Source organism: Sorangium sp. So ce124 (assembly GCF_051525235.1).
Classification (GTDB): domain Bacteria; phylum Myxococcota_A; class Polyangia; order Polyangiales; family Polyangiaceae; genus Sorangium; species Sorangium atrum.
In genome coordinates this window covers 10893823-10951493 of record NZ_CP150312.1, presented here as the reverse complement: position 1 = coordinate 10951493, position 57671 = coordinate 10893823, and the positions used below count along the sequence as shown (strand labels likewise).

General features: G+C 72.3%; 46 protein-coding genes (1 of these 46 running past the window's edge). 33 read left to right on the top strand and 13 right to left on the bottom strand.

The genetic code is table 11. The annotated features are described in order from the left end of the window. On the bottom strand, window positions 1-160 hold the 5' portion of the coding sequence (locus WMF19_RS41110) for a hypothetical protein (RefSeq protein ID WP_437895359.1). The gene continues 353 nt to the left of window position 1, outside the view; 160 of the gene's 513 nt are visible here — the first part of the coding sequence; it begins with the start codon at window positions 158-160; its stop codon lies beyond the left edge, outside the window. Window positions 161-567: 407 nt separating this feature from the next. Here WMF19_RS41110 and WMF19_RS41105 point away from each other — a divergent pair, with 407 nt between their 5' ends. From WMF19_RS41105 to WMF19_RS41095, 3 genes are all read left to right on the top strand, one after another. Next, window positions 568-1266 (top strand): tetratricopeptide repeat protein, encoded by a 699-nt coding sequence (locus WMF19_RS41105; RefSeq protein ID WP_437895358.1) that lies wholly within the window; start codon window positions 568-570, stop codon window positions 1264-1266. Between the two features lie 64 nt (window positions 1267-1330). Next, window positions 1331-2746 (top strand): protein-disulfide reductase DsbD family protein, encoded by a 1416-nt coding sequence (locus WMF19_RS41100; RefSeq protein ID WP_272104386.1) that lies wholly within the window; start codon window positions 1331-1333, stop codon window positions 2744-2746. Between the two features lie 110 nt (window positions 2747-2856). After that, window positions 2857-3792 carry a hypothetical protein gene (locus WMF19_RS41095; protein ID WP_437895357.1) on the top strand — a complete coding sequence of 312 codons (936 nt, stop codon included), beginning with the start codon at window positions 2857-2859 and terminating at the stop codon, window positions 3790-3792. 36 nt (window positions 3793-3828) lie between these two features. On the opposite strand, the gene WMF19_RS41090 is transcribed toward WMF19_RS41095, so the two are convergent. From WMF19_RS41090 to ribF, 3 genes are read right to left on the bottom strand one after another with little or no spacing between them, the layout of a single operon-like run. Next, complete coding sequence (locus WMF19_RS41090) at window positions 3829-4809, bottom strand: hypothetical protein (protein WP_437895356.1); 981 nt, start codon at window positions 4807-4809, stop codon at window positions 3829-3831. Window positions 4810-4867: 58 nt separating this feature from the next. Then, the gene (locus tag WMF19_RS41085; protein WP_437895355.1) at window positions 4868-7033 is read right to left on the bottom strand and encodes a tetratricopeptide repeat protein; all 2166 of its coding nucleotides are present in this window, start codon (window positions 7031-7033) and stop codon (window positions 4868-4870) included. A 31-nt stretch (window positions 7034-7064) separates the two neighbouring features. Continuing rightward, complete coding sequence (gene ribF / locus WMF19_RS41080) at window positions 7065-8066, bottom strand: riboflavin biosynthesis protein RibF (protein WP_437895354.1); 1002 nt, start codon at window positions 8064-8066, stop codon at window positions 7065-7067. A gap of 173 nt (window positions 8067-8239) precedes the next feature. Here ribF and WMF19_RS41075 point away from each other — a divergent pair, with 173 nt between their 5' ends. The 6 genes from WMF19_RS41075 (at window position 8240) to rplI (ending at window position 12309) form a co-directional block, all read left to right on the top strand. Then, window positions 8240-9184 carry a ribose-phosphate pyrophosphokinase gene (locus WMF19_RS41075; RefSeq protein WP_272104378.1) on the top strand — a complete coding sequence of 315 codons (945 nt, stop codon included), beginning with the start codon at window positions 8240-8242 and terminating at the stop codon, window positions 9182-9184. A gap of 201 nt (window positions 9185-9385) precedes the next feature. Further along, on the top strand, window positions 9386-10078 hold the full coding sequence (locus WMF19_RS41070; protein ID WP_437324777.1) for a 50S ribosomal protein L25/general stress protein Ctc: 693 nt from the start codon (window positions 9386-9388) through the stop codon (window positions 10076-10078). Window positions 10079-10202: 124 nt separating this feature from the next. After that, the gene (gene pth, locus WMF19_RS41065) at window positions 10203-10874 is read left to right on the top strand and encodes an aminoacyl-tRNA hydrolase (protein ID WP_437324778.1); all 672 of its coding nucleotides are present in this window, start codon (window positions 10203-10205) and stop codon (window positions 10872-10874) included. Between the two features lie 108 nt (window positions 10875-10982). After that, a complete protein-coding gene (rpsF, locus tag WMF19_RS41060) occupies window positions 10983-11522 on the top strand; it encodes a 30S ribosomal protein S6 (RefSeq protein ID WP_437895353.1) in 540 nt (179 codons plus the stop codon). Window positions 11523-11525: 3 nt separating this feature from the next. Further along, window positions 11526-11846 carry a 30S ribosomal protein S18 gene (gene rpsR / locus WMF19_RS41055; RefSeq protein ID WP_272104372.1) on the top strand — a complete coding sequence of 107 codons (321 nt, stop codon included), beginning with the start codon at window positions 11526-11528 and terminating at the stop codon, window positions 11844-11846. A gap of 10 nt (window positions 11847-11856) precedes the next feature. After that, entirely contained in the window at window positions 11857-12309 is a 453-nt protein-coding gene (gene rplI, locus WMF19_RS41050; protein WP_437324780.1) for a 50S ribosomal protein L9, read from the top strand. 167 nt (window positions 12310-12476) lie between these two features. On the opposite strand, the gene WMF19_RS41045 is transcribed toward rplI, so the two are convergent. Continuing rightward, on the bottom strand, window positions 12477-13403 hold the full coding sequence (locus tag WMF19_RS41045) for a PfkB family carbohydrate kinase (RefSeq protein ID WP_437895352.1): 927 nt from the start codon (window positions 13401-13403) through the stop codon (window positions 12477-12479). Window positions 13404-13875: 472 nt separating this feature from the next. Between WMF19_RS41045 and dnaB the strand changes: the two genes are divergently transcribed. The 6 genes from dnaB (at window position 13876) to WMF19_RS41015 (ending at window position 24325) form a co-directional block, all read left to right on the top strand. Beyond that, window positions 13876-15378 carry a replicative DNA helicase gene (gene dnaB / locus WMF19_RS41040; protein WP_272104367.1) on the top strand — a complete coding sequence of 501 codons (1503 nt, stop codon included), beginning with the start codon at window positions 13876-13878 and terminating at the stop codon, window positions 15376-15378. Between the two features lie 15 nt (window positions 15379-15393). Further along, window positions 15394-15822: a hypothetical protein gene (locus tag WMF19_RS41035; protein ID WP_437324783.1), complete on the top strand. Its 429-nt coding sequence runs from the start codon at window positions 15394-15396 to the stop codon at window positions 15820-15822. A 38-nt stretch (window positions 15823-15860) separates the two neighbouring features. Further along, window positions 15861-18671, top strand: a complete 2811-nt coding sequence (locus WMF19_RS41030) for a CehA/McbA family metallohydrolase (RefSeq protein ID WP_437895351.1) — start codon at window positions 15861-15863, stop codon at window positions 18669-18671. 885 nt (window positions 18672-19556) lie between these two features. After that, window positions 19557-20546, top strand: a complete 990-nt coding sequence (locus tag WMF19_RS41025) for an L-threonylcarbamoyladenylate synthase (RefSeq protein ID WP_437895350.1) — start codon at window positions 19557-19559, stop codon at window positions 20544-20546. 253 nt (window positions 20547-20799) lie between these two features. Then, entirely contained in the window at window positions 20800-22008 is a 1209-nt protein-coding gene (locus tag WMF19_RS41020; RefSeq protein WP_437895349.1) for a YcbK family protein, read from the top strand. Window positions 22009-22267: 259 nt separating this feature from the next. Further along, window positions 22268-24325: a PrkA family serine protein kinase gene (locus WMF19_RS41015; protein ID WP_272104360.1), complete on the top strand. Its 2058-nt coding sequence runs from the start codon at window positions 22268-22270 to the stop codon at window positions 24323-24325. A 93-nt stretch (window positions 24326-24418) separates the two neighbouring features. Here WMF19_RS41015 and WMF19_RS41010 read toward each other — a convergent pair whose 3' ends face one another. Both WMF19_RS41010 and WMF19_RS41005 read right to left on the bottom strand, forming a co-directional pair. Further along, complete coding sequence (locus tag WMF19_RS41010) at window positions 24419-24682, bottom strand: hypothetical protein (protein ID WP_272104359.1); 264 nt, start codon at window positions 24680-24682, stop codon at window positions 24419-24421. Window positions 24683-24715: 33 nt separating this feature from the next. Further along, a complete protein-coding gene (locus WMF19_RS41005; RefSeq protein WP_272104357.1) occupies window positions 24716-25471 on the bottom strand; it encodes a PP2C family protein-serine/threonine phosphatase in 756 nt (251 codons plus the stop codon). A gap of 133 nt (window positions 25472-25604) precedes the next feature. Between WMF19_RS41005 and WMF19_RS41000 the strand changes: the two genes are divergently transcribed. Further along, window positions 25605-26780, top strand: coding sequence for an FIST signal transduction protein (locus WMF19_RS41000; RefSeq protein WP_437895348.1), 1176 nt, complete (start codon window positions 25605-25607; stop codon window positions 26778-26780). 93 nt (window positions 26781-26873) lie between these two features. Here the strand turns inward: WMF19_RS41000 and WMF19_RS40995 are convergent, their stop codons facing one another. Then, window positions 26874-29273, bottom strand: a complete 2400-nt coding sequence (locus WMF19_RS40995; protein WP_437895347.1) for a protein kinase domain-containing protein — start codon at window positions 29271-29273, stop codon at window positions 26874-26876. Window positions 29274-29388: 115 nt separating this feature from the next. Between WMF19_RS40995 and WMF19_RS40990 the strand changes: the two genes are divergently transcribed. The 7 genes from WMF19_RS40990 to WMF19_RS40960 all read left to right on the top strand — a co-directional run bounded on the left by WMF19_RS40990 (window position 29389) and on the right by WMF19_RS40960 (window position 37813). Beyond that, window positions 29389-30444, top strand: a complete 1056-nt coding sequence (locus WMF19_RS40990; RefSeq protein WP_437895346.1) for an ABC transporter ATP-binding protein — start codon at window positions 29389-29391, stop codon at window positions 30442-30444. Next, complete coding sequence (locus WMF19_RS40985; RefSeq protein ID WP_272104351.1) at window positions 30441-31247, top strand: ABC transporter permease; 807 nt, start codon at window positions 30441-30443, stop codon at window positions 31245-31247. Before WMF19_RS40990 ends, WMF19_RS40985 begins: the two co-directional genes overlap by 4 nt. A gap of 5 nt (window positions 31248-31252) precedes the next feature. Continuing rightward, window positions 31253-32038, top strand: coding sequence for an ABC transporter permease (locus WMF19_RS40980; RefSeq protein WP_437901725.1), 786 nt, complete (start codon window positions 31253-31255; stop codon window positions 32036-32038). Window positions 32039-32160: 122 nt separating this feature from the next. Next, window positions 32161-34068: a PAS domain-containing protein gene (locus WMF19_RS40975; RefSeq protein WP_437895345.1), complete on the top strand. Its 1908-nt coding sequence runs from the start codon at window positions 32161-32163 to the stop codon at window positions 34066-34068. 67 nt (window positions 34069-34135) lie between these two features. After that, complete coding sequence (locus tag WMF19_RS40970) at window positions 34136-35284, top strand: prohibitin family protein (protein ID WP_437895344.1); 1149 nt, start codon at window positions 34136-34138, stop codon at window positions 35282-35284. A 154-nt stretch (window positions 35285-35438) separates the two neighbouring features. Next, the gene (locus tag WMF19_RS40965; protein ID WP_437895343.1) at window positions 35439-37094 is read left to right on the top strand and encodes a delta-60 repeat domain-containing protein; all 1656 of its coding nucleotides are present in this window, start codon (window positions 35439-35441) and stop codon (window positions 37092-37094) included. Between the two features lie 128 nt (window positions 37095-37222). Further along, a complete protein-coding gene (locus WMF19_RS40960) occupies window positions 37223-37813 on the top strand; it encodes a Uma2 family endonuclease (protein ID WP_437895342.1) in 591 nt (196 codons plus the stop codon). Window positions 37814-37866: 53 nt separating this feature from the next. Here WMF19_RS40960 and WMF19_RS40955 read toward each other — a convergent pair whose 3' ends face one another. Then, on the bottom strand, window positions 37867-38697 hold the full coding sequence (locus tag WMF19_RS40955) for an EI24 domain-containing protein (protein WP_437895341.1): 831 nt from the start codon (window positions 38695-38697) through the stop codon (window positions 37867-37869). A gap of 127 nt (window positions 38698-38824) precedes the next feature. Next, entirely contained in the window at window positions 38825-39790 is a 966-nt protein-coding gene (locus WMF19_RS40950) for a hydrogen peroxide-inducible genes activator (RefSeq protein ID WP_437895340.1), read from the bottom strand. A 135-nt stretch (window positions 39791-39925) separates the two neighbouring features. Here WMF19_RS40950 and ahpC point away from each other — a divergent pair, with 135 nt between their 5' ends. Further along, a complete protein-coding gene (gene ahpC, locus WMF19_RS40945; RefSeq protein ID WP_437895339.1) occupies window positions 39926-40489 on the top strand; it encodes an alkyl hydroperoxide reductase subunit C in 564 nt (187 codons plus the stop codon). 97 nt (window positions 40490-40586) lie between these two features. Then, a complete protein-coding gene (gene ahpF / locus WMF19_RS40940; protein ID WP_437895338.1) occupies window positions 40587-42164 on the top strand; it encodes an alkyl hydroperoxide reductase subunit F in 1578 nt (525 codons plus the stop codon). A 28-nt stretch (window positions 42165-42192) separates the two neighbouring features. Here the strand turns inward: ahpF and WMF19_RS40935 are convergent, their stop codons facing one another. Continuing rightward, window positions 42193-43095 (bottom strand): LysR family transcriptional regulator, encoded by a 903-nt coding sequence (locus WMF19_RS40935; protein ID WP_437324800.1) that lies wholly within the window; start codon window positions 43093-43095, stop codon window positions 42193-42195. Window positions 43096-43243: 148 nt separating this feature from the next. On the opposite strand from WMF19_RS40935, the gene WMF19_RS40930 reads away from it, so the two are divergent. The 7 genes from WMF19_RS40930 (at window position 43244) to WMF19_RS40900 (ending at window position 53631) form a co-directional block, all read left to right on the top strand. After that, entirely contained in the window at window positions 43244-43867 is a 624-nt protein-coding gene (locus WMF19_RS40930; RefSeq protein ID WP_437895337.1) for a glutathione S-transferase family protein, read from the top strand. Beyond that, the gene (locus WMF19_RS40925; RefSeq protein ID WP_437895336.1) at window positions 43864-44865 is read left to right on the top strand and encodes a flavin-nucleotide-binding protein; all 1002 of its coding nucleotides are present in this window, start codon (window positions 43864-43866) and stop codon (window positions 44863-44865) included. Before WMF19_RS40930 ends, WMF19_RS40925 begins: the two co-directional genes overlap by 4 nt. 138 nt (window positions 44866-45003) lie before the next feature. Further along, the gene (locus tag WMF19_RS40920; RefSeq protein WP_437895335.1) at window positions 45004-46479 is read left to right on the top strand and encodes a sensor histidine kinase; all 1476 of its coding nucleotides are present in this window, start codon (window positions 45004-45006) and stop codon (window positions 46477-46479) included. Then, the gene (locus tag WMF19_RS40915; RefSeq protein ID WP_437895334.1) at window positions 46476-46628 is read left to right on the top strand and encodes a hypothetical protein; all 153 of its coding nucleotides are present in this window, start codon (window positions 46476-46478) and stop codon (window positions 46626-46628) included. Before WMF19_RS40920 ends, WMF19_RS40915 begins: the two co-directional genes overlap by 4 nt. 2 nt (window positions 46629-46630) lie before the next feature. Then, entirely contained in the window at window positions 46631-48013 is a 1383-nt protein-coding gene (locus WMF19_RS40910; protein WP_437324804.1) for a sigma-54-dependent transcriptional regulator, read from the top strand. Window positions 48014-48117: 104 nt separating this feature from the next. After that, on the top strand, window positions 48118-52797 hold the full coding sequence (locus WMF19_RS40905) for a chemotaxis protein CheB (protein ID WP_437895333.1): 4680 nt from the start codon (window positions 48118-48120) through the stop codon (window positions 52795-52797). A gap of 363 nt (window positions 52798-53160) precedes the next feature. Then, window positions 53161-53631, top strand: a complete 471-nt coding sequence (locus WMF19_RS40900) for a response regulator (protein ID WP_437324805.1) — start codon at window positions 53161-53163, stop codon at window positions 53629-53631. 343 nt (window positions 53632-53974) lie between these two features. Here WMF19_RS40900 and WMF19_RS40895 read toward each other — a convergent pair whose 3' ends face one another. Next, entirely contained in the window at window positions 53975-55000 is a 1026-nt protein-coding gene (locus tag WMF19_RS40895) for a Rieske 2Fe-2S domain-containing protein (RefSeq protein WP_437895332.1), read from the bottom strand. 77 nt (window positions 55001-55077) lie between these two features. On the opposite strand from WMF19_RS40895, the gene WMF19_RS40890 reads away from it, so the two are divergent. After that, the gene (locus tag WMF19_RS40890) at window positions 55078-56121 is read left to right on the top strand and encodes an AraC family transcriptional regulator (protein ID WP_437895331.1); all 1044 of its coding nucleotides are present in this window, start codon (window positions 55078-55080) and stop codon (window positions 56119-56121) included. A 94-nt stretch (window positions 56122-56215) separates the two neighbouring features. Here WMF19_RS40890 and WMF19_RS40885 read toward each other — a convergent pair whose 3' ends face one another. Beyond that, the gene (locus WMF19_RS40885; RefSeq protein WP_437895330.1) at window positions 56216-57406 is read right to left on the bottom strand and encodes a hypothetical protein; all 1191 of its coding nucleotides are present in this window, start codon (window positions 57404-57406) and stop codon (window positions 56216-56218) included. Between the last annotated feature and the right edge of the window lie 265 nt (window positions 57407-57671).

Here is a 57671-nt window from a genome sequence, read left to right as displayed (position 1 = left end):
GGTTGAGGACCCGACCCAGGTTGAGGACCCGACCCAGGTTGAGGACCCGACCCAGGTTGAGGACCCGACCCAGGTTGAGGACCCGACCCAGGTTGCCGGAGACCGTGGAGACGGAATACCGCCTCCTTTGAAGGGAAGTTGAGCCAGGACGGCGACGCATGGCCGCGACGATGGCGCCACGCTCGATGGGGCGCAACAAGGTCCAGCCGAAGCCGACGGCCCACGGTGGCGCACGACCAACCCCAGCCGGCAACTCGCCGTCGTCCACGACCAGCCGCCCGCCCGCCACCTGGCCCGAGTCAAGATGGAAACGTCGCGTATTGCTGGAACGCGTGTGCAGGTCTGTTAGGATTGCTTTCTGTGCGCAAGGCGAGCGAGCACGGTGACAGCGTGGGCGGCGCTCGATCCGTCCGTACAGGCTCCGGGGGTACGCGGCGACGCACGAAAGCGACGGCGCCGTCCGTTGCGGGCAGCGGGAATGACGCTGGCCCCAATGTTCCACGAGAGAAACGGCCCAGCAATGCGCCGCGACGGCGCGCGCCCGCGGCGGCGCTGACCGCGGAGGAGATGTTGCGGCGCGCGCTGGGCGCGGCGACCCCGCGGTCGCGCGCGCTCTGGGCGCGGCGGGGCCTGTCGCTCCGGGGGCCGCTCGACCGGACGACGCAGGCCATGCTGCTGCGGCAGCTCTACCTCGCGTATTTCGAGACACGCCGCTTCGAGCGGGCAGCCGAGGTGGCGGAGCAGATCCTGGCGCTCGGCGTGCTGAGCGACGTCGCCCACCAGGACGCGGCGCGCGCGAAGCAGGCCCTCGGGGACATCGAGGGGGCCGTCGGGCACCTCCGGCTGGCGGCGCGCACGGGGCCGGCGAGCCGGAGGGCGTTCCACTGGTGGACGCTGGGCAGCGTGTATCACCTGGCGCGCCGGTACGACGAGGCGATCGGGGCGCTCACGCGCGCGGCGCGCTGGGGCACGCGGGACAAGCCGCTCTACCAGGGCCACCTCGCCGTCGTGCAGTGCGAGAGCGGCAAGGTGGTGGAGGGGCTCGGTGCGCTGATCGATCGGCTCTCGGAGGTGCCGGCAGGCCAGGGTTACGGCCGGTTCGTGCTCGGGCAGATGGCCTACTTCGACCATCGCTGGGACGAGGCCAAGAAATACCTGGAAGCCTTCGTCCAGCGGAGCACCTCGGGGAGGGCCGCGGTCGCGATCGCGCTCGGCGCGGAGATCGAGGCGGCGCGCCGGACGCTCGCGTCCCTCGCGGAGCGCTGATGCCGGCCTGAACGGACGGCGGCGCGCCGCACGACCCCGATCGCTTTGCTATAGAACCTTCGTGATGACCGCTTCGACTCGTTTCAAGGCAAGCGCCGGCGCCGCGCCGGCGGGTGTCCGACGTGGCGCGCGCGGCGCGCTCGGACCCGCGCTCCCGGCGCTGGTCGCGCTCGCCACGCTCGCGTCCCCGGCGCTCGCGCTGGCCGATGATCAGCGCGACCTGTTCACCCGCGGTCTGGAGGCCGGCCCGCTCTTCGCCGCGCTCGCCGCGCTCGGGGGCGGGCTGCTCACGTGCCTGACCCCCTGCGTGTACCCGATGATCGCCATCACGGTGAGCATCTTCGGGGCGCGGGAGGCGAAGTCCCGGCGCGAGGCGATGCTGCTCTCGACGAGCTTCGTGCTCGGGATCGTCGTGCTCTTCACGACGATGCTCGTGGTCGCGGCGCTCACGGGCAGCCTGTTCGGCGGCGTGCTCTCGAACAGGTGGGTCATCGTCGGCATCGCGGCGGTGTTCATCGCGCTCTCGCTCTCCATGTTCGGCGCGTTCGAGATGACGCTGCCAGACACCCTGATGCAGCGGCTCTCGCAGGTCGGGGGCATCGGCTACGGCGGCGCCTTCCTGCTCGGTCTGGTGAGCGGCCTCGTCGCCGCGCCGTGCACCGGGCCCGTCCTCACCGGCATCATCCTCTGGATCGGGAAGACCCAGAACGTCGGCCTCGGCGCGCTGGTCGGCGCCACCTTCTCCCTCGGGCTCGGCCTGCCGTTCTGGCTCGTCGGCGCGTTCGCGTTCGCGCTGCCGAAGGGCGGCAAGTGGATGCTGGGGGTGAAGTCGTTCTTCGGGATCGTGATGATGGTCGTCGCGCTCTATTTCCTGAAGACGACCTTCCCGGCGCTGTCGTCGCTCGCGCAGCCCACGCCGCAGTTCATGGCCGTCATGGCGGGCCTCGTCGCGGTCGGCCTCGCGCTCGGCGCGGTGCACCTCTCCTGGGACGACGGCGGCGCCGGCGTGAAGGCCCGCAAGGGGGTCGGGATCGCGCTCACGGTGGCCAGCAGCTTCCTGCTCATCGCGAGCCTGGATCTGCCGAAGCTCGCCTCGCCCGTCCCGTCGGCGGTGGCCGGCGAGGCCGCGTCGCCGCAGCTCACGTGGCTGCACGAGGAGCCGGTGGCCGTCTCCAAGGCGAAGGCGGAAGGACGCCCGCTGCTCGTGGACTTCACCGCGGAGTGGTGCGGCGCCTGCAAGCAGCTCGCGAAGGAGACCTTCTCGGATCCTCGTGTCATGGCCAAGGCGGCGCACTTCGTCGCGGTGAAGGTCGACGCGACGGACGACGAGGATCCGCAGATCGACGCGGTGAAGGGCAAGTACAAGGTCGTCGGCCTGCCCACGGTGGTGCTGTACGACTCCACCGGCGCCGAGCGGAAGCGCTTCAACGACTTCGTCGGCCCGGACGTGTTCCTGGCCGCGATCGAAGGCATCCAGTAGCGCGCTGCGCCCGGCAGCAGCGCGCCGCACACGCCGTCGGCATGGCCCAGGAGGACCGAACGCCGCGAGGATGGAGCGACGGGCGCCGCGCCCCTCGCGGCCAGGCCGCCATGAACATCCGCACCTTCCTGCTCGCCGCCCTCGCGCTCTGCGCCCTGCTCGTCGCAGGCTGCGGCGCTGCGGGGCCCACCACCGGGACCGTGGTGTTCGGGGTGACGAGCGAGCTCCGCGCAGGCGCCGACATCGACCTGCTGCGCGTCGTCCTGCGGGCCGACGGAGACGTCGTCCACGAGGACGCGCTGGCGCAGAAGAACGGGCAGCTGTTCTTCCCGCGGGAGTTCTTCTTCAGCGATCTCGAGGACGGCGCGGCCGTGGAGATCTCCCTGGAGGCGTTCGGACCGGAGGACGCCGAGAGGCCGCTGCTCACCCGCACCGCGTCGACCCGGGTGATCGGCGGCCGCACGCTGCTGCTCCGGGTGCGCCTCGAGCGGGAGTGCGTCGTCGCGCCCGGGGCGGCCACGTGCCCGGCGCCGCAGACCTGCGTGGCCGGCGGCTGCAGCGCTCCCGACGTGGATCCCCGGCAGCTCGAGCCCTACACCACCTCGTGGAACGCGGACGCCGAGCCGGACCTCTGCAAGCCGGCCGCAGGGGGGGAGCCGATCGTCCTCGTCGGGGAGGGGCAGGCCGACTACTTCCCGCTCGATGACCTCGACGAGGTCCAAGTGGAGGCTGGGCCGCAAGGCGGCTACCACATCTTCGTCGCCATCCGGCTCAAGAACCTCCGCCGGTCCGGCTCGCTCACCGTGGTGAACGGCCTCGTGCCCGAGCTCGGCTATGCGATCGAGCCGCTCGAGGTCATCTTCACCCTGGATCCCGACGAAGGCGGCTTCTGCAAGCTCGCCGGGCTGCGGTTCCGGCTGGATGGCGAGCGGAAGATCGAGGAGCTGCTCGGGAAGGTCGTGGAGGTCGAGGTGACGGTGACCGATCCCGACGGAGACGCCGGTACCGGCAGGCGCGCGGTGACCCTCTCGCAGACCATCCTGTAGCGCGCGGGCGCCCTGCGCGGGCGGAGGCACGCGGGCTCACTCGCGCGCAGCGCGCCAGCGCGTCATCCAGCCGCCGGTGAGCAGGTCGAGGGTCGCCTCCGCTTCGAGCGCCGCGAGCGTCGCGGTGCGGTGCTCCTCGGGGCTCTGGCCCGGATCGGCCGCGAGCGCGACGGCGCGCTGCCACGCGAAGAGCAGCTCGAGCACGCGCGCCGTGAGCTTCGTCTGCAGCTCGGCGCGCTCGCGGCGGAGGCGCTCCAGGGCGATCTCCTCGTCGGCGAAGACGATCCGGTCGAGCCGCCACGTCGCGCGCGCCTCGAGCCACAGGCTCGTGCCGCCGGACGCCGTCCTTCGCGTCGGATCGTACTCCGTGGGGGCCAGGCTCTCGGCTTCATCGACGAGCCGCGAGACGCGGAGCCGGAGCTCCGGGAAGAGCGACGACGTCCGCGCGCGCGACGCGATCGCGTCGATGCGCGCCTCGGGATCGAGGAGGCGGGATCGCCGCAGCGCCGCCTCGACGATCGCGCGGGCCATCGCTGGCGTGACCCGGACCGGCAGCGGGAGCGGCGGCTCGGCCTCGGCTGGCTGCGCGGGCGGAGGTGTCTCCGGGAGCTCGCTCTCCGGCGCCGCCCGTGGCGGGCTCGGGGTCACGGGGGCAGGCTTCAGCCGAGGCGCCGCGGGTTCGGCGACGGCGGACGGCGGAGGCGGCGCGCCAGAGCGGGTGGATAGCCGCTCGAGGGGGATGCTCGCGAGCAGCATGCCGGTGAGGGAGCGCTGGCCGCCTTCGCGCCGAGCGATCCCGAGCTCCACCGCGAGCCAGAGCGGCTGCGCGCTGCCCGGGGGCGCAGCCCAGAGCTCGTGGGGCGCGGTGTCGAGGCGGTCCACGCGCGGGTCGAGCGCCGTGGGCTCGTCGTCGAGGGGGAGCTCCGCGCGTGCGCGCGGCGTGATGAGCAGAGCGCAGGCAAGCGCGCCGAGGAGGAGGAGAGCGGAGCTTGCGATGGATCGGTGGTTCGGGTGCACGCGAGAAGGGTCGACCGCCGCGCGTCGCGAGTTGCGTTCGACGGGTCGACCGGCTCGCTCAGCGGCCCCGGGATGGCGGGCGCGCCGGGGTGGTGAAGCTCCGCCAGAGCTCCGCTCCACCGCCCAGGGATCGGCCCCGATCGGCGCCAAGGCGCGGCCCGCCGCCCGGGGAGAAGCCCCGCTCCGCGCTTGCGCGCCGGAGCGCCTCGCTGGCGTGAGGTCCCGCACTCCCGCCGCTTCCTCGGAGCAGCTCGCTCGAACCGCCGCGGGTCGCCGCGACCGCCTGCGCGATCGCCTCGGGCGTCGGCGCCGTTCCCGACGGGAAGCGGGCTGGTCCCTCGCTCGCCGCGCCGCGGGTCGCCGCGACCGCCTGCGCGATCGCCTCGGGCGTCGGCGCCGTTCCCGAGGCGAAGCGCGCCGGCGCCTGGTCGGGCGACGGGAGCGTCGGCTCCGCGACGAGCGTCGCGCTGCGCCCAGGCGCGACCGCCTCGAGGCCGCGAGGCGCGGCCGCTCGGACAGCCTCGGCGGCCACGTCGCTGGTCGCGGCCGGCGCAGCGGGCTCGACGTCGCTGCTCGTGACGACCGCCGCCGCAGCCGCCTCGATCTCCACGTCATCGCTGGCGACCTGCGCGCTCGACGCCGGCAGCGCCGTGGTCACCGAGCCTCCGCTCGCGCCGATCACGGCGACAGGCTCGCCGTGCTCTCCGCTGGCACCTGGAATCGACAGGGACGCCGTCCCCGCGGCGATCGCGTCAAGCGCCGGGGATACCGCATCGCCGACGTCGCCCTCGATGTCCCGCTCCGCGACGTTCATCGACGCACTGGGGCTGCCCGGCGGGATCTCACCTGTCAGTTCCGACGCAGAGGCCGGACGCTCCTCCGAGGTCTCACCCGTCGGCGCCGCCACAGAGGCAGGAGGCTCCTCCGAGGCCTCACCCGTCAGCGCCGGCACAGAGGCCGGAGGCTCCTCCGAGGACGGCCTCGGCGAAGCCGGCAACGCGCGTGGCACAGCGACCTCGAGGCCGACCGCGAAAGGCTCGAACACCTCGCCGGCGAGCCAGCCCGTGCACATTCGGAGGTTCGCGCCGGACGGGATGTCGCGCACGAACATGTCGCCGAAGAGCGCGTCGATGGCGAGATCCCGCTGCTCGACCACGGGCCGCTCCCAGCTCGGCATCACCGCGACGACGCGGATGGCGAGCTGCCCTTCCGGGCGACGCGCCCGCGCTCGCGCGAGCGTCCTGGGTCGCACTTCCCAGTAGAGGTAGATTGTCTCGTGATCGACCGCGATACCGACGATCTCGTCGACGTCATACCGCGCCGGGAGCTCCGCGCGCTCGTCTCGCAAGGCCGCCGCAAGACCCAGCGCCACCCCTGGGGCGACGGGCGACGCCGGCGCTTCGACACCGGCAGGCGAGGGATCTGGCGGTAGCTGCACCGGAACGTCGCCAGGCGCTCCGGCAACGGGCCCGGGCTGCCCCTGGTGCTCGCTCGCGATCGCGGCCCCGCGAGGCTCGGTCGCGCCATCGTCCCGCGCGAACGGAGCAGGGGAAGCCTCCGCGGCGGCGCTGTCCGCATCCTTCGCGGCTGCGTCCGCATCCTTCGCGGCTGCGTCCGCATCCTCCGCGGCTGCGTCCGCATCCGCATCCTCCGCGTCCGCATCATCCTCCGCGTCCGCGTCCGCATCCTCCGCGTCCGCGTCCGCATCCTCCGCGTCCGCATCCTCCGCGTCGACGCCCGTCGCTTCCGCGCCTGCCCCCTGCCCACGCGGCGCGCTCTCGATGAGCCTCTCCCGGAGCCGCCGCGCATCCTCGTCCTCCGGCGCTCGCGCGAGGATCTCGTCGAGCACCGCGATGGCGCGGTCCGTGTGCCCCTGGGACGCATAGATCTCGGCGAGCGTCGTGGTGGACCGCGGCGGCGGCGGCGGGGGGGGCGGCGGCCACTGCTCCGGCGGCGCCTCGCCGCGCAGCGCGCGCGCGGTCTCCGGCATGTGCAAGCCCCGCTCGACCACGCGCGAGAGCAGATCGCGCGCCCGCCCGAGGAAGCCGCGGAGGCGGGCCCGCTCCGGCTCGCTCTGCGCGGTGCGCGCCACGATCTCGTCGATGAGCTCGACCTTCGTGAGCAGGCGCGGCCGCGGCACCCCGAGCCCCTCGGCGCGCGCTATCAGCTCCTCCCGCGTCAGCCCGTCGAGCTCCCGGCGCTCCATCGCCGCCGACGCTACCACATCCGACGCTCGCTCACCCTCGCCGGACCGCTCAGCGAAACGCCCCCTCCGCCGCCGGATCCGCGCTCATCGACGCGAGCCGCGCCCGCGCCGCCTCGGCGTCGCGCGCGATCTGCGCCTTGAGCTCCGGCAGCCCGGAGAACCGCCGCTCCTCGCGCAGCCGGGCGATCAGGTGCACGCGCAGCGCCGCGCCGTAGAGATCCTCGTCGACGTCGAAGAGGTGCACCTCGAGGTTCGGCCGCGCCTGCCCCGACGCCTCGACCGTCGGCCGGACGCCGAGGTTGGCCACGCCGCGCGCGAGCGCGATCGCGCGGCCCGACGAGGTCACCCGATCGACGAGCGTCGCGTACACGCCGAACGGCGGGAGCGCCTCGTCGATCTCGTCGATGTTGCACGTGGGGAAGCCGATCGTCCGGCCCCGCCTCGCCCCCTGCGCGACGACGCCCGACAGCATGTGCGGGCGCGACAGCATCCGCTCGGCCGACTCGAGATCCCCGCGCGCGACGGCCGCTCGGACGCGGGTGCTCGACCAGGCCCCCTCGGCGTCGCCGACGAGCGGGTGCGATCGCGTCTCGAAGCCGAGATCCTCGCCGAGGCGCCCGAGCGTCGTGAAGTCGCCGGCGCGCCCGCGGCCGAACCGGAAGTTCGCGCCGACAAGGACGACGCGCGCCGCGAGCCGATCGAGCAGCACACGCCGCACGAACTCCTCCGGCGTCTGGGCCGCGAACGCGCGGTCGAACGTCACCGCGTCGACCCGGATCGTCGGCTGCACGCGCTGGATGAGCTCGATCTTGCGCGGCAGCGCCGTCAGGGTCGCCGGCGGCGTGCGGCCGAGGACGCTCGCGGGGTGCGGGGCGAACGTGAGGGCCACCGGCTCGAGCCCCCGCCGCTCCGCGTCCAGCGCCGCGTCGGCGAGCAGCGCCTGGTGCCCCAGATGAACGCCGTCGAAATTGCCGATGATCACCAGGCTGCCCCGCGGCCCGGCCGCGGCGCGCCCGCCCTGCCCGGAAGCGGCGGCAGCAAAATACTCCACGGCCGCTACCTAACCCGAAGCAGCGCCGAACGAAATGCGGGTGGACGCAGGCGAGAACTGCGGCGCCGGTCACGATACGCACGTACAGCCAAGCGATCGCTGTACAGAGTCGCTTGACGTGCCCATGTTCGACTGATAGAGCCGCGCTCCCCGAAACGGGCTGGAGGCGCGCCGTGTTCAAGAGAGTCAGTATCTTCTCCGGCAACGCCAATTTCCCGCTAACCCAGGAAATCTGTCAGGTCCTGGAGCAACCGATGGGGAAGTCGCGCGTGTCGCGCTTCTCGGACGGCGAGACGTTCTGCGTCATCCAGGAGAACGTCCGAGGCGTCGACACCTACGTCGTTCAGCCCACCTGCTCGCCGGTCAACGACAGCGTGATGGAGCTCCTGATCATGGTCGACGCGCTCCGCCGCGCCTCGGCCGGATCCATCACGGCGGTCATCCCCTACTACGGCTATGCCAGGCAGGACCGGAAGGTCGCGCCGCGGACGCCGATCACCTCGAAGCTCGTCGCCGACCTCATCGTCGCCGCCGGGGTGAACCGGATCGTCGCGCTCGACCTGCACGCCGGGCAGATCCAGGGGTTCTTCAACATCCCGTTCGACCACCTGTTCGCGATGCCGGCGCTGCTGGAGCACCACCTCCGCGAGCACTACGGCAAGGACGTGGTCATCGTCTCCCCGGACGCGGGCGGCGTGGAGCGGGCCCGCGCTTACTCGAAGCGCCTCCAGGGCACGCTCGCGATCATCGACAAGCGCCGCGAGCGGGCGAACGAGAGCGAGGTCATGAACATCATCGGCGAGGTGGCCGGCAAGCACTGCCTCATCCTCGACGACCTCATCGACACCGCCGGCACCCTGGTGAACGCCGCCAACGCCCTGATGAAGCAGGGCGCCAGGAGCGTCGCCGCCTGCGCCACGCACCCGGTCCTGTCCGGCCCGGCGGTCGAGCGCATCAAGGACTCGCCCCTCACCGAGGTCGTGGTGACGAACTCGATCCCGCTCTCGGACGAGGCGAGGGCCTCCGGTAAATTCAAGGTCGTCTCGGTGGCGCGGCTGCTCGCCGAGGCGATCCGCCGCATCCATCACTCGGACTCGGTGAGCTCGCTCTTCGTCTGACCGGCCGCGCGCGTTCGGCGGCGGGACGCACCGGCGACGCAGGTCGCCCGCGCCCCCTCGCCAGAACCCTCAAAAGACACAAAACGCGCCCTCCGGCGACGAAGGCTCGACTTTCTCTTCTCCGTTCTGCTATAGCGCCGCACCCTACGCCGGGGTGGACCGCGCACCGCGGACACCCGGATCACTTCTGGAGCCGTCGTCATGGACATCATCAAGCTCAACGCCACGAGGCGCGAGGATAGCGGCAAGAGCGCGTCGAGCCGCCTGCGCCGCGCCGGACAGATTCCCGCCATCGCCTACGGGCGCGAGCTCGCGCCGCAGTCGGTCGCCATCTCGCCGAAGGCGCTCCTTCAGGTGCTCGGCTCCGACCACGGCAAGAACTCCGTCGTCGAGCTGGCCATCGAGAACGGCCAGACGCTCACCGTCATGGTGCGCGACTACGACTACCACCCCATCTCGCGGGAGCTCGTCCACGCCGACTTCATCCAGGTGAAGCTCGACCAGCCCGTCGACGTGCAGATCCCCTTCCGCTGCGTCGGCAAGCCGAAGGGCGTGGTCACCGGCGGCGTGCTCCAGCAGATCTTCCGCACGATCCCCGTGCGCTGCCTGCCGGAGAAGATCCCGTCGTTCGTCGAGATCGACGTGACCGAGCTCGACCTGGGCGACTCGTACAAGGCCAGCGGGCTGAAGCTGCCGGAGGGCGTGAAGACGCTCCTCGCGGACGACCAGACGATCGCCGTCGTCAACGCGCCCGAGAAGGCTGGCCCCGAGGAAGAGGCGAAGCCCGCCGCCGGCGCGCCGGCCGCTGGCGCGGCCGCTGCGCCCGCCGCTGGCGCGGCTGCCCCCGCGAAGGGCGCGGCCCCCGCGGCCGGCGACAAGAAGGACAAGAAGTAATCCGGGAGCGGGCCGCCTCGCGCCTCCGCACCGCGAGGCGCGCGCGGCCCGCCCTGCCTCGCTCCCCGCCTGCCTCACCTGCCTCACCTGCCCGATTCCAGGGACTCAGCAGAACCAGCTCGTCATGCTGCTCGTGGTCGGCCTGGGGAACCCCGGCAAGGAATACGCTGCTCACCGGCACAACGTCGGCTTCATGGCCATCGACGCGCTGGCCGACGAGGTCCGGGCGGATCCGTTCCGCGAGAAGTTCTCGGGCGTCCACGCGCGGGCGGAGATCGCCGGACAGCAGGCGATCCTGCTCAAGCCGATGACCTACATGAACGAGTCGGGGCGCAGCGTGCAGCCGGCGATGGCCTTCTTCAAGGTCGCGCCCTCCGAGCTGATCGTGCTCCACGACGAGCTCGACCTGCCGTTCGGCACGGTTCGCCTCAAGGTCGGCGGCGGGCACGCGGGGCACAACGGGCTGCGCTCGATCATCTCCCACGGCGGGACGGGCGACTTCGGGCGCGTCCGCCTCGGGGTAGGACGGCCGCCCCCGGGTTTCCGGGGCGAGGTCGCGGATTACGTGCTGTCGGGGTTCGACGCCGTCGAGCGCGCGAGCCTGCCCGACTGCTTGAAGCAAGCTGTCCAAAGTGTGCTAGAAGTCGCCGCCCGCGGCTTCGACGCCGCGATGAACGTCCGAAACACCCGGCCCAAGCCGGGCAAGAGGCAGAAGGGCGAGGGGGATGGGTCGACGGATCCAGCCCCCGCCGCGAAGGAAGGGAAGGGTCCCCTCCCCCCGACGCAGAAGCCCTGATCCTCTACGGAACAGCCTGCCGAGCTCGCCGGTGCGTCGCTCGACAGGCTGTTCCTTTCCTCGCTCCGGGGCGCCGCCCCGGGGCCATTGGCCGAGAGGGAAGACTGAATGAGCCGACAGGTAACGGCGCCCGGGCGCGCCAGAGAGTACGAAACGATCTACATCCTGCGACCCGACATCGACGCCGACGGCGCCGAGCGGATCGGGTCGCGCCTCGCCGAGGTCGTCGGACGCGAGTCGGGCCGGCTGACCAAGGTCGAGACGTGGGGGCGCCGCCGCCTCGCGTACGACATCGCCAAGCACCGCCGCGGCGTTTACGTGTACCTGAAGTACCTCGGCGGCGGGAAGGTCGTCTCCGAGGTCGAGCGCAACCTGCGCCTCTCCGACGGCGTGCTGAAGTACCAGACGGTGCTCGTGCGCAACGACGTCGAGGTCGAGGGCGTCACGATCGCCGACGAGGACGTGAAGTTCGAGCGCCTCGAGCTCGCGCCGCTGGAGGACGACCGCGACGATTCGCGCGAGCGTCAGCTCGGCCTGATCGAGCCGGAGCGCCGCATCGACCGGAGCTCCGAGCAGGCTCCGGCGGGCGAGCTCGACGACGCCGAAGAGGGTGAGGCGGAAGGCGCCGCCGACGAGGAGGAGAGCTGAGCTATGAACGGCCGCAACAGTGACATGGGCCGCAACGGCGGCGCTGACTACGACGATCGCGACTTCGGGCGCACGCCCGACCTGAACGCCGACGCCCCGGGGCGCCGCCGCACGGGCCGGAAGCGCGTCTGCCGCTACTGCGCGGACAAGGCGCTGGTCATCGATTACAAGGACCCGCAAGCGCTCAAGTACTTCATCTCGGAGCGCGGCAAGGTCGTCCCGCGCCGCATCAGCGGCAACTGCGCGCGCCACCAGCGCAAGGTGACCCTCTCGATCAAGCGCGCGCGCAACATCGCGCTCTTGCCGTTCACCGTCACGGCGTAGGAGGTCGATCATGGCAACCCACATCCATGTGGTCCTCACGGAGGACCTCCACAACGTCGGCAAGAGCGGCGAGCTCGTGAAGGTTCGCCCCGGCTTCGCGCGCAACTACCTCATCCCGCGCGGCCTCGCGGTGGGCGCCACCGCCGAGAACGTGTCCCGCATCGAGCACGAGAAGCGGGTCGCCGAGTCGCGCGCCGCCAAGACGCGCTCCGAGGCGGAGCAGCTCGCGGCCAAGCTCAACCAGGTCAAGCTCACGATCAGCCGCCCGGTCGGCGAGGGCGACAAGCTGTACGGCTCGGTCACGGCGCGCGACATCGAAGAGGCGCTCGCCGCGCAGGGCTTCAGCGTCGACCGCCGCCGCATCGAGACCGACGCGATCAAGTCGCTCGGTGCCCACCCCGTCGTGATCCGCCTCGCCCCGTCCATCACGGCGTCGGTCGAGGTCACGGTCTCCGCCAAGTAGCGCAGCGCCGGGGAGCGCGGCTCGACCCGCGCCCCCGCGCTTCCCCTCCAGCCGCGCTCCCTCTCCCGCTGCGCCGGCGCGCCCTCTTCAGCCGAGTTCCCTCTCCCGCTGCGCCGGCGCGCCCTCTTCAGCCGAGTTCCCTCTCCCGCTGCGCCGGCGCGCCCTCTTCAGCCGCGCTTCCGCCTGACCCACGCCCGCGCGACGTCGTGCCCCCGCGCCACCGCGCGCAGCATGAGCGCCGCGTCCCCCCACCGCGCTCGCCCCTCCCAGACGAGGCTCGCCAGCATCCCGGCGCAGAAGGCGTCGCCCGCGCCCGTCGGATCGTGCGGGCGCACCGGGCGCGGCGCCACCGCGCGCTCGCCCCCGGGGCCGAGCAGGAGCGTCTCCCGCGCGCCGTCGGTGACGACCAGCGTCGCCTCGGGGCGGAGGCGCTCGCGGAGCCCGCGCGCCGTCGTCCCCAGCACGTCGAGGTCGCCGGCGCTGCACTTCACGAGGTCCGCCTGCCCGAACAGCCGGAAGCAGCCGCGCACGCCTGCGCCGGCGTCGGAAGCCGACGTGGTACCGGCCCCCGCGCCGGGGGCGGACGCGGCGCGCTCGGCGCGCGGCCACATCCGCGGGCGCGCGTTGACGTCGACCGAGACGGCGCACCCTTCGCGGCGGGCGCTCGCGGCCGCCCGCGCGAGCGCGCCGCTTGCCCCGCGCACCGGCGCGATCCCGGTGAAGTGTACGACCCGGGTCTGCCATCGTTCGGGCATCGCTGCAGCGAGCGCCTGCGCCTCGCTCTCGCCCTGCCTGTACCCCGCGAAGCGCGCCTCGCCGCGCTCGATCGCCACGAGCATGAGGCCTGTGCGCGCCGCGCTCAGCGACAGCCGTCCCACGTCGATGCCGGCCGCCGCGGCCTCGTCTCTCAGCCCGCGCCCCATCGCGTCATCGCCCAGCGCGGCGCACAGCCCCGACCGTATGCCGAGCCGGACGAGCGCCGTCGCGGTGTTCACCGCCCCGCCTCCCGGCACACGGCGCAGCAATTTCGCTTGCTCGAGCGGAATGCCTTCGGGCGCATAGAGATCCCACAGCGCTTCACCGACGCAGACCACCTCGGCGGGCTCAATCCTTGTATGGCGTGTTTTGTGATCCACAATGGCGGCTCCCCGCGATGGCTCACGCCGAGGTGCGAAGCGTCATCGCAGCTGAGTCAAGCGCGAAAAGAAATGGCGATGAGACCGGGGTTGCTCAATTTCCATACCTCGCCGGCGGCGGCGGCGCCTCGCCCCGAGGCCCCTCGGCAGCGACAGCCGAGGAGGCCACCGCGAAAGCGTCCGAGCCTGCCGCCGATCATGGAAGAGCGCCCCCTCGACGTGGAACCTGCATTGGGATGCCCACCGCACGAACGCTCACTGCAATGCAAACAGAAACCCTTCTCAGGGCTGCCCATGTTCTGGTAGACGGAAATCGACCCTGCACCCGACGCCCCGGAGGAACGTTTCCCCTCCGGGGCGTCGCCCATTTCGGCACCTGTGGAAAAGCTCGGGGCGGGATGGGGGGAATCGGTGGGGAGGAGAAGCACGGATGATGAGAATGATGGAGCGCCGAGGCCAGCGGCCTCAGAGGATCGAGCCTCCCATCGTCGCCGGACGCGTGCCGCCGCACGACCTCGACGCCGAAGCAGCGGTGCTCTCCGCCATCCTGCTGCACCGCGACGCGCTCGATCGGGTGCTCGAGATCCTGAAAGCGGACCACTTCTACAGCGAGGCGAACAGCCGCGTCTATGAGGCCGCGCAGGAGCTCGCGGCCGCCGGCACGCCCATCGACATCGTCTCGGTCGCGTCGTGGCTGCGCGACCGGGAGCGCCTTGCCCAGGTGGGCGGCGCGGCGTACCTCGCCCAGCTCGCGGACGCGACGCCCGCGGTCGCGCACGTCGCGGCGCACGCGCGCGTCGTCTACGAGAAATGGCGCGTGCGGCAGCTCATCGCCACGTGCCAGCGCGTCGCGGCCGAGGGGTACGGCGACGTCGGGGTGGTGCAGGAGTACATCGACGGCGCGGAGCAGGCGGTCTACCAGCTCGCCCGCACGCCCCAGGGGACGGCGACCCAGCCGATCGCCCAGGTGCTCAAGGCCGCGTTCGAGCAGATCACCGCCGCCGCCGAGCGCGGCGACCGGATCACCGGCATCTCGACAGGGTACGAGAAGCTCGACGCCAAGACGGCAGGCCTGCACGACGGCGACCTCTCGATCATCGCCGCCCGCCCCGGCATGGGCAAGACGTCGTTCGTCCTGAACCTCGCCGTGAACGTGGCGTCGCCGCGCACCGTGAGCTCCCCGGGGCCCGACCAGTCGGGGCACGGCGTCGAGCGGCACGATCCCGGCTTCGGCGCCGCCGTCTTCTCGCTCGAGATGCCCCGCGAGCAGCTCGCGACACGTATGGTCTGCAGCGAGGGCCGCGTCGACGTCGGCAAGCTCCGCCAGGGCTTCCTGCAGCCCGACGACTGGCGCCGCCTGACGGAGGCCGCCTCGTTCCTGTCCACCCTGCCCATCTGGATCGACGACACGCCGGCCATCTCCCTCCTCGAGCTGCGCGCCAAGGTGCGGCGCATCCAGGCCGAGTACGACCGGCCGCCCAGCGACGGCAGCTCGGGGCGGCGCATCGGGCTCATCGTCATCGACTACCTGCAGCTCATGAAGGGGCGGGACGGCGTGAGCAGCCGCGAGCAGGAGATCAGCGAGATCTCCCGCGGGCTCAAGCAGCTCGCGAAGGAGCTCAAGGTGGCGGTCATCGCGCTCTCGCAGCTGAACCGCGCCGTCGAGACGCGGACCACCAAGGACAAGCGCCCTCAGCTGTCGGATCTCCGCGAGTCGGGCGCGATCGAGCAGGACGCCGACAACATCATCTTCATTTACCGCGACGAGTACTACAACCCGGAGACGACCAACCACAAAGGCATCGCCGAGCTCATCGTCGCCAAGCAGCGCAACGGGCCGACGGGCAAGGTGCTCACGCGGTTCACCTCCTCGTGCACCCGGTTCGACAACCTCGCGCCGGGCGACTACCCGGAGATGGTCGACGACGAGTAGGCTGCGACCCACGACATGTCCGCCTGGTACGTCCCTGCCCTCCTCGCCGCGCTCTGCATGGCCGGTCATTACCTGATGCTGCGCGCGGCGGCAGGGCGGCTCGGAGACGCCCTTGGCGCGCTGTGCGTGGAGGGCACGGCGGCCGTCGGGATCCTCGTCTTCCTCCTCCTCCGCCCTGGCGCGGAGGCGCCTCCGTCGGCCCAGGGCGTGCTCTGGGCCTGCGCCGCCGGCCTGTGCATCGGTGGCGTCGCGACGCTCACCTTCATGGCGCTCCGCATCGGCGGTCCGGTGACCGCGACGGGGCCGATCGTGTTCGCCGGCGGCATCGCGATCGCCGCGCTCTTCGCGCCGCTGCTCTTCGGCGAGGAGTTCACCGCTCGCCGCGCGCTCGGCGTCGGCCTGGGGCTGGCCTCCCTCTTCGTCCTCGCCACCGAGCGCTCCTGACCCAATCTGCGCCGCGGCCGCGCATCGGAAGAGGACCGATGACCCGCTCGCCCGAGAGCCCCCGCCCCCCCAGGAGCCCCGCGCGCGCGGGGCGCGCCGCGCGCCACGCCCTCCGCTCGGCGAGCCTCTGCGCACTCGCGTTCGCCTCCGCGACCTGCGCGCCGCCCGTGCAGGGCGGCAGCGTTGTCGTGTCCTCCGGCGCCGTCGAGCGCCTCGGCATGCTCTGCCGGTGGGGGCGAGGCGGCGCGGAGCAGGGCGATCTCTGCCCGAGGGACGGCGGCGCCGCGCAGCCGGCGCGCGTCCGGCGGATCACGGGGCCCGCGGACGCGCTCTCCGGTCCGCTCGCGGCGGGGCGGCCCGGCGACTACGTGCTCGAGAACGACGCGATCGCCGTGGTCGTCGATCAGCTCGGCCCCGGGGCTGGCCTCGCCGAGAGCGGCGGCAACCTCGTCGACGCCGCGGACGCGCGGGCGCGCCGCGACGAGCTCGGGCAGATCGTCACGCGGCTCGGCGCGCCGCCGCGACAGGTGATCTACCGCGACATCACGACGGGCGGCGGCGAGGACGGCGCCGCCTGGATCGAGGCGCGCGGCGAGGTACGCGGGCGCGCTCTCGCTGGCGGCGCGCTCTCCGTCACCACCCGCTACAGGCTCCGGCCGGGCGACCGGGCGGTCACGATCACGACGTCGCTCCAGAACGACGGCGACCGCCCGGTCGAGGCGCTCGACCTCGGCGACGTCGTCCACTGGGGCGCGGCGGAGCACGTCGCGCCCGGCATGGCGCCGGGGCTCCGCGGCGAGCTCGAGGCGCCGTACCTGGCCGGCGTCGGGACCGGCGTCGCGTACGCGCTCGCCCCGGTGGACGGCGCGACTGTCCGCGCGCGGAGCGGCGAAGGCTTCAGCGACGTGACGTTCGCCCGGCAGGCCGCGCTGCCGCCCGGCGGGCGCGCCGCGTACCAGCGGATCCTCGCGGTCGCGCCGCGCGGCGACTCGCTCGCCGTCGAGACGGAGCTCTTCTTTCTGGGCGGCGGCGCGCCCGGCGGCGTCGCGCTCGAGCTCGTGGACGGGCGCGGCGCGCCGCTCCCGCCCCTCGCCGGCAAGGTGACGCTGACGCCGATCGCCGAGGACGGCGCCGCGCCGCCCGCCGCCGCGCTCGATCTGTGGTTGCGGACCGGCGATGGCGCGCCGCTCGCCGCCGAGGCGCCGCCCGGCCTCTACCTCGTCGGCTTCGAAGGGAGCGGCCGCCGCGCGCTGCGGAGCGCGCGGATCCGGATCCGCGCAGGCGAGATGGCCCCCGCGCGGCTCACGCTCTCCGGCGCCGGCCGGCTCTACCTCGGGGTGCGCGAGGGCGGCGCCTCGGCGCCCGCCGCCGCCCCCGATGCCCTCGGTCCGCTCGCGCCGGCGAAGATCAGCCTCTTCGACGCGGCGACCGGCAAGGCCCTCTCGCCGCCCCGGCTCGCGCTCATGGGCGAGCTCGATGTCTCCCTGCCTCCCGGGCGAGTCCGCGTCGTCGCATCGCATGGCCCCGAGTACGCGCTCGCCGAGGCGGCGGTCGACGTCGCGGACGGCGGTACGTCGCGGCTCGATCTCACGCTGGAGCGGGTGGTCGACACGTCGGGCTACATCGCCTGCGACCTCCGGCAGCACACGGCGCGGAGCGCCGACGCGGGCGTCTCCTCGGCCCCGCGGCTCCTCTGGAGCGCGGCGGAGGGCGTGGAGTGCGCGGTGGCGAGCGAGCACAACCTCGCCTCGGATCTCCAGCCGGACGTCGCCGCGCTGCGGCTCGAGACGCGGCTGCGCATGCTCCCGGGCGTGGAGCTCACGAGCGGCCGGAGCGGCGCCGGGCTCGGGAGCCTCGGCGTGTTCCCGCTCGGCAGCGAGGCGGCCGCGCCCCGCGAGGGCGCGCTGCGGTGGGTCGACGAGACCGCGAGCGAGATCCTCCGCGAGGTGCGCGCGCTGCCCGGCGAGCGCGTCGTCCAGGTGAGCCGGCAGCACGGCGGCGGCTCACCGCTGCATGGATCCGGAGCGCCGCAGGTCGCGCCCGATCAGGGCCCGAGCCTGCTCGCGCAGATCATCGGAGACGGCGCCGGCGTCGATGCCGTCGAGGTCTGGACCGCGCGCGACGCGGCCGCGCGAGACCGCGCGCTCGAGGAGCTCTGGGCGTTGCTCCGCGCGTCCCACCCGGTCACGCCGACGGCGACCAGCGACAGCCACGGGCTGCACGGCGCGGAGGCGGGTACCCCGCGCACGTACGTCGCCGTGGCCGACGATGATCCGGGCCGGCTCGACGTGGCCGATCTCGTCGCGGGCCTGCGGCGCCGGCGCGACGTGGTGCTCACGAACGGGCCGTTCGTGACGATGCGCCTCGGCGACACCCGCCAGGGCGGCGTCGCCTCGCTGCGGCGCGGGTCCCGCGGCGGGCGGCTCTCGCTCTCGATCCGCGTCGAGCGCGTCCCGTGGGTCGACGCGCGCGAGCTCCAGGTGCTCGTCGGCGGCGTCGCGATCGGCGCGCCGATCCCGCTGGAAGGTGCGCGCACCACGCCCGCGGGCGCGCTCCTCGACGAGATCGCGATCCCCGTCGTCCTCGGAGCCGGCGGCGGGCGACGAGCGCAAGGGCCCGACGCCCGCGCCGGCGCAGCGCGCGGCGACCGCGGGCCCGGGCAGAGCGCGCACGGCGCGATCTCCGTCGCCGAGGACACCTTCGTCGTCGCCATCGTCCGTGGGCGGCGGCCGCTCGAACCGGTGCTCGCGGGGGACCCGGGCGAGATCACGCCGTTCGCGATGACGGCGCCGCTCTGGATCGACGCCGACGGCGACGGCCGCTCCCTCGGCCGCGCGAAAGGCCCTTGAGCGCGGCGAGCTCGGTGACGCGCCAGGCACAGCAGCGCGGCCCCGCATGAAGCGGGCAGCACGCGTTGCCGCAAGCTGGCCGGCGCCTGGCCCGGCTGTGCGGCATTACGTGTAGCGGTCCAGCTTTGCTTCCAAATCGTCCTTGGCGCGCGAAAGAAGCGAGCAATGAGGATTCCAACGCAAAGACGCCAAGAGCTCAAAGACGCAAGGATGTACGAAGTTTGTTTCTTTGCGGCTTTGCGGCTTTGCGACTTTGCGTTGAAATCTCTCTCCGGATCCCTCGCCGGACTCCTGGTGGGTGGAACCAGTACACCCAGAGGACCGGCGGCTGGAGCTCCAAGGCGACGCGAGCTGCCCACCCTTCCGATACGAGCGCACCGACGGCGCCAATGGATCTGTACGATTGATACGGCGCCCCTGGTGCGTGCACGTCGAGAAAGGACCTGTGCCAAAGGTCACGACCAGCGCCGGCGCTCGTTTGCGAGGCCGCGAACAGGTCACGACCTATCGCGGAGGATCTTTTCGGCCCCGGAGGCCGGTCCCGATCTGAAGAAATGGATCTTTTCATACAAGTGGCCAGGTCGCGACCAGGCCATCGGCTCACGAGGAGCCTCCGCGCCAGGTCCCGACCTCGCCATCGGCTCACGAGGAGCCTCCGCGCCAGGTCGCGACCTCGCCATCGGCTCACGAGGAGCCTCCGAGCTAGATCGCGACCTCACCGTCGGCTCACGAGTGGGCTCCGCGCCAGATCGCGACCTCGCCGTCGGCTCACGAGAGGAGCCTCTGCCCCAGATCGCGACCTCGCGGGGGGCATCCAAACGAGCGGCCGGAGGGGATCGCTTTTCGTTTGCCTCCCGCGCGCCCGGGCAACATGGACCGCGGCGCATGCGAACCGAGCGGCTCGCCGCTGACGCGGCATCCATCGCACGGGCCGCCGAGATCCTCCGCCGCGGAGGGCTCGTCGCCTTCCCCACGGAGACCGTGTACGGCCTCGGCGCGCGCGCCGACGACGCGCGCGCTGCGCGCGGCATCTTCGAGGCGAAGGGGAGGCCGCCCGGCAACCCGCTGATCGTCCACGTCCCCGATGTCGCGTCCGCCCGCGCCCTCGCGGACGGCTGGCCGGCGGACGCGGAGCGGCTCGCGCAGGCCATGTGGCCGGGGCCCCTCACCCTGATCGTCGCGCGCCGGCCCGACCGCGTCGCCGACGTGGTCGCCGCCGGCGGGCCGACGGTCGCGATCCGCATCCCCGTCCACCCGGTCGCGCGCGCCCTTCTCGACGCGGTCGGGCTGCCGATCGCCGCGCCCAGCGCCAACCGCTCCACCGAGATCTCGCCGACCACGGCCGAGCACGTCGAGAAGAGCCTCGGCGGGCGCATCGACGCGATCCTCGACGGCGGGCCGACCGCGGTCGGCATCGAGTCCACCATCGTCGACGTCACGCGCTCGCCGGCGCGGGTGCTCCGCCCGGGGCACGTCACGGCGGAGGCGATCGCCGCGCTCGTGCCGCTCCAGGCGGCCGCCGCGCTGATCACCGCCCCGGCCGAGCGCGCCCCGTCCCCGGGGACCCACGCGCGCCACTACGCCCCCCGCGCCCAGGTCGCGCTGGTCCCCGCGCAGGCCGTCCGCGGCGAGCTCGATCGCGCCGCGCAGGCCGGGGCGCGCGCCGGCGCCATCGAGCACGGCAGCCGCACCGCGACCGGGCCGCACGCCGAGCTCCTCCCGGAAGATCCCGCCGGCTACGCCGCGGCGCTCTACGCCGCGCTGCACCGGCTCGAGGACGCCGGCTGCGACGTGATCGTCATCGCCGCCGTCCCCGAGGATCCTGCGTGGGACGCCGTGCGGGACAGGCTGACGCGCGCCTCCGCGCCCCCCTGAGCGCGCGCCACGCGCCCATCGATCACCAACGTGGTCGTGGTCGTCAACGATAGGCCGTGAACGACCACGACCACGTAAACGTAAACGTAAACGTTCGGATGTAGGAGAACGCGGCGGGAGGCTTGGTTAACGCCCAGGGATCCCCCCGCGGGTGGGTTTTCGTCCCCCGAGCTGGCGGTTTGTGGCAAATCAGGGTCGCCCGCCCGCTGGGTGAGCTACCTTCCTCGCCCCACTCTCACCCCTCGTCGATCCCATGCCGGCAACGTCCCGCGCCGCCGTCCACAGCCTCGCGACAGCCCTCGGCCTCGCCGCGCTGCTCGTTGCCGCCCCCCAGCGCGCCAGCGCCAGCCTGCTCGACGAGCCGCCGAAGCGCGCGAGCTTCAACCTGAACGAGACGGTCGCGCCGGAGCTGCCGCTCCTCCGCGCCTTCCACAACGCCGCCGTCGAGCGGCCTGGACCGTTCCGGCTCTACCTGAGCAGCGCCTACGGGAAATGGCGGGAGCAGCCGTGGTGGCAGCTCGCCTGGGGCGGCGCGCGGCCGGACGCGCTCGGCGAACACGCGCTCGGCGAGCACGCGCTCGCCTCCCCTGCCCTCGGCTCCACGGCGTTCGCGAGCGCCGGCTCTCCCTTCATCCCCTTCGAGCTACCCGGCCCTCTCCGGCTCGATCCAGCCGCTCCGGCGTGGTTCCGCCAGCTCGATCCGATCCTCGGCCCGCCGGTGCTCGCGACCACGGGGCCGAGCCTCTCCTCGAACGGCTTCGATCTGCTCTGGGATCTGCCGAAGAAGCAACCGCTCGACTGGCGCTGCCGCAGGGGCCCGGTCCAGTTCGCCCGGTACGGCGGCCAGCACGACGCCTTCGAGCTGGTGCGCTGCGACGGCTCCGTAGCGCCCGGCGCGCTGGATCGCCTGTCGATCATGGCCCGTCCGCCCGACGCGCCGGACCCGGGCGCAGAGCTCCCCGATGAGCCCGACGCCGACACCTGGCAGCGGGCGCTCGAGTGGGTGCCCCAGGTCCGCCTCGTCCACCCGCGCCTGCTCTGGCTGCTCCAGCAGATCGCCGACGCCTTCCCGCGCCGCGGGATCCACATCTTCAGCGGGTACAGGCCGCGCGCGCCGACGACGCGCGACGCGCCGGCCGCGCGCAGGCCGGCGTCCGGCACGCACCACAGCCAGCACGCCGAGGGGCGCGCCATGGACATCCACGTGATGGGCGTCCCGAACACCGCGCTATTTCAGTTCTGTCGCACGCTCGACGACGTGGGCTGCGGGTTCTACCCGAACAGCAAGTTCGTCCATGTCGACGTGCGCCGCCCCGGCGCCGGGCGCGTCTTCTGGATCGACATCTCCGCCCCCGGCGAGCCGTCGGAATACGTCGACTCCTGGCCCGGCGTCGTCGAGAGCGGCGGGCTCTCCTGGGGAGGCGCGCAGGGAACGCGCTCCGGCGGGGCCGTGCCTCGCTGACGTCGCCTCCCCGCGGTCGCCCTCGCACCTCGCGCCTCCACCCGCGCGACCGGCCGCTCCGCTGCGCGCTCCCGTTCCGGATGATGGAGCGCGCCTCGGGGCGCGGTGACTTGCCTCCCCGCGATCGGTGTTAAGCTTGGCTTCTTCCCCCTGGGCGCGCGACGCGAGACGGGGGCGGAGCTCGGCGAGCCGAGATCTGTCCCTGCACCTCCGGCGGCAAAGGCCGCCCCGCGGTCGCCCTGGAGAAAAAGGGTGCGAAATGGGCGAGTTGCGGACAGGGATGGTTGAGAAGATCGCGGCGATGCAGGACTTCGCGCTCTACCGCGATCTCGCGTGGGAGGGCACGTTCGAAGAGTACCTCCAGATCGTGCGCCAGAACCCGCAGGTGACGCGCAACGCGTTCCAGCGGGCGTACGACATGATCATCCGCTACGGCATCGAGGAATACACCGACAACAAGAAGAAGCTCATCCGGTACAACTTCTTCAAGGACGAGATGCACGGCGGCGCCGACGCCGTGTACGGGCTCGACATCCCGCTGATGCGGCTCGTCCACGTGCTGCGGGCCGCCTCGGAGGGGTACGGCCCGGAGAAGCGCGTCATCCTGCTGCACGGCCCGGTCGGCTCGTCGAAGTCGACGATCGCCCGGCTCCTCAAGAAGGGCATCGAGCACTACTCGACGACCCCCGACGGCGCGCTCTACACGTTCGACTGGGTGAACCTCGACGACGTCGGCATGGCCGGGACGGAGAGCGCCCGCTTCAAGTGCCCGATGCACGAGGAGCCGCTGCGCCTCGTCCCGCCGGCGTGGCGCGACCGCGCGTTCCGCGAGCTCGGCCTCTCGAGCGCGCAGCACCACGTCCGGACCGAGGGCGACCTCGACCCCGCGTGCCGCTTCATCTTCAACCGCCTGATGGACAAGTACGGCGGCGACTGGTCGAAGGTGATGCAGCACGTGCGCGTGCGCCGCCTCGTGCTCAGCGAGAAGGACCGCGTCGGCATCGGCACCTTCCAGCCGAAGGACGAGAAGAACCAGGACTCGACCGAGCTCACCGGCGACATCAACTACCGCAAGATCGCGGAGTACGGCTCGGACTCGGACCCGCGCGCCTTCAACTTCGACGGCGAGTTCAACATCGCGAACCGCGGCATCGTCGAGTTCATCGAGGTGCTGAAGCTCGACGTCGCGTTCCTCTACGACCTGCTCGGCGCGTCGCAGGAGCACAAGATCAAGCCGAAGAAGTTCGCCCAGACGGACGTCGACGAGGTCATCATCGGCCACACCAACGAGGCCGAGTACAAGAAGCTCCTGAACAACGAGTTCATGGAGGCCCTCCGCGACCGCACGATCAAGATCGATATCCCGTACATCACGAAGGTGTCGGAGGAGATCCGGATCTACGAGAAGGACTTCAACAAGGAGAAGATCCGCGGCAAGCACATCGCCCCTCACACGCTCGAGGTCGCCGCGATGTGGGCCGCGCTCACCCGGCTCGAGGACCCGAAGAAGCACAACCTGTCGCTCGTCCAGAAGATGAAGCTCTACGACGGCAAGGTCCTGCCCGGCTACACGCAGGACACCGTGAAGGAGCTCCGCAAGGAGGCGTCGCGCGAGGGCATGGAGGGCATCAGCCCCCGCTACGTGCAGGACAAGATCTCGAACGCGCTCGTCAACGACCTCGGCGAGGGGACGATCAACCCCTTCATGGTCATGAGCGAGCTCGAGAAGGGCCTCCGGCACCACTCGCTCATCACGAACGACGAGCAGCGCAAGCGCTTCACCGAGTGCATCGGGATGGTGAAGCGCGAGTACGAGGAGATCGTCAAGAACGAGGTGCAGCGGGCGATCAGCGCCGACGAGGACGCGATCCAGAAGCTCGCCGCGAACTACATCGACTCGATCAAGGCCTACACCCTGAAGGAGAAGGTGAAGGACCGCTTCACCCGCGAGGACGTCGAGCCCGACGAGCGGCTGATGCGCTCGATCGAGGAGAAGATCGACATCCCCGAGAACCGCAAGGACGACTTCCGCCGCGAGATCATGAACTACATCGGCGCGCTCGCGGTCGACGGCAAGAAGTTCGAGTGGCACACGAACGACCGGCTGCGCCGCGCCCTCGAGCTCAAGCTGTTCGAGGATCAGAAGGACGCGATCAAGCTCCAGACCCTCGTGTCGAGCGTCATCGACAAGGAGACGCAGGAGAAGATCGACATCATCAAGACCCGGATGATCAAGTACTTCGGGTACAACGAGGTCTCGGCGCGCGACGTGCTCGACTACGTGGCCAGCATCTACGCGCGCGGCGACACGAAGTGACCCTTCGCGGGGGCGCGGCGGCGCTGCTGGCAGCGCGCCGCGCCGCTCGCCCCCCTACCCTGCTCGCCCCCCGATCCTACCCGCGCGCGAGGCTCAGCCTTCGCGCCTGAGCCTCGCGAGCTCGCGCTCCAGCGAGGCCACCGTCCGCTTGAGGTCGCGGACCTCCTCGACGGTCGCAAGGCCCATCGCCTTGGCGAACGTCTCCTTCTGCTCCGCGGTGAACGAGGAGACCCGGCCGGGCACGCTCATCGCCGTCATGAACAGCCGCATGAACCGCTCGTCCTGCATCAGCTTCGCCACGTTCGGGTTCGCGGCGAGCTTCATGCCCTCGGTGACCAGTCTGTCCTTCAACGCCATCCTGGCAGCGTAGCCGACTTTCGCGCGGGCGCGTCAGCCCACCTCGACCAGCACCGCCGTGATGTTGTCCCGCCCCCCGCGCCGATTCGCGAGGTCGATGAAGAGGTCGACCGCCACGTCGCCGCCCTTCGAGGCGATGCTCGCGACCTCCTCCTCGGCGTGGAGATACCCGTGCAGCCCGTCGGAGCAGAGCAGGTATCGATCGCCCTCCTCCACGGCGACGATCGAGGTATCGACCTCGACGTAGTCCCGGTTGCCGACCGCGCGCGTGATCACGTTGCGGTGAGGCGAGCTCTTGGCCTCGTCGACGGAGATGAGGCCGTTCTTGATCTGCCACGCGATCAGCGTGTGATCCTCGGTCATCTGCACCGCGGTCCCGTTGCGGACCTGGTAGATGCGGCTGTCGCCCACCTGGCCGGTCACGAGCGCGCCGCCGACGATGAGCGCCGCGCTGATCGTCGTGCCCATGCCGCTCTTGTCGCGATCGAGCTCGGCGATCGCGAAGACCATGTACGTCGCCGCCTGGATCGCTCCCTCGAGGATGCGCAGCACGGCGCGCGCCTTGGGCTGCGTCAGCGGCTCGTTCGGATCGCCGATGGCGGGCAGGCCCCGCTTCACCATGCCGTAGATCGTCTCGACCGCCTCGGCGCTCGCGACCTCGCCGGCCGCGTGCCCGCCCATGCCGTCCGCGACGATGTAGAGACGGAGCTCATCGTCCCGGAAGAACGCATCCTCATTGGCGCGCCGGTGGCGCCCGACATCGGTGCGGCCAAACGATTGGATCCTCATTGAGGTTGCCCGGTCCTTCGCTCGCCGTCCCGTGAGGAAATCCCCGAGGCGCCGGCGCGACTGTCGCACGATAAACTTCTTGAGCGGGGCCTGTCGAGTGGTCGGAGGCTCGGTTAGGATGGGCGAGCCAGCCATGGCACGAAGCTTCTCGGCGACCTGTGGGCCGGATGGCCTTCTCCAGCACCTGGCCGACCTGCGCAGCGCAGTCCCGTCGCCGTCGGGCGGCGTCGTCTTCGTCTCCGGACAGCTCGCCCAGCGCGCCTCGGGCGTCGCCGAGCTCGTCCGTGGCGCCTGGCGCGGCGTCCCGGCCTGCGTCGTGCCGGCCGCGGGCGTGCTCAGCGAGCGCGGCGAGATCGAGGGGGACACCGGCGCGAGCGGCGTGCTGTGGTCCGGCGGGCAGGTCACCCCCTTCGCGCTGCCCGAGCGGGCCGAGGAGCCGAGCCGCCTCCTGGCGGAGGCGCTCACCCGCGCCGTCGGCCAGCGCTCGGCGACGGCCATCCTCTTCGCCCGGCCCGGGGCGTTCGCGCCCGAGCGGCTCGAGGCGCTCGCCCTGTCCGCGCCGAACGCTTGCCTGTTCGGCGCCGGGACGGCCTCCGGCTCCGCCATCGGCGTGACGGCGCAGGGCGAGCTCATCGAGGGCCCGGCGACGGGCCTCGCCATCACCGGGTTCGCCCCGCCGCTCGTCGACGCCTCGACCGCCGCCAGGCTGCTCTCCGGCTTCCACAGCATCGACGACGCGAGCGGCGGCGTCGTGCTGCGCGCCGGCGGGCGGCCGGCGCTCGACCTGCTCTCCGCCGCGACCGCCACGCTCGGCGAGCCGCCGAGCGCGCAGCAGCTCATCCTCGCCGCGCTGGCCGACCCGCCGCTCGATCCGCCGGGCGCGCCGGGCGCCGACCGCGGCGACGCCGCCGAGGCGGCAGCGCCACGTTACGTGCTGCGGCCGGTCCGCGGCATCGATCCCTCGCGGCGGGGGCTCCTGCTGGGTGACGAAGCGAGGCCCGGCGCGCGCCTCGCGTTCGCGGTCCGCGACGCCGCCGTCGGCCGCGCCGGGCTCGAGGGGATCGCCCGGCAGGTGTCCCGGAGCGCGCTCGGGTCGGCCCCCCGCTTCGCGCTCTACCTGACCTGCGCCGGGCGCGGCCAGGGCCTGTACGGGACGCCCGACGTCGAGGCGCGCATCCTGCGCCAGCGCTTCGCCGACCTCCCGATCGCCGGCATGCACTCGAGCTTCGAGATCGCCCCCTGGGCCCGGGGCCAGGCGAGGCTCGCCCTCTACACCGGCGTGCTCGCGCTCTTCCGCGCGCCGAGCTGAGCGCTTTTCTACATCGGCGTGCTCGCGCTCCTCCGCGCGCCGAGCTGCGCGCGCGCCGAGCTGAGCGCCGCGGCGCTGGCAGCGCGCCGCGCCTCAGCGCTCGCGGTAGACCGCGACCACCGCGGAGGCCCGCCGCTGCACCGCCGCGTGGACGGCCGCATACCGCGGCTCGTCGCGCAGGGACGCGAGGACGGGACAGCGCTCGATCCAGATCAGGTCGAACAGGCCGTCGGCCAGCGAGAGCTCGAGCGCGGTCAGCGCGAGCTCTCGCTGGCCGAGGAAGGCCGCGAACTCCGCCTGGAGCTGCCGGATGAACGACGTGCGCCGCAGCGCCGTGACGGGCGGGCGCTCCCCCTCGACCTGCACGGGCCGTACGTCCGAGAGCCGCCCCTCGATGAGGTCGTCGATCACCTGCGCGAACGGCGCGGGGAGGTCCGGGAAGGCCTCGCTCACGCGCTTCTGGGAGAGCTTCTCGACCACCTCCGGGTCGCGCTGCCAGAGCACGCGGCGCATCCGCAGGACGGTGTAGCCCGATCCGCTCCCCACCGTCGGATGCGCCCGGATCACGTCCTCGGCGTCCGACCACCTGCCCAGCAGCGTGTACGCGCGCGCCAGCGCCTGCGCCGCCAGCACCACCTCGGGATCGCGCGCCAGCGCGGACCGCGCGCGCCGCGCGCCCTCCTCGAAGGCGCCGCACTCGAGCAGGATGTGGCCGATGAGGCCCTCCGCCTCGGCGTTCCCCGAGCGGGACGCCAGCGCCGCCTTGAGCTCCCGCATCGCGCCGACCACGTCGAGGCGCTGGAACCGCACCGACGCCATCGCGAGCCGCGCGTCCGGCAGCCCGGGCGCCGCGGCGACGGCGCGCGACGCCGCCTCCGTGGCCAGGTCCCCGCCGCGATCCGTGAAGAACCAGAAGCGGGAGCGCGCGAGCGCGTAGGCCGACAGGATCATCGGATCCTCGGGCGCGCGCGAGAGCGCCTGCTCGAACAGCGCGATCGCCCGCTCCTGGTGCTCCGGCCAGAACCGGCGGTACTCGTGGCGCCCCCGCAGGAACAGGTCGAGCGCGACGGGATCGCTCGGCGCCGTGCGGTTCGGCGCGGCCCCGTCGAGCGTCAGCGCCGCGGCGACCGCCTCGGCCACCTCGTCGTTGATCCGCAGCACCTCCGCCTCGGGGCGATCGAAGCGCTTCGCCCACAGCTGGAACCCGTCGGCGACGCTGATGAGCCGCGCGTTGATCCGCACCGTCCCGTCGCGCCGCCGCACCGAGCCCCCGACGACCACCTGCACCCCGAGCTCCCGCCCGATCTCGCGCGGATCGAGCTCGGAGGACGATCGCCGCCCGAGCGCCCCGCGCGGCCTCACCCGGAGGCCCGGCGTCATGGAGAGCGTGTCGACGAGATCGTCCGTCAGCTCCTCGGCCAGGTACGCGTCCGACGCAGGTCCCTGGTTCGCGAACGGCAGGACAACGACGCTCTTGCCGCCGTGCTCGGCCACGCCGGAGCTCGCCCCCGGGGTCACCCCGGAGACCGCCGTCCGCCCCTGCGGCGGCGTGAACGCCGGCGGCGTCGCCGTGGCCGGGCGGGTGAGCGACGCGAGGTCGTGCACGACGCTCTCGACGGACGCGTACCGGTCGTCGCGCTCGCGCGCCATGCAGCGGAGCACCACGCGCGCGAGCGCGTCGGGCAGGTCGGCGCGCCGGAGCCGCGGATCCGGCGGGTCGGCGAAGAGCCGCGCCGCGGCGACGGCGAGCGGCGCGTCGCCCTGCCACGCGCGCTCACCCGTGAGCATCTCGTAGAGCATCGCCCCGAGGGCGTAGATGTCGGCGCGCGCGTCGACGTCGTCGGCGCCCTGCACCTGCTCGGGCGCCATGTACGCCGGCGTCCCCATGACCGCGCCCAGCGTCTGGCCCGCCTCGCCGCTCGCGACCGCGCGCGCGATCCCGAAGTCGGTCAGGACAATGCGCCCGTCGCGCCCGAGCAGCACGTTGTCCGGCTTGAGGTCACGGTGGATGACGCCGGCCCGGTGCGCGGCGTGGAGGCCAGCGCAGACGCCCTCCACGACGTCGAGCGCGCGGCTCACGCCGAGCCGCCGCTCGCGCGCGAGCAGCGCGGCGAGCGGCTCGCCGTCGACGAACTCCATCGTCAGGAACCGGTCGCCCTCGTGCTCGCCGATGTCGAAGACGCGCGCCACGTTCGGGTGCGTCACCTTGCGCGAGAGCCGCACCTCGCGCCGGAACCGATCGGTCACCTCCGGCGCGACGCTGAGCTCGCGGCGCAGCACCTTGACCGCGACGAGCTCCTCGAGCTCCAGGTCGCGGGCGCGGTACACGCTGCCCATCCCGCCGATGCCGACCAGCCCGAGGAGCTCGTACCGGCCTGCGAGGACCTGCCGCGGGCCGGTCGCCACGGCGTCCGCGGGGTCGGCCGCTTGCCGCGCGCCGCTCGCCGCGAGCGGGAGGTCGTGGATCGTGTCGTCCTTGGAGCTCTGCGGCATAGGGGAATTCCGGCGGCCGTTGCCCCCCGCGTCACGAGGTTAGCCCACGGGATCGGCCGGTCGAGCGCCGACCGTCGCGGGAGCTCCAGCACGGAGGTGCTAGTCTCCGCCGCCCATGGCAGAGGCGTCGAGCTCCATCGTGGTGGAGTCGCTCTCCAAGACGTACCAGGTCCACGAGCGCGCAGCCGGCTTCTCGGCCACCGTGCGCTCGCTCTTCCGGCGCCGCACCAAGGTCGTCCACGCCGTCGAGGACCTCTCGTTCTCGATCGCCCCCGGCGAGCGCGTCGGCTTCCTCGGCCCGAACGGCGCCGGGAAGACGACGACGCTGAAGGTGCTCTCCGGGCTCCTCCACCCGTCGGGCGGCAAGGTCGAGGTCGCTGGCTTCGTCCCGCGGCACCGTGAGCCCGATTTCCTCAAGCGGATCACCCTGGTGATGGGGCAAAAGCAGCAGCTGCTCTGGGACCTCCCGCCCGCCGAGACCTTCGCGGTGAACCGAGCGATCTATGGGATCGGCGACGCGGATTTCAAGGAGACCCTCGGTGAGCTGGAAGACCTCCTCGGCATCGCCGAGATCGCGACGAAGCCGACGCGGCAGCTCTCGCTCGGCGAGCGCATGAAGTGCGAGCTGGCGGCGGCCCTGCTGCACCGGCCGGAGATCCTGTTCCTCGACGAGCCGACGATCGGGCTCGACGTGGCCATGCAGCTCGGCGTCCGCGAGTTCATCCGCCGCTACAACGAGCGGCGCCGGGCGACGATCGTGCTCACGTCCCATTACATGGACGACGTGGCGGCGCTCTGTCCGCGGGTCATCGTCATCGACAAGGGCAGGCTGCGCTACGACGGCGACCTCGCGGCGCTCGTCCGCAGCATGCGGCCTCACAAGCGGATCGCGCTGCACTTCAAGAACCCTGTCGACCGGGCGCTCCTCGAGCGGGTGGGCGCCGTCCTCTCGCTCGATCCTGGCCACGCGGTGCTGCAGGTCCCGCAGGCGGAGCTGCGCGACGCGATGTCCTGGCTGCTCGGCCGCACCGACATCGCGGATCTCACGGTCGAGGATCCTCCCCTGGAGGAGGTGATGCGCGAGCTCTTTTCGGGCGTGGAGCCCTCGGTGGGAACGGAAGGCGTGCCGGAAGGCGACGCGGCGGGCTCGACGGGCGGGGCGGCGTCATGAGCGGGTTCTCTCGGGCCGCCCGGGCGTTCCCGACGCTGCTCCGCGTCGGGATCGCGGCCGCGCTCGCGTACCGGGCCGAGATGCTGATCTGGATGCTCACGACGACGATGCCGCTCGTGAGCCTCGCGCTCTGGTCGGCGGTGGCCGCGAGCGCGCCGGTCGGCCGCTTCGGGCCGCGCGACTTCTCCGCGTACTTCCTGGCCATCCTCATCGTCCGGCAGCTGACCGGCTCGTGGCTCGTCTGGGAGATGAACATGGACATCAAGAGCGGCGCCCTCTCGCAGCGCCTGCTCCGGCCGATCCACCCGCTCTTCTCCTACGCCGCCGAGAACCTCGCCGCGCTGCCGCTCCGGGCGGCGCTCTGCTTGCCCATCGCGGTCATCGCGCTCGTCGCGACGTCGGGCGAGCGGTTCCAGCCGACGGCCCTCGAGCTCGGGCTCTGGGTCGTCTCGCTCGTCGGCGCCTGGGCGATCAACTTCTTCACCATGGCGCTGATCGGCTCGCTGGCGTTCGTCATCGACAGCTCGACCGCGGTGTTCGACGTCTACCTCGCGGCCTTCATGGTGCTCGCCGGCTACCTCGTCCCGATCGAGCTGTTCCCCTCGTGGCTCGCCGATCTCGCGCGGGTCCTGCCGTTCCGTTACAGCCTCGCGTTCCCTGTCGAGCTCATCACCGGCCTGCTCGACCCGGGCCGCGCGCTCACCGAGCTCGCGGTGCAGTGGGCCTTCGCCGCCGCGTCCGCCGCCGCCGCGCTCGTCGCGTGGCGCGCGGGGGTCCGGCGGTTCTCGGCGTTCGGCGGGTGAGCGGCGTGCGTTACCTCCGGTTGCTCGCGACGCAGCTGCGCGTGTCGATCGCGCTCGGGATGCAGTACCGGTGGGATTTCCTGCTCGGCGCGGTGATGACCGTCGTGTGGACGGTGGTCGGGCTGGTGCCGCTCCACATCGCGCTCGTGGCCCGGCCGCCGGTGCAGGGCTGGACGTACGAGCGGGCGCTCGTTGTCGTCGGGTGGTTCACGCTGCTCAAGGGCATCCTCGAGGGGGCCGTGAACCCGTCGCTCATCAGCGTGGTCGACCAGATCCGGAAGGGCACGCTCGATTTCACGCTGCTCAAGCCGGCCGACGCGCAGTTCCTCGTCTCCACGGCCCGGTTCGAGATCCGCAAGGTCGTGGACGCCGCGGCCGCGGTGGCGATCTTCACCTACGCCTTCGCCCAGATGGGGCGCGCCCCCGCGCCTGCCCACGTCGCGCTGGCGCTCGGCCTGCTCGTGACGGCGACGCTGGTGCTCTACTCCATCTGCATCCTCGTCATCTCCGCCGCGTTCTGGGTCGTGCGCCTCGACAACCTGGCCTATCTCTTCAACTCCATCTTCGATTTCGCGCGCTGGCCGGTCACGATCTTCACCGGCTTCTGGCGCGTCGTCTTCACCGTGATCGTCCCGCTCGCGCTGATGACCACGTACCCGGCGGAGGCGATGCTCGGCACCATCGCCCCGCGCACGGCCGCCGCCGCGGCGCTCGGCGCGGTCGTCTTCGGCGCGGTCGCCCGTGGCGTGTGGAAGCGCGCGATAGGCCGGTATACATCGGCGTCGAGCTGAGCGTCGCGAGGGCTTCCGGCGAGCGGCGCGCTGCGTTAACGTCACACGATTGCCCTCCGGGTGCGAGGAGGACTACGGACACCGGGGGAAGCGCGGGATCGGGACATCGGGAAGGAGACGCGGTGAAGGACGGAGGGCTGACGCTCGAGGAGTTGGGTCGGAGCATCGTCGATCTCGCGATGACCGAGGACGTGATACGCCGCCAGGCGCTCGCCCTCCTCCCGGTCGGGCGCCGCGAGGAGCGGGAGCTCGAGGTCCTCGGCAGGCCGTCGCGGCTCACGATGGACTTCGAGGTCGGCGACCCGGCGGCGACGCGGAGCATGAGCGGCGCGTTCGATGTCGCGATCCCGCACGCCGTGACGGTGCGGGTCGACGCGGAGGGAGAGGCGGAGGAGCACCGGCTCGACGTGACCCTCACGCTGCGCATCACGCCGAGGCCCTGCGCCCCGCTCGGGATCTTCCTGGACGTCGCGGAGCTGTCGGCGGAGTCGGTGAGGTTCGCCGAGTCGCGGGCCTCCGCGAAGGACTACCTGCGCGGCCGGATCGCGGAAGAGGTGCGGAGGGAGCTCCTCCGCCTCGTGCGCGCGCGGATCGCGGAGAGCCGCGCGGACCGCACGCTCGACCTGGAGGAGCCGCTCCTCCGCGCGCTCGGCGACGCCTCCTGGGCGGGGCAGGAGGAGGCGGAGGAGCCGGACGGGCGGGACGCGCCGCCGCCGAGCCGTGTGCGCGGGGCGGGCGGCCCGGCGAGCGGGGCTGGGCTGCTGGACGCGCAGCTCAGCGACCTGGACGCGCAGCTGCGGTTCTTCGGGAACGCGATGCCCCTCCAGGTGTGGACCGCGCGCCCGGACGGCCAGCTGAACTTCGTGAACCGGGCCGTCCTCGACTATTTCGATCGCACAGAGGAGCAGATGATCGGCGAGGGCTGGCTCGCGGTGCTGCACCCGGACGACGTCCCGAAGACGGTGGCGGCGTGGACCCGGAGCCTCGCGACGGGCGAGCCGTACGACACGGAGTTCCGCCTGCGGCGGGCGAGCGATCAGACGTACCGGGAGCACGTGGTCAGCGCGCTGCCGCAGCGCGACGCGGCGGGGAACATCTTCCGGTGGATCGGCGGCACCACCGACGTGGCCGAGCTGCGCCGCGCCGAGGCCGCCCTCCGGAGGAGCGAGGCGCGCTACCGGCTCTTCGCGGAGGCGTCGAACGAGGGCGTCTGGTTCTGGAACATCCGCGAGGACACGGTGGAGTGGAGCGATCGCATGCTCCAGATGATCGGCGTCCGCCGAGAGGCGTGGGGCGGGACGTTCGCGAGCTTCTTCGCGCGCGTGCACCCCGACGACCAGGGGCCGGTGCAGGCCGCGCTGAGGGCTCACCTCGAGGAGCGGCGGCCGTTCGAGGTGGAGTACCGGCTGCGGCGCGAGGACGGCGAGTACCGCGACGTGTTCGTCCGCGGCATGGCCGAGTGGGACGACAACGGCGTGCCGTTCCAGATGGCGGGCGGCGCGACGGACATCACCGAGAAGAAGCGCCAGCAGGCCGTGCTGAACGAGCGGCTCGAGATCATCGAGCAGCAGCAGGAGGCGATCCGGGCGCTGTCGACGCCGATCATCGAGGTCTGGAGGGGGGTGCTGACGATGCCGGTGCTCGGCGTCCTCGACGAGGAGCGCGCGCAGCAGATGATGGAGGTGCTGCTCGAGGCCGTGGCGCGGACCCGCTGCCGTCACGCGATCATCGATCTGACCGGGGTGAGCGCCGTGGACGCGGCCACCGCCGATCACGTGCTGCGGCTCATCGACGCCGTGGCGCTGCTCGGGGCGCAGGGCATCGTCGTCGGCATCCGGCCCGAGGTGGCGCAGACGGTGGTGTCGCTGGGGCTCGATCTGTCGAACATCAAGACGCTCTCGAACCTCCGGGAGGCGCTCCTCTTCGCGATGCAGTCGAGCGGGGTGTCGGTCAAGCGGCGGCGCAGGCGGAGGGCGGGGCGCGAGCGCGCGGACGACGCGAAGGGGACGCGCGATCCGCGCGACGGGTGATCGGCACAGGCGGCGCGAGCGCGCTCGACCTCCTCGTAAGGGGCGGCGGTTGAGGTAGAACCTCGCCATGGCGAAGATCCCCTCCTCCATCAAGCTCGGCGGCCAGGGCGGCATCGCTGGCGCGCTGCGCGGCGTCGCGCTCGGCCTCGTGCTCCTCGTGGCGATGCTGTTCGTCGCGTGCACCACGGTGACGCGGATCGACGCCGCGCACGTGGGCATCCGGGTCAAGCTCGCCGGCTCGAACCGCGGCGTGAGCGACATCCCGGTTGTGACCGGCTGGGTGTTCTACAACCCGCTCACCGAGCAGATCGTGCAGTTTCCGACGAGCGTGCAGAACGTGGTCTGGACGGCGTCGACGCACGAGGGCCGAACGGTCGACGAGTCGATCACGTTCTCGTCCTCCGAGGGCGTCAACGTCGGCGCGGACATCGGGATGTCGTTCCACATCGAGCCGGACAAGGCGCCCCACCTGTACCTGCGCTTCCGCGAGAACGACCTGATGAGGCTCGCCGACCGCTACGTGCGCAACGCGGTGCGCGAGGCGTTCAACTCGGTCGCGTCGAAGATGCCGGTCCAGGAGATCTACGGGTCGGGCAAGACGAGGCTCATCCACGACGTGCAGAAGGAGCTCGAGCAGGTGCTCGAGAAGGACGGCATCCGGATCGATCAGCTCACGATCAACGGCGCGCTGCGGCTGCCCGAGAACGTGGCTGCGGCGATCAACCAGGCGATGGAGGCGACGCAGAAGGCGATCCAGGCCGAGAACCGGGTGCGTCAGGTGAGGGCGGAGGCCGACCAGGCGATCGCGACGGCCCGCGGCGCGGCCGAATCGGCGCGGGAGCGGGCCCGAGGCGAGGCGGACGCGCTGCTCATCCGCGCGCGCTCCGAGGCCAAGGCGAACACGATCATCCGGCTGTCGACGACGCCGGCGGTGCTGCAGTACCGCGCGCTCGAGCGGTGGAACGGGCGCCTGCCGGCGATGAACCAGGGCCCGCTGCCGATGCTGACGTTCGACACGAAGAGCGCGCTCGACAAGGACGCCGAGCAGAAGCTGGCCGAGCTGCTCGAGGAGACGGCGCCAGGGGGTGATGCGGCGGCGGCTCCCGGGTCGGCGCCGGCTGGCGGGGCGGCGACGGGCGCGGGCGGCGACGAAGCCGACAAGGGCGCGAAGCCCGCGGAAAAGCCGGCTGGGCAAGCGCCGGCCGGCGCGCCCTGAGCAGCTCCTGGTCCGGGTTGACGTCGCGAGGGGGGGTGCGACGATGGCGGCAATGCGTCCTCGCTGGCGGCTCGCCGCCTTACTCCCGCTTCTGTGCGTGCCCTCGCTCCCGCTCGCTCTCGCGGGCTGCCAGCAGATTCTGGGCATTCATGACGTGAGCGACGATCGCGACACCGTCAGGCCCGACGGCCAGACGTCTCAAGGGAGCGGGGGCGCGCCCTCCGGGGTTGGCGGCGGCGGCGAGGCCAGCGGCGGGCTCGGCGGCGGCGATGCCGGCGGCGGCGGTCACGGCCCTGACGTCATGGATCTCGCGCTCGTCGTCCTGACGCCCAACGTCACGGTGCCTCTCGGGGGGAAGAACCTTGTCGAGATCGAGATACGGCGCACCGGCGGCTTCGACGGCGAGGTGACCGTGGCGGCGGTGAGCCCTCCTGCGGGCCTCGTCGTCAAAACCATCACGATCGCCGCCAAGGAGACGAAGGCCGAGATCGTGGTAGGCGCCGAGGCGCCGCTCGCCCTGGGCAACACGATCTCCTTCTCCCTGAAGGCGACCTCCGGGGCCCTGGAGAGCACCGCCTCCGTGACGAACGCGCTCGTGACCGGCCGCCCGGGCTCCCTGGACGCGACGTTCGGCGTGGCGACCGGCATCGCGCCGGTGCGCTTCGGGAACGACGACGGCGGCTATTTCACCGATATCGAGGTGGTCGGCGAGCGGATCGTCGCGACCGGCTGGGGCATCGGCGGCCTCGGCGGCTCGTCGATGAAGATCGCGCGCTTGACCAGCGCCGGCGCGCTGGATCCCGACTTCGCCGGCGGCGCCTTGCTGTCGACGAGGATCGGGAGCAGCTCGGGCGCCGAGGCCCAGTCGTTCGCGGTGGGGCACCAGGTCGACGGCAAGATCATCGCGATAGGCTGGCACGAGACCCCGGAGCCGCGTGACATCGCCCTCTGGCGCGTCGGGGCGAGCGGCGCGACCACCGACCCGGAGTTCGGCAACAACGGCAAGGCGCTGGTCGATACGGGCGGCGAAGAGACGGTCGTGGACGGGCTCGTCCTGGCCAACGACAAGATCCTCGTCGCTGGCGCTCGCGACGGGCGCATGATGGTGGCGCGCATCTCCTCGAATGGGAGGCTCGACACCGCCTTCGCCGCGCCGAACGGCTTCTGGGCGCTCGACCGCGCCTCCACCGCGAGGGCCGTGGCGGTCGACCGCGAGGGCCGGATCCTGGTCGTGGGCGAGGTGGACGCGGGGGGCCAGTCCGACGGCATCATCGCCCGCTTCCTCGCCGACGGGCAGCCCGACACCACCTTCGGGACCGGCGGCCAGCAGGTCTTCGGTGCGTCCGCGATCAGCGAGCGCACGGCGGCGGTCGCCGTCCTCGACGACGGCCGCATCCTCGTGGGCGGCAGCGCCGGCAAGGACGGGGGCGCCGACTTCGAGGTCCGCCGCTTCCTCGAAGACGGCGCGGCCGACCCGAGCTTTGGCGCGTCGGGCGTCGTCTCGCTCCCCATCACCGACGGCGACGACGTGGCGGAGGACGCCATCGTTCTCCCCGACGGCCGGATCCTGGTCGTGGGCAATGCGACCGGCGGCGCCACGCCTGGGCCGGTGCTCGCGCGCTACCTGCGCGACGGTAGGCTCGATCCCAACTTCGGAGTCGGCGGGGTGCTCTCCCTGTATGTCGGCGACTCGGGCGGCATCCAGCGGGCCGCGGTCTACCCGGGCCACAAGGTCGTGATCTGCGGCGAGAACCAGGGGGGTGTGCCTGGTCCAGGGACGTACGGGATCGTGGCGCGCCTCTGGATGTAGCGCTCATCCGCCGAGTCAGGGTCCGAGCGGCGGTCGCCCTTCGCCACTCCACGGGTCTCGAGACAAGGCACCTCGCTGCCCTGCCTCGCTGCCTTGCCCCGCCGCCCACCCCCGTGCAGGCTTCGCCCATGGGCCAGCCCGCCGCGAAGCAGCGCCGCGCCACGTACGCCGACCTCGAGGCCGTCCCGCCCAACCAAGTGGCGGAGCTCATCAGGGGCGTGCTCCACGTCCTGCCCCGCCCGGCGCCGCGCCACGCCAACGCGAGCTCGGTCCTCGGGATCAAGATCGGCGGCCCCTTCGGCCTCGGCGATGGTGGGCCAGGCGGCTGGTGGATCCTGGACGAGCCGGAGTTGCACTTCCCCGACCCGGACGCGCCGGACGAGATCGACGCGCTCGTGCCCGACCTCGCCGGCTGGCGCCGCGAGCGCATGCCCGAGCTGCCCCAGACGGCCTACTTCGCGCTCGCTCCGGACTGGATCTGCGAGGTGCTGAGCCCGTCGACAGCGTCTTTCGACCGTGACGAGAAGATGCCGATCTACGCGCGCGAGGGCGTGCGTTACACATGGCTGGTCGACCCGATCGCACGGACGTTGGAGGTCTTCTCGCTCGCCTCGGGCCGGGGCTGGGGGCCCGCCGCCGTCCACCGCGACGCTGCGCGCGTGCGAGCCGAGCCCTTCGAGGCCGTCGAGCTCGATCTCTCGGTGCTCTGGGCGACGTAGCAGACCGCCGTGCCGTCCAGTTCCCGGCGCCGCGGGCCCGGGCAAGCCCGAGCTCAGCGCGGCGCTCGCGTCGTGGCCTCCCACCGCTCCAGCGTGACGACGAGTCGAGCCGCCCCGAGGACGCCGGCCGGGAGCACGAGGAGCAGCGCGCAAGGCAAGAACGAGAGCAGCGCGAGGCCGGAGCCGAAGCCCATCACCGCGGCGAGGTTCCGGCGCACGAACTCGATCCGCGCCGCCACGGGCACGCCGCGGATCGACAGCGGGCAGTCGCAGAGGTCCCAGGCCCCCGCGAGCGCCGTCACCGCGAGCTGGAGCGGGACGACGACGACGTTCGCCGGCGCGAAGAGCAGACCCACGACGCCGAGGACGATGAGGATCGGGAGCGTGAAGGCGAGCGCCACGAGCGACGACTGCAGAGCGCGCCACATGTCCGCGAAGAAGCCGACCTCCGGCCACGGGGGCGCCCCGACATCGGCCTCGGCCCTGCGCACCATCCGCTCCAGCGCGGTCCCCGAGAGCGGCTTCGCGAGCCCGAACGAGATCACGAGGGCGGCCACGAGCACCACCGCGAGCGAGAGGATCCGCAGCACGACCATGAGCACGGTCCAGAGCCCCCCCGTCCCCGGCTCCCTCACGATCAGCTCGACGAGCGAAGGCGCGAGCTTCACGCCGACGATGGAGAGCACGACCATGAGCACGAGCGCGATGCCCGTGGGGACGAGCGCGAGCGGCCAGAGGTCCGGCGTGCGAAGGAGATAACCGTAGCCGCCCAGCATGGCCTTGAGGCCCGCGCCGAAGCCGGGGCGCTCGAGCGGGACGAGCCCCGCCGGCGGGCGCTGCGCGGGCGCCGTGAGAGAGCCGCGGGGAGCGTCGGGGGTGTTCATCCAGCCACGAACGTCCCAGCGGTCGTGCATCCGGTCAACACCTTCCGCGCGCTGGCATCCGCCGCTGGACGAGCTCCCGCCTGCCACGCAGTGAACACGGCCCCTCGGATGCGTGGAGGACGCCTCGTCAGCCCTCGGGGAGCAGCGGATCGAGCACGCTCCCGCCCGGGGGCGAGGGCCCGAGCGCGCGGCGGAGGTGTTCGCGGATCGCGGCCGCGAGCGCCTCGGTGACACGTTTGCGCAGCTGGGTTCGCGACGTGACGAGCCCGATCTCCCGGAGCGGGATCGGCCGTGCGAGGGGCCGCACGCGGTCGCGGCGCTTGTCCGGGGGCAGCCCCTGCGCCACCAGCGCGGGCAGCACGGTCGCTCCGAGCCCGGTGTCGACCAGCCCGATCAACGTCTCGAAGCTGCCGCTCTCGAGCTGAACGCCGCGCGGGGGCCTCGCCTGGCCGCTCCTGCAATACGAGAGCACCTGGCTCCGGAAGCAGTGCCCCTCCGGGAGCACCCACAGCTCGCGATCGCTGAGGTTGGCCTGCGTGACCATCTTCCGGTCGAGCAGCGGGTCGCCCTCGGGGAGATAGGCGACCATCGCCTCGTGTCCGAGGGGCGTCTCGCTCAGCCCCGGAGCGTGGAGCGGCGTCGCAGCGAGCCCTGCGTCGAGGGTGTCGGCGGCGAGCCGCTCGATGATCTCCTCGGTCTTCAGCTCCTCGATGAACAGCTCGACGCGCGGGTGCGCCTTCACGAAGGGATCGAGGAACAGGGGCAGCACGGTGGGAGCGAGGGTCGGGATGATCCCCAGCCGGTAGCGCCCCGCCGGAGCGTCGTCGCCGGCGACGATCTGACCGAGCCGCTCCGTCTCCCGGAGGATCTCGCGCATCTGAGCGATGGCGCGCGCCCCCTCCTCGGTCACCAGGACGGGCTTCTTGCTGCGGTCGAACAGCACGATATCGAGGAGCTCCTCGAGCTTCTGGATCTGCATGCTGAGCCCGGACTGCGAGACGTGGCAGCGCTCGGCCGCGGTGCGGAAGCTGCGGGTCTGCTCCACCGCCACGGCGTAGCGGAGCTGCGTGAGCGTCACCTGCTCGAGGTCCATGGCCCGCGGAGTATCACAAAAAGTGAACGTTTCATAAAATCGTTCGATTGGCACCGCCGGCGCAGAACGACCACGTTGCCTCTCGCCGGCGCGGAGGCACGAGACGCCCCCGCCCCGAAACGAGGAAACAAGAGAATGTCGCTCATCAACACCCGCATCAAACCGTTCAAGGCCACCGCGTTCCACCAGGGGAAGTTCGTGGACGTCTCGCACGAGTCGGTCCTCGGCAAGTGGTCGCTCTTCGTGTTCTACCCGGCGGACTTCACCTTCGTGTGCCCGACCGAGCTCGAGGACCTCGCGGACCTCCACGGCGAGTTCCAGAAGCTGGGCGTCGAGATCTACGGCGTCTCCACCGACACGCACTTCGCGCACAAGGCGTGGCACGACACGTCCGCGGCGATCAAGAAGGTCAAATACCCGCTCGTCGGCGATCCGACCGCCACCCTCTCGCGCAACTTCGGCGTGCTCATCGAGGAGGAGGGCCTCGCGCTCCGCGGCTCGTTCCTCGTGAACCCCGACGGCGTCATCAAGGTCTACGAGATCCACGACCTCGGCATCGGCCGCAGCGCGGCGGAGATGCTCCGCAAGGTCAAGGCGGCCCAGTACGTCGCCGCGCATCCGGGCGAGGTCTGCCCGGCGAAGTGGGACGAGGGCGCGAAGACCCTCAAGCCGTCGCTCGATCTCGTCGGCAAGATCTGAGGTGTTCGGGCGTCGCCGCGCGCGTGGCGCGGCGACGCCCGACATCTCTCGTGACTCGCCTCGTGACCCGCTCGTATTCGCCGGAAGGAACGCAGCCATGCTCGAAGACTCCATCAAGACCCAGCTCCGCGACGTCCTCGGACGGCTGACCCGTCCCGTCGCGGTCACCGCCTTCGTCGACGACTCGCAGGGGTCGGAGGAGATGCGCGCGCTCCTGCGCGACGTCGCGAGCGCCTCGTCCCTCGTCGAGCTCCACGAGCGGCGCGAGGGCGAAGGGCGAACGCCGTCGTTCGGCATCCACTCCCCTGGCGAGGAGCCGCGCGTGATCTTCGCGGGGCTCCCGCTCGGTCACGAGCTCACCTCGCTGATCCTCGCGCTCCTGCACGTCGGCGGCTATCCGCCGAAGGTGAGCGCAGAGGCGCTCGAGCAGATCGCGCGGCTCGACGGCGAGCTCCGGTTCGAGACCTACTTCTCTCAATCGTGCCAGAACTGCCCCGACGTCGTGCAGGCGCTGAACCTGATGGCGGCCAAGAACCCGAGGGTTCGCCACGTCGCCGTCGATGGCGCCCTCTTCCGGGGCGAGGTCGAGCAGCGGAAGATCATGGCCGTGCCGACCGTCTTCCTGAACGGCGAGCCCTTCGGCCAGGGTCGGATGGAGCTCGCGCAGATCCTCGCCAAGCTCGACGACGGCTCCTCCGTGAAGAGGCGCGTCGAGGCGCTCGACCAGCGCAAGCCGTTCGACATGCTCATCGTCGGCGGCGGGCCCGCCGGCGCTTCGGCGGCCATCTACGCTGCGCGCAAGGGCCTCGACACAGGCATCGTCGCCGAGCGCTTCGGCGGGCAGGTGATGGACACCCTCGCCATCGAGAACCTCATCTCGGTCGTGGAGACCGACGGGCCCAAGCTCGCGGCGGCGCTCGAGCAGCACGTGCGCGCGTACCCCGTCGAGCTCATCAAGCACGAGCGCGTCGAGTCGATCACGCCCGGCTCGCCGTTCGAGCTGCGCCTGGCGAGCGGCGCCACGCTCCGCGCGAAGAGCGTCGTCCTGGCGACGGGCGCCCGGTGGCGCGACATGAACGTCCCCGGCGAGGCCGAGTACCGGACCAAGGGCGTGACGTACTGCCCGCACTGCGACGGACCGCTGTTCAAGGGAAAGCGGGTCGCCGTCATCGGCGGCGGCAACTCCGGCGTCGAGGCGGCGATCGATCTCGCGGGCGTGGTCGGCCACGTCACCCTGCTCGAGATCGCCCCCGCCCTCCGCGCCGACGCGGTCCTCGTTCGCAAGCTCAAGAGCATGCCCAACGTCGAGATCGTCACCCGCGCGCGCACGACCGAGGTGGTGGGCGACGGGCAGAGGGTCGTCGGGCTCCGCTGGGCGCACACAGAGACGAAGGAGCAGAACCAGATCGAGGTCGAGGGCGTGTTCGTGCAGATCGGCCTCCTCCCCAACACAGGGTTCATCAAGGGGACGGTGGAGCTCAACGGCCTCGGCGAGGTCGTCGTCAACGACCGCGGGCAGACGTCGGTGCCCGGCCTCTTCGCCGCCGGCGACATGACGACCACGCCGTTCAAGCAGATCGTCGTCGCCCTCGGCGACGGCGCGAAGGCCGCCCTCGGGGCCTTCGAGCACCTCATCCGCGCCACCGCGCCGGCCGCCTCCGCGCCCTCCGGGTGAGCTCGCTCGATGGTCCGCGATCGCGAGCTCAGCAGCTCAGCCACGCCTCGGACCGGAGCCGCTCGACAAGGAAATCGACGAACGCGCGCACCCTGGCCGCCGCCCGCCGGCCCTCCAGATGGACGACATGGATGGGGACCGGCGGGGGCTCGTGCGCGGCGAGCACGATCGAGAGGCGCCCGGCGCGCACCTCCGGGCCGATCTGATACGAGAGCACCCGCGCGAACCCCCGCCCGGCCACGGCCGCCGCGATGGCGACATCGGCGGTGTTGACGAGGAGCTGCGATGTCGGAAAGACACTCTCGACCCGTGAGCCCGACCCGAACGACCACTCCTCGGGTGAGCCCGTCGGCGAGAAGCCGATCGTGTCGAGCCGCGCCAGATCGGCCGGCGCCCTGGGCTCACCCCGCGCGGCCAGGCACCCCGGCGACGCGCAGACCACCCGCCGCACCGAGCCGACGCGGATCGCGCTGAGCGACGAGTCCGGGAGATGGGCTATCCGGACGGCGACGTCGAGCCCCTCATCGAGCATGTCGACGATGCGGTCGACGAGCAGCGTCCGCGCCGACACGCGCGGATGGAGCGCCAGGAAGTCGAAGAGGGCCGGCGCGACGAACATTCGCCCGAACAGGACGGGCGCCGTCACGCCGATCTGCCCTCGCAACGCGGTATGGGACCCGGCCGCGGACGCCTCGGCCTCCTCGATCTCGCCGAGGATCCGCTTGCAGTCCGCGAGGTACCGGGCGCCCGCCTCGGTCAGGCGGACGACGCGCGTCGTGCGGTGCAGGAGCCGCGTGCCGATGCGCTCCTCGAGCGCAGCGATGGCCCGCGTCACCGCCGGCGGCGACATGGACAGCCGCCGCGCGGCCGGCGCGAAGCCCTCCTCCTCGGCGACGGCCACGAACACGCGCATGGAGTCGAGGCGGTCCATCGGATTATTCCATTTTCTGAAATGGTCCCTTGTCAAGGACGACCATTACCCTTGGCCACGGGAATGGGCATCCTGGCTCGGCGAGCGCGGGAGGCCCACGCGGGCTGTTCCGCTCCCCGCTGACATCCACAGCCGAAAGGACCCCTCGATGCCCCTCCCTGCCAGCCCCATCCGCCTCTACCGCTATGCGCTCTCCGGACACGCGCACCGCGTGGAGCTGTTCCTGTCGCTGCTGCGCCTGCCGTTCGAGAAGGTCGACGTCGATCTGAAGGGCGGCGCGCACAAGTCGCCCGAGTTCCTGAGCAAGAACGCGTTCGGTCAGGTGCCCGTGATCGAGGACGGCGACGTGACGCTGGCCGACAGCAACGCGATCCTCGTGTACCTGGCCACGCGGTACGACCCGTCGGGGCGCTGGCTCCCGCGCGATCCGGTGGCGGCGGCGCACGTGCAGCGGTGGCTCTCCGTGGCCGCCGGGCAGCTCGTGGCGGGGCCCGCGGCGGCGCGCGCCGCGAGCGTGTTCGGCCGCAAGCTGGACGTCGAGCAGGCCAAGGGGATCGCCGCGCAGCTCTTCGCGGTGATCGACCAGCACCTCGCGAGCCAGCGCTTCCTGGCCGGCGACGAGCCGACCCTCGCGGACATCGCGCTCTACACGTACACGGCGCACGCGCCCGAGGGCGGCGTGTCGCTGGATCCGTACGGGAACCTGCGCGCGTGGCTCGCCCGCGTGGAGGCGCTGCCCGGCTTCGTGCCGATGAAGAAGGCGCTGTCGTGACCTCCCTGCCCGGGTGGACAAGGGAGGGCTCGCCCTATCACCCGGGCGAGATGGCCATGCAGGCGCGGGCCGGGGCGCGCGAGCGCGCCGAGAAGGCCGGGCGCCGGATCATCCGGGACTTCATGCCCGACCAGCACCGCGAGCTGTTCGCGCAGCTGCCGTTCCTGCTCGTCGGGGCCCTCGACGCAGGGCGCCGGCCGTGGGCGTCGATCATCGTGGGGCAGCCGGGGTTCATGTCGTCCCCGGATCCGCGGACGCTCGCGGTGGAGGCTCGCCCGGGAGCCGGCGATCCGCTCGGCCCGCACCTCATGGCCGGCGCGCCCGTCGGCCTCCTCGGCATCCAGCTGGAGAGCCGCCGCCGCAACCGGATGAACGGGACGATCAGCGCGGCCGACGAGCAAGGCTTCGTGGTCGAGGTCGGGCAGAGCTTCGGCAACTGCGCGCAGTACATCCAGGCGCGAGCGCCCGAGCTCGTGAGGGCGCCGGAGGCGGCCGCCGCGCCCCCGGCGCTGGCGGAAGGGCCGGCGCTTTCCGCCGGCGCGGCGGCGCTGATCCGCCGCGCGGACACGTTCTTCATCGCGACCGCGGCGCCGGCCGCGCGGGGAGGCGACGCGATCGAGGGCGCCGACGTGTCCCACCGGGGCGGCAAGCCGGGCTTCGTGCGCGTGACCGAGGAGGACGGCCACACCGTCCTGACCTCGCCGGATTTCACCGGGAACTCCATGTTCAACACGTTCGGCAACCTGGCGATGAACCCGCGCGCCGGGGTGCTCTTCGTCGACTTCGCCTCCGGCGGGGTGCTGTCGCTGACCGGTGAGGCCGAGGTGCTCTGGGACGGGCCGGAGCTCTCGGCCTTCGCCGGCGCCCAGCGGCTCCTGCGGTTCCACGTGGCCGAGGGCGTCTGGCGGGAGGGCGCGCTGCCGCTGCGCTGGTCGGCGCCGGTGCCCGCGCCGCAGCTCGCGGCGACGGGCTCGTGGGAGGACGTGGAGCGCAGGTGACGCCGCGCCGTGGGCCGCGGGGGCCCGTCCAGGGGAGTTTTGCCCCATCGGGGCGATCCGGGGCGGGACCGGGCGGGCCGGCGTGCGGACGCGCACCTTGAGAACGCGTACGCGTCCTGCATCCTAGCCGGCGACCCCATGCGGCTCGCCAGCAAGCTCACCTTGGCCCTCGTCCTCGTCATGTGCGCGGCGCTGGGCCTGTACGGTTACCTCTCCGTCCGGCGCGAGCGGGCGCTCTTCGAGGCGGACATGCGGCGCGACGAGCACCTCATCGGCATCGCGCTCCGCGCGGCGGTTGTCGAGACGTGGCGCCGGGACGGGATGGGCCAGGCGCTCCAGCTGCTCGACGAGATGAGCGAGCGCGAGGATGGCGTGCGCTTCCGCTGGGTGTGGCTCGACGCGCCGGCCGGGGATCGCTTCGCGCCCGCGCTGCCCGCCGCCGAGATCGCGGAGCTCTCGCACGGCACCGAGGTCTTCCGGCTCGAGCGCGAGGGCGACAAGAGCGGGCGCTTCTACACGTACGCGCCTGTCGCGGTGGAGCCCGGGCGCGCCGGCGCCATCGAGATCTCCGAGTCGCTCGAGGAAGAAGAGACGTACGTCCAGGCGAGCGTGGTCAACACCGTGGTCACCATCGTCGCCCTCGCGGCGCTGAGCGGGCTCCTGGCGATGACCTTCGGGCAGGTCCTCGTCGGGCGCCCGACGCGGCGGCTCGTCGACAAGGCGCGGCGGATCGGCGAGGGCGACCTCGGCGGACCGCTGCTCCTGCCGCAGCGCGACGAGCTCGGGCGGATCGCCCACGAGATCAACGCGATGTGCGAGCACCTGGCCGAGGCGCGCGAGCGCGCGGCCCGCGAGACGACCGCGCGCATCGCCGCGCTGGAGCAGCTCCGGCACGCGGATCGGCTGACCACCGTGGGCAAGCTGGCGTCGGGGCTCGCGCACGAGCTCGGCACGCCGCTCAACGTGGTGGGCGGCCGCGCCAAGATGATCGCGCGCGGCCTGCCGCAGGAGGAGGCGGCGGAGAGCGCGCGCATCATCGCCGAGCAGGCGGACCGGATGACGAAGATCATCCGGCAGCTGCTGGACTTCGCGCGCCGCCGGGTGGCGCAGAAGGCGCCGGCCGATCTCGCGCACATCGCGCGGCAGACGCTGGCGCTCCTGGAGCCCCTCGCCCGGAGGCGGAGCGTGACGCTCCGCCTCGACGAGGCGGCCGGCGGGGCGGCGCACGCCGAGGTGGACTCGGGGCAGATGCAGCAGGTGCTCACGAACCTCATCATGAACGGCATGCAGTCGATGAAGCGGGGCGGCGAGCTCACCGTGCGGGTGGAGCGCGCCGAGGCGCGCCCGCCGGCCGACCACGGCGGCGCCCCGGGCGAGCACGTCGCCGTCCGGGTGACCGACGGCGGCGAGGGGGTCGCGCCGGAGAACATCCCCCGCATCTTCGAGCCGTTCTTCACCACGAAGGACGTCGGCGAGGGCACGGGCCTCGGGCTGAGCGTGTCCTACGGGATCGTGCGCGAGCACGGCGGCTGGATCGAGGTGGAGAGCGAGCTCGGCAAGGGCTCGACGTTCACTGTGTACCTCGCGCCGAGCGGGCAGGATGGCGCAGGATGACGCGCGCCCGGCGGCCGCGGGCCGAGGGCGAGGGCGCGCTCGCCGGGGCGGCCGCCGCGCCGCGGCTGGCCGCGCCGCGGCTGGCCGCGGGCGATGCGCTGTACTACGCGAGCTATCGAGGAGAGGTGGCGGGCGAGCCATCGAGGTGAGGATGGGCAGGCGAGCGCTGATCATCGACGACGACGAGGCGATGTGCGCGTGGCTCTCGGCGGACCTGCGGTCGCGCGGCGTCGAGGCGACGACCCGGACCTCACCGGCGGAGGCGCTCGCGCTGCTCGAGGCGGACGACGGCTTCGACGTCATCCTGACCGATCTGAACATGCGCGGGATGGACGGGATCGCGGTCTGCGGCCGGGCGGCCGAGATCCGGCCGGACGTGCCGGTGGTTGTGATCACCGCGTTCGGCAGCATCGAGACCGCGGTGCAGGCGATCCGCGCGGGCGCGTACGACTACGTGACCAAGCCGGTCGACATCGAGGCGCTGGCGCTGGCGCTGGAGCGGGCGATCGCGCATCACGCGCTCAAGGCCGAGGTACGGCGGCTGCGCCGCGCCGTGGCGGGGCCCGGCGGGTTCCCGGACCTCATCGGCCGGAGCGCGGCGATGCGGGGCGTGCAGGACCTGATCGAGCGCATCGCCGACGCGGACGCGACGGTGCTCATCACCGGCGAGAGCGGGACGGGCAAGGAGGTCGTCGCGAAGGCGCTGCACGCGCGGAGCCGCCGCAAGGAGGGGCCGTTCGTGGCGATCAACTGCGCGGCGGTGCCGGAGTCGCTGATCGAGAGCGAGCTCTTCGGGCACGTGCGGGGGGCGTTCACCGACGCGCGCGCGGCGCGCTCCGGGCTGTTCGTCGAGGCGAACGGGGGGACGCTGCTGCTCGACGAGATCGGGGAGCTGCCGCTCGCGGTGCAGCCGAAGCTGCTCCGCGCCCTCCAGGAGCGCCGGGTGCGCCCGGTGGGCGGGAACGCGGAGGTGCCGTTCGACGCGCGCATCGTGGCCGCGACGAACCGCGACCTGGACGAGGCCGTCGAGGCGCGCCGCTTCCGGGAGGACCTGTACTACCGGATCAACGTGCTCCACGTGGAGCTGCCTCCCGTGCGCGCGCGGGGCAGCGACGTGCTGCTGCTCGCCCAGCGCTTCATCGAGGATTTCGCCACGCGCTGGGGCAAGGAGGTGGTCGGCCTGTCGCCGGCCGCCGCCGAGCGGCTGCTCGCCTACACGTGGCCGGGCAACGTGCGGGAGATCCAGAACGCCATGGAGCGGGCGGTGGCGCTCACGGGGTACCCGGAGATCACGGTGGAGGACCTGCCGGCGAAGATCCGGGAGCACCGGCCGTCGCACGTGCTCGTGGCGGGGGACGACCCGTCCGAGCTGGTGCCGCTCGAGGAGGTGGAGCGGCGCTACATCCTGCGGGTGCTCGAGGCGGCGGGCGGGAACAAGACGCTGGCGGCGAGAATCCTGGGGCTGGACCGGAAGACGCTGCACCGGAAGCTGGAGCGGTGGGAGCCGGGCGCCGAGGGGGCGAAGGGGAGCTGAGGCCGCGGAGGCGATCCCGGGAATCGCCGATCCCCTCATCCGATCCGCCGGCGCGAGAGCAAAATGTACCTGCCGGGCGGCAAGCGGGGTAGCTGAGACATTCCATGGATCCATCTCAGGCGAACAACGCGCGAGAGGGACGAGGCGCAGGCCGGCCGCAAGGCCTGCTGGTCGTGGGCATCGGCGCGTCGGCCGGCGGGCTGGAGGCGCTCGAGCAGTTCTTCTCTCACGTGCCCGAGAACAGCGGGCTCGCGTACGTGGTGATCCAGCACCTCGCCCCGCAGCACGCCAGCATGCTGGCGGAGCTCCTGGGGCGGCAGACCACGATGCGAGTCGTCGAGGCGAGCGACGGCACGGCCCCGCAGCCGGATCACGTCTACGTCATCGCGCCCGGCACGAAACTCGCGCTCTCCGGCGGCGTGTTCCAGGTGAGGGCCATGGACGCCGAGCGGTGGGAGCAGATTGACGCCTTCCTGCGAACCCTCGCGGAGGACCGGGGCGAATGCGCGATCGGCGTCATTCTCTCGGGCTCCGGCGGAGACGGCACCGATGGCCTTCGCGCGATCCAAGAGCACCGCGGGTTCACCCTCGCCCAGACGCCGGAGACCGCGAAGTACGACAGCATGCCGAAGGCCGCCATCGAGGCGCGCGTCGTCGACGAGATCCTGCCCGCCGAGGCGATGCCGGCGAAGGTGATCGAGCGCGCGCAGCAGGTGCTCGCGGGGCTTGGCCGGGTCGCGGCGCCGCCCTCGGTCCCGCGCCCTCCAGCCGCGGAGATGCCTTCGGACGAGGAGCTCGTGGCCTCGCTGGATCGGGTCTACGAGATCCTCCGGCGCGCGACGGGCCATGATTTCAGCCAGTACAAGCATGGCACGGTGATCCGGCGCATTCGGCGCCGCCTCCTGCTGCGCAGCTCGCCTTCGCTCTCCGAATACCTCGGCTTCCTCGGCGCGGACGCGCAGGAGCCAGAGCTCCTGGCGAAGGATCTGCTCATCGGGGTTACCCAGTTCTTCCGCGACCCGGAGGCATTCGAGCACCTCGGGCTGCACGTCCTTCCGCGGATCCTCGCGTCGGGGAGCGCGGACCGCCAGGTGCGGATCTGGGTGCCCGGCTGCGCTTCTGGCGAGGAGGCCTACTCCATCGGCATCCTCATGCGCGAGCGCCTCGCCGAGATGAGCCTCGCGCGGCCCGTCCAGATCTTCGCCACCGACATCGACGCCGACGCCATCGCCGAGGCGCGCCAGGGGCGCTACCCGGCCGACATCGCGGACCACGTGTCGCGGGAGCGGCTCGCGCGCTTCTTCACGCAGGACGGGTCCTCCTATCAGGTCGCGAGGGAGGTGCGGGAGATGTGCATCTTCTCCGAGCACAGCCTGATCCGCGATCCGCCCTTCCTCGCGCTCGACCTGATCTCGTGCCGCAACGTGCTCATCTACCTGGACGCGGCGCTGCAGAAGAAGCTCATCCCGGTCTTCAGCTACGCCCTCGATCCGGGCGGCTACCTCTTCCTGGGCCCCGCGGAGGGCCTCGCCGGTCACGCCGAGCTCTTCGAGACGGTCGACAAGCGCTTTCGCATCTTCAAGCGCTCCGAGTCCACGGTCCGGCCGCTCGTCGAGTTCCCGCTCGCGAGCCGGGCAGCGCCTCGCGCCGCGCCGCCCCTGCCGCAGGCCACGTTGCCCCAGCCTGTCCACGAGCAGGCGATCAACGCCGCCTTCGAGCGGCTCATCCTGCAGGAGTACAGCCCGCCGAGCGCGGTCGTGAACGCGGAGGGCGAGGTCCTCTGCGTGGCGGGGCTCACCGGCCGGTACCTGCAGCCCCCGGCTGGGATCCTGAGCACGAACATCCTCGAGATCGCGCACGCCAGCCTGCGCATCGAGCTGCGCATGGCGCTCCGCGCCGCGGTGCGCACCGGCAGGAGGGTGGTCCGGAACGACGTACCGATCGAGGTGGAGGGCTCGATGCGGCGGCTGCGGCTCACGGTGCGGCCGCTGCCGGGCATCAAGCAGGACGGCCTGTTCGCGGTGGTCCTGGAGGAGCGGGCGGGCGGGCTGGCGGAGGTGGCGGAGCCGGGCGAGCCGCTAGCGCCCGGCGCCGAGCGCGACTCGGCGGTGGAGCAGCTCGAGAGCGAGCTGCGCACCACGCGCGCCAGCCTGCGCGCCACGATCGAGGAGCTGGAGTCCGCCAACGAGGAGCTGAAGTCCTCGAACGAGGAGCTGCTCTCCACCAACGAGGAGATGCAGTCGGCCAACGAGGAGCTGCAGAGCTCGCAGGAAGAGCTGAAGAGCGTCAACGAGGAGCTGGCGACGGTCAACAACGAGCTCAGCCGCAAGGTGGATGAGCTCGGGCGGGCGAACAACGACCTCTCGAACCTGTTCAGCAGCACGGACGTCGCCACGCTCTTCCTCGACCAAGAGCAGCGCGTCGTCCGGTTCACGCCCGCAGGGAAGGCGCTGTTCCGGCTCATCGACGCCGACGCCGGCCGGCCGATCTCCGACCTCGCGCCCCGCGTCGCGGGCCAGGATCTCGCTGCCGACGTGAGCCAGGTCCTCCGCACGTTGCGCCCGATCGAGCGGCAGGTCGAGACGATCGAGCGGCAGGCCTGGTACCTGCTGCGCGTCCTGCCGTACCGCACCATCGAGGACGCCATCGCCGGCGCGGTCGTGACGTTGACCGACATCACCCAGATCAAGCAAGCAGAGGCGGAGCGCGAGCGGCTCTTCGAGGAGCTCCGCAAGGCGCAGGAGCAGCTCAGCGCCGAGCTCCACGACACGAGCCGGCTCCTGAAGATCGGCTCGCTGTTCCTGCAAGAAGAGAACCTGTCGCTGGTCCTCGGCGAGATCCTCGACGCGGCGATCGCCGTCTCCGGCGCCGACTTCGGCAACATGCAGCTCCTGGATCACGCGTCGGGCGAGCTGGTGATCGGCGCCCACCGCGGATTACCCGCGTTCTGGGTGGAGTTCTGGGACCACGTGGTCGAGGGCCAAGGGGCGTGCGGGACGGCGCTGGAGCAGAAGGGGCGGGTGATCGTCGAGGACGTCGAGGCGAGCCCCATCTTCGCGGGCACTCCCGCCCTCGACGTGCACCGCAAGGCCGGGGTGCGAGCGGTCCAATCCACGCCCCTCATGAGCCGAGCGGGCGAGCCGCTCGGGATGCTCTCGACCCATTACCGGGCGCCGACGAGGCCGAGCGATCGCGCGCTCCGGCTGCTGGACCTCATCGCTCGCCAGGCCGCCGACATCCTGGAGCGGGCGCGCGCCGAGGAGGCGCTGCGGCAGAGCGAGGAGCGGTTCCGTGTGCTGGCGGAGGCCAGCTCGGAGGTGCTCTATCGGCTGAGCGCGGACTGGAGCGAGATGCGGCAGCTCCGCAGCCGGGGCTTCCTCGCCGATACGCGAGCGGCGAGCCGCAGGTGGCTCCAGGACTACATTCCTCCCGACGAACAGCCGCGCATGCGGGCGGCGATCGGCGAGGCCGTCCGGCACAAGAGCGTCTTCGAGCTCGAGCACCGGGTCCTGCGCGCCGACGGCGCGCAGGGCTGGGTGTTCTCGCGCGCGGTCCCGCTCAAGGATGCGAGCGGCGAGATCGTCGAATGGTTCGGGGCCGCGAGCGACGTCACCGAGCGCAAGCGCGCCGGTCTCGCGCTGGAGGAGGCGAACGCGCGCCTGATCGAGGCCGACCGGCGCAAGAACGAGTTCCTCGGGATGCTGTCGCACGAGCTCCGCAACCCCCTCTCGGCCATCCTCGGCGGCCTCTACGTCCTCGATCGCGCCGAGCCCGGGTCGGAGCAGGCGCGCCGGGCGCACGCGGTGATCGAGCGCCAGGTCGGGCACCTGACGCGCCTCATCGAGGATGTGCTCGACGTCACGCGCATCACCCGCGGCAAGGTCCAGCTGCAGCGCGAGGTCCTCGACCTGAACGCGCTCACGCAGCGCACGGTCGACGATCACCGCTCGGCCTTCGCCCAGGCCGGGGTCGCGCTCGAGCTGAGCGCCGCGCCGGCGCCGGTGTGGGTGAACGGCGACCGGACGCGGCTCGCGCAGGTGCTCGGGAACCTGCTCCAGAACGCGGCCAAGTTCACGCCACGCTCCGGGAAGACGACCGTGTCCGTCGGGGGCGACGGGCAGGCGATCGTCCGCGTGGAGGACACGGGCGCGGGGATCGCGCCGGAGGTGATGCCGCGGGTGTTCGAGCCCTTCACGCAGGCCGACACGACGCTCGACCGCAGCAAAGGCGGCCTCGGTCTCGGCCTCGCCGTCGTCAAGGGTCTGATCGAGATGCACGGCGGCTCGGTCGACGCGGCGAGCGGCGGCCCCGGCCAGGGCGCGGCGTTCAAGCTCACGCTGCCCCTCGAACCCGGAGGCCCGAGCGAGAAGCCCCCGGCTGCCGGAGCGGCGTGCGCTTCGCGCCGCGTGTTGATCATCGAGGACAACGTCGACTCGGCGGACATGCTCGCCACGACGCTCCAGCTCAGCGGACATGTCGTGGAGGTCGCCCGCACGGGGCGCCTGGGCGTCGAGAAGGCGAGCGCCTTCAAGCCCCAGGTGGTGCTCTGCGACATCGGCTTGCCCGACATGAACGGCTACGAGGTGGCGCGCACCCTGCGCGCCGACCCCGTGCTCGGCCGTGTCATGCTGGTCGCCCTCAGCGGCTACGCAGCAGCCGAGGACGTGGCCATGGCCAGAGCGGCCGGCTTCGACGCCCACCTGGCGAAGCCGGCCGGCATCGAGGCGCTGGAAGGCGTGCTGGGACGAGTCCGTCCGGAGGGGTCCGTCGCGAAGGGCGGCTGAGGCGCGGAGGAATACCCCGGGCGGGGAACGATGCCCCACCCCGGATGGGCCGACGCGGGGGTCGCCGCCGGCCCGCTGCAACCCGCCCGTCCGCCGCACGTCCGCCGCAACCTGGGTCGGCGGCTGCTGCCTCAACCCCCGCTGCCCTCCGCTGCCCTCAACCTCGGTCGGTTCCGGCCACCTCAACCCGGGTCGGTTCCGGCCACCTCAACCCGGGTCGGTTCCGGCCACCCCAACCCGGGTCGGTTCCGGCCACCTCAACCTCGGTCGGTTCCGGCCACCTCAACCTCGGTCGGTTCCGGACGGCCGCCGGCCGACGGCACGCGGCCTGCAATACAGACCGCTCACCAAGGAGAGAGCCCGATGCCCCACGACTCGATGCGCGGTCTTGCCTCGATCCTGAATACGCCCCCTGAGCCGGTGCCGCGCGTCCACCCCGGCGCGACCCGCATCCGCGTGCTGCTCGCCGAGGACGACAGGGAGTTGCGGCTGCTCCTCGCCACCGCCCTCCGCCGCGACGGCTACGAGGTCCTGGAGGCGCACGACGCCAAGCACCTCCTCGAGCTGATGGGCGAAGCGCTCGTCTCCGGGAACGGCGCCCCGGTCGATGTCGTGGTGAGCGACATCCGGATGCCAGGCGCGAGCGGACTCGATCTGCTGGCCGGGCTCCGCCGCGACGACTGGACCACGCCGGTGGTCCTCATCACCGCGTTCGGCGACCCGGAGACGCACGCGGAAGCCTACCGCCTGGGCGCCGACGCGGTGCTCGACAAGCCGCTCGACGTGGACGACCTGCGGCTCGTGGTCCAGACCCTCGTCTCGATGCGCGGCTGACGCCGGCACGCTCCTGGGGAGCATCCTCGCTGTCACAGCCCTCACGAGACGGCGCGTGGGTGGAAGCATGTCGACGAGCAACTGGCCTCCACACAACGCTTGTCCGGAGCGCGCCAGTTGACCGGTTGATAGGCCTTCAACATCGTCGTAGAGCAGATTCGTGCAATCGTGACTCGCCGCCCGTGGATAGGCTCGATCGCCTGGCGTGGACCATGTTAAACGTCTTATCGAACGGTCCACGAGCGCGCAATGAGGTGCTCCTCGGCCTCGGCGCCCCTGGTCTGGTACGAGGCGAAGAGGCCTTGTCTGTTCTTTCTTGGGCTCGCCCACGAGCCGCACCTTTTCACCCCGCCTCGACGGGCAGCCGGCGCGGCTCCCCCGCGCGCTGCGCCTTCAATCGCGCCCGCCGCATCTTGTGCCACGCGAGGATCCCCGCGTCCGCGCGCACGAAGCGGCACGCGTCGAGATCCGCGTCGCGCGGCTCCGACGACGCGAGCATCCGCTCGTCGCCCGGCTGGATCAGCAAGAACTCCGCCCGCAACCCGAGCCACGCGAGCAACCGCCCGATCACCGGGATCGGCACGTAGTACCGCCCCACGATCGCCGTCCGCTCCGCGTCGATCGGCGCGCACCCCGCCATGCCCACCACGCGCTTCCCGAACGACAGGCGCAGCACGCCCGGAAAGCGCACCTCCACCTCGAACCTCCACCCCCGACGGCCATTCCAGGGCTCCCCGTCGTCGTGGCGCAGCACCGCCTCGACGTGGATGACGTCGCCCTCCACGCGGACCTCGCAAGGGTCGAGCATCGCGCCGACGCCGGGGAACCAGGGGCGGTGCGCGAACGGCAGGTGGTGGAGGTCGAGCATGCCCTCCATCGCGCGCGCGAACGGCACGTCCCAGTCCATCGACGCCGTGTGGGCGTGCCGCTCGTCCGGCGGCAGGCCGTCGAACCAGGGCACCGGCGGCAGCTCGGCCGGCCGCTCGCCCCAGAAGAGCCACACGAAGCCCCGGTGCTCCCGCGCCTCGTACCGGGTCAGCGCGAGCGCATCCCCCGCGCCGCGCGCGCTCGCGCCGCGTCCCTCGCACGGGATCGCGACGCAGCGCCCGTCCGAGGCGAACCGGAAGCCGTGGTACGGGCACTCGATCGCCCCGTCCACGACCCGCCCCAGTCCGAGGTCCGCGCCGCGGTGCGGGCAGCGCGCCCGCGCCGCGACCAGGGCGCCGCGCTCGTCCCGGAACAGCACGAGCCGCGTCCCGAAGCGCTCGACGGTGACCGGCCGCTTGCCCACGCAAGCCGCGTCCGCGATGATGTACCAGGCGCCCTCGACGAATGCGCCGCGCCCTTCCTCGATGCCGTGCTTTCGCATGATGCTCCTCCGATCGCCCGGAAGCCTGGGGCCGGCCCGGCCGAGAGGCAGTGACAGCGCGCGCCACAAGGGCTGACATGCGGCGCCAGGCCCCGCGGGCGCCCGTGCCGACGATCTGGGCCCGCACCGCCGCGCAGCTCGCGGATTATGCGGCGGAGCGCGGGGCGGATCGGCGGGCGCTGCTCGAGGCCGCGGGGCTCGCCGGCGCCGCGCTCGCCGATCCGGACGCCCGCGTGCCGCTCGAGGAGTTCTACGCGCTCATCGAGGCGGCCGTGGCGGCCGCCGCCGATCCGCACCTCGGCCTCGACTTCGCGGCGCGCTTCGAGCCGGAGCACTTCGACGCGCTCGGCTTCCTCGCCATGAGCAGCCCGACCCTGGGCGAGTCGTTCCGCCGGATGCTCCGCTACCAGCAGATCTGGAACGACGGCGAGCGCTACACGCTGGAGATCCGCGGGCGCCGCGCGCACCTCGGGTTCGTGCCCTTCGGGCCCGACCGGCCGGCCCACGGTCAGCTCGCGGAGATGTTCGCGTTCGACGCGCTCGTGAACGCCGGGCGCATGTGCGGCGCGCCGCTCCAGGCGCTCGCGGTGCGCTTTCGCCACGCGCCAGCGGGTGATCCGGAGGAGAAGGCGCGGCGGCTCGGCGCGCCGGTGCTGTTCGGGGCGCCTGCGACCGAGCTGGTCCTGCCGGTGGAGGAGCTCGACCGTCCGCTGCCGCACGCGAACGAGGCGCTCGCCGCGTTCCTCGAGCGCCACATGAGCGTCGCTGCGGCGCGCCTGCCGGGCGGGGCGCCGCCCGCGCTGTCCGACCGCGTGCGCGCGCTCCTCGGCGAGCGGCTGCGCGAGGGGGCCGACCTGGACGCGCTCGCGGCGCGCCTGCGGATGAGCCCTCGCACGCTCCAGCGCCGCCTCGGCGACGAGGGGACGTCGGTCCACGCCCTGCTCGACGAGGTCCGGCGCGGCCGCGCCGCGGCGCTCCTCGACGCGGACATGGCGATCGGCGAGGTAGCGTATCTGCTCGGCTATTCCGAGCCGAGCGCGTTCCACCGGGCGTTCCGGCGGTGGACCGGCGTGACGCCGGAGGCGTTCCGCGCCCGGACCAGGGGCGCAGCGCCGCGGTGAGCGGCCTGCGCCAGCGGCTGGCCTGACGGGTTCCTTCACGCGCGCCCCGCCGCGGCCTGCGCCGCTGCCGGGCCTGCGCTCACGGGCCCTGCGCTCAGGGGCCCGGGGGGGCGATCTCCAGCTTCGCCATCACGCTGCCGCTGCCCGTGATGCCCGCCTGGATGTTCTCGACCGCCTGCGTGATCGCATTGGTGGCCGGGATGAGGCACGCCCCCGCCTTCACGCTGCCGGTGGCCGCGCCCTCGAGGTGGCCGCCCGACTCGACCACCGCCTTGGCGCTGGCGAGGAGCAGCTCGCCGCGCGCGTGCGCGACGACGAGGAGCCGCGGCAGGTTCGCCCTGAGCGTCGCGATCGCCGCCTCGGCGTCCGCCCCACCCTCGATGTTGACCGCGGGCTCCCTGCAGCTGGCCTTCGCGCTCGCGCTCGCCTCGCAGGAGCCGCTGCACTCCGCGGACCCCTGGCACTCGGCGCTCGGCGGCTTGAGCTCGGCCCTGCACTTCGGCGCCTTGAACTGGACGTCGCACGAGCCCGAGCAATCGGCGTTGCACTGCACCGCTGCGTCGGCCGCGAACGCGCACGAGCCACGGCACTCGCCCGTGCAGGTGCCCTGGCACTCGCCGCGGCAGTCGCCGCCGGCGGTCGTCGCGGAGCACTCGCCGTCGCACGTGCCCTCGCACGTCCCCTGGCACGAGCCCTCGCAATGGACCGCCAGGTTGGCCGAGCCCTCGCACGAGCCGGTGCACTTCCCCTCGCACCGCCCCGAGAGCTGGCCAGGATCGCAGCGCGCGACGATCTCCGCCGGGGTCAGCTGGCACTCCACGTTGGCGCTGCACCTCGCCTCGCAGTTCGCCTGTACGCTCGCGTCGACCGTGCAGCTCGGCGGCTGGAAGGTGATCGACAGGCCGGCCGTCGCGTCCCCGAGCGCGTCGACGGCGAGCTCACACCATTGCACCGCTCGTTCGTTCGGCTTCGTCGCCGTGATCGTCGCCACATCCGCGCCGAGGTCCAGCGCGATCGCCTGACAGGCGCTCGTCACGTCCGCCACGATGGCGCCCGCGGCGCCCGTGAAGTCCGACACGGACTGCATGAAGGCACCATAATTGAGCTCTGCCTCGCCCTCGAGACCCCATTCCACCGTGGCGAGATCGGCGCCCGGCGTGAAGTCGCGACAGCAGACGTCATTCTGCAGCTCCGAGACCTTGTCACACCCCATCGCCGGGACGACGGAGAGCGCCGCCAGCGCCAGCGGGAATGCCGCGATTCGCCACGTCACACGGATATTCATCGGGAAACTCCTTGGTTCTTTGTCGGGCGTGCCGCTGGTGCCGAATTGCCACGGAGAGCGGTGAAACCCCGTGAGGGAGCACGCTCGCCGCCGAGCTCGGACCGCGGCCGCCTCCGAAGCAGGGCGACAATAGCTCATAGATCGACCCGCATGACAAGGCCCATGCTGCGGAATTGTTGCTCGTCTCGACGTCACCCTAGGGCGAAGCCCGTCAGCACGGGAGCCAACGACGACGAGATCTGTTGATGTCCATGTCGACGGCAGA

Excerpts from the sequence above, each read along its gene's own strand:
- WMF19_RS41105 (WP_437895358.1), top strand. The coding sequence starts at position 568 with ATGTTGCGGCGCGCGCTGGGCGCGGCGACCCCGCGGTCGCGCGCGCTC.
- WMF19_RS41100 (WP_272104386.1), top strand. The coding sequence starts at position 1,331 with ATGACCGCTTCGACTCGTTTCAAGGCAAGCGCCGGCGCCGCGCCGGCG.
- WMF19_RS41095 (WP_437895357.1), top strand. The coding sequence starts at position 2,857 with ATGAACATCCGCACCTTCCTGCTCGCCGCCCTCGCGCTCTGCGCCCTG.
- WMF19_RS41070 (WP_437324777.1), top strand. The coding sequence starts at position 9,386 with ATGGACATCATCAAGCTCAACGCCACGAGGCGCGAGGATAGCGGCAAG.
- pth (WP_437324778.1), top strand. The coding sequence starts at position 10,203 with ATGCTGCTCGTGGTCGGCCTGGGGAACCCCGGCAAGGAATACGCTGCT.
- rpsF (WP_437895353.1), top strand. The coding sequence starts at position 10,983 with ATGAGCCGACAGGTAACGGCGCCCGGGCGCGCCAGAGAGTACGAAACG.
- rpsR (WP_272104372.1), top strand. The coding sequence starts at position 11,526 with ATGAACGGCCGCAACAGTGACATGGGCCGCAACGGCGGCGCTGACTAC.
- rplI (WP_437324780.1), top strand. The coding sequence starts at position 11,857 with ATGGCAACCCACATCCATGTGGTCCTCACGGAGGACCTCCACAACGTC.
- dnaB (WP_272104367.1), top strand. The coding sequence starts at position 13,876 with ATGATGAGAATGATGGAGCGCCGAGGCCAGCGGCCTCAGAGGATCGAG.
- WMF19_RS41035 (WP_437324783.1), top strand. The coding sequence starts at position 15,394 with ATGTCCGCCTGGTACGTCCCTGCCCTCCTCGCCGCGCTCTGCATGGCC.
- WMF19_RS41030 (WP_437895351.1), top strand. The coding sequence starts at position 15,861 with ATGACCCGCTCGCCCGAGAGCCCCCGCCCCCCCAGGAGCCCCGCGCGC.
- WMF19_RS41025 (WP_437895350.1), top strand. The coding sequence starts at position 19,557 with ATGCGAACCGAGCGGCTCGCCGCTGACGCGGCATCCATCGCACGGGCC.
- WMF19_RS41020 (WP_437895349.1), top strand. The coding sequence starts at position 20,800 with ATGCCGGCAACGTCCCGCGCCGCCGTCCACAGCCTCGCGACAGCCCTC.
- WMF19_RS41015 (WP_272104360.1), top strand. The coding sequence starts at position 22,268 with ATGGGCGAGTTGCGGACAGGGATGGTTGAGAAGATCGCGGCGATGCAG.
- WMF19_RS41010 (WP_272104359.1), bottom strand. The coding sequence starts at position 24,682 with ATGGCGTTGAAGGACAGACTGGTCACCGAGGGCATGAAGCTCGCCGCG.
- WMF19_RS41005 (WP_272104357.1), bottom strand. The coding sequence starts at position 25,471 with ATGAGGATCCAATCGTTTGGCCGCACCGATGTCGGGCGCCACCGGCGC.
- WMF19_RS41000 (WP_437895348.1), top strand. The coding sequence starts at position 25,605 with ATGGCACGAAGCTTCTCGGCGACCTGTGGGCCGGATGGCCTTCTCCAG.
- WMF19_RS40995 (WP_437895347.1), bottom strand. The coding sequence starts at position 29,273 with ATGCCGCAGAGCTCCAAGGACGACACGATCCACGACCTCCCGCTCGCG.
- WMF19_RS40990 (WP_437895346.1), top strand. The coding sequence starts at position 29,389 with ATGGCAGAGGCGTCGAGCTCCATCGTGGTGGAGTCGCTCTCCAAGACG.
- WMF19_RS40985 (WP_272104351.1), top strand. The coding sequence starts at position 30,441 with ATGAGCGGGTTCTCTCGGGCCGCCCGGGCGTTCCCGACGCTGCTCCGC.
- WMF19_RS40970 (WP_437895344.1), top strand. The coding sequence starts at position 34,136 with ATGGCGAAGATCCCCTCCTCCATCAAGCTCGGCGGCCAGGGCGGCATC.
- WMF19_RS40960 (WP_437895342.1), top strand. The coding sequence starts at position 37,223 with ATGGGCCAGCCCGCCGCGAAGCAGCGCCGCGCCACGTACGCCGACCTC.
- WMF19_RS40955 (WP_437895341.1), bottom strand. The coding sequence starts at position 38,697 with ATGAACACCCCCGACGCTCCCCGCGGCTCTCTCACGGCGCCCGCGCAG.
- WMF19_RS40950 (WP_437895340.1), bottom strand. The coding sequence starts at position 39,790 with ATGGACCTCGAGCAGGTGACGCTCACGCAGCTCCGCTACGCCGTGGCG.
- ahpC (WP_437895339.1), top strand. The coding sequence starts at position 39,926 with ATGTCGCTCATCAACACCCGCATCAAACCGTTCAAGGCCACCGCGTTC.
- ahpF (WP_437895338.1), top strand. The coding sequence starts at position 40,587 with ATGCTCGAAGACTCCATCAAGACCCAGCTCCGCGACGTCCTCGGACGG.
- WMF19_RS40935 (WP_437324800.1), bottom strand. The coding sequence starts at position 43,095 with ATGGACCGCCTCGACTCCATGCGCGTGTTCGTGGCCGTCGCCGAGGAG.
- WMF19_RS40930 (WP_437895337.1), top strand. The coding sequence starts at position 43,244 with ATGCCCCTCCCTGCCAGCCCCATCCGCCTCTACCGCTATGCGCTCTCC.
- WMF19_RS40920 (WP_437895335.1), top strand. The coding sequence starts at position 45,004 with ATGCGGCTCGCCAGCAAGCTCACCTTGGCCCTCGTCCTCGTCATGTGC.
- WMF19_RS40915 (WP_437895334.1), top strand. The coding sequence starts at position 46,476 with ATGACGCGCGCCCGGCGGCCGCGGGCCGAGGGCGAGGGCGCGCTCGCC.
- WMF19_RS40910 (WP_437324804.1), top strand. The coding sequence starts at position 46,631 with ATGGGCAGGCGAGCGCTGATCATCGACGACGACGAGGCGATGTGCGCG.
- WMF19_RS40905 (WP_437895333.1), top strand. The coding sequence starts at position 48,118 with ATGGATCCATCTCAGGCGAACAACGCGCGAGAGGGACGAGGCGCAGGC.
- WMF19_RS40900 (WP_437324805.1), top strand. The coding sequence starts at position 53,161 with ATGCCCCACGACTCGATGCGCGGTCTTGCCTCGATCCTGAATACGCCC.
- WMF19_RS40895 (WP_437895332.1), bottom strand. The coding sequence starts at position 55,000 with ATGCGAAAGCACGGCATCGAGGAAGGGCGCGGCGCATTCGTCGAGGGC.
- WMF19_RS40890 (WP_437895331.1), top strand. The coding sequence starts at position 55,078 with ATGCGGCGCCAGGCCCCGCGGGCGCCCGTGCCGACGATCTGGGCCCGC.
- WMF19_RS40885 (WP_437895330.1), bottom strand. The coding sequence starts at position 57,406 with ATGAATATCCGTGTGACGTGGCGAATCGCGGCATTCCCGCTGGCGCTG.